This window comes from Streptomyces sp. NPDC039609, from assembly GCF_055596705.1.
Map to the genome: position 1 here is coordinate 1 of NZ_JBVIUJ010000018.1, position 57,671 is coordinate 57,671.

A 57,671-nucleotide genomic window follows, 5' to 3' on the forward strand; every position below is an offset into this window, starting at 1 on the left:
CCGTACGCCTCCGGCACGTGCACGGCCTGCAGGTCGGCCGCCACCAGCGCGTCCAGCGCCTCCTGGGGGAACCGGCCCTCCTCGTCGACCGCCGCGGCGAACGGCGTGATCTTCGCCTCCGCCAGCGCGCGGACCGTCTCCCGGAGCATCTCGTGCTCCTCGGACGGGCGATACAGGTCGAAGTCCTTGCCCATGATGGCGAGCTCCCCTAAGGCTTGTGGCACTGAGTACCCTCAGCAAAACACACTCAGTGCCATGAATGCCAGTGGCTAGGCTCACGGCATGCTCCAGATCGTCGAGGTGGAGGAGAGCCGCCCGGACGCTGCTGTCTGCATCGTTCGCTGCGTGGGCGGCCAGGTGAGGCCGGGGGACCGCTTCGAGGGCGGGGCGCTGCTCCTCGACCGGATCCAGCTGTACGGCCGGGAGGTGCCGGAGGTCACTCCACCGCTCTCGGCGAGGGTGCTGCTCTCCGGCACGGGCGTGTGTGTGTTGCGGCCTTGGATCGTGATCGTCTCCGACGGGCCGCGCCGGTACGGCTATGTCGGGCCGCCGGAGATCCGCGCGGCGGCCGCCGGGAGCAGCTCCGGCCGGGTGATGCGTACCCCCGAGGACTTCACGGCATGGGTCGCGGGCCAGGACGCCGCGGACCTCGACGAGCCGTTCACCTATGTCGTGGACGAGGACGGCTTCCTGCGGCTCGCGCCCCGGCGCAGTGAGCACGTCGCCTGCGCCGGACGCGGCTGGGTGCGCGCGGCCGGTGAGATGGCCTTCGTGCGGGGTTCGGATGGCTGGGAGGCCGTCGAGACGAGCAACCAGTCGACCGGCTACTGCCCCGACCCGGACTCCTGGCCGTCCGTGGCCGCCGCCCTCGACCGTGTGGGCCTCTCTCATCAGGGACGTTTCAGCCATGAGGTCGTGTTCCGTCGATGTCCGGCGTGCGCGGAGCTGAATGTCGTACGCGACGAGGAGTACGTCTGCGCGCCGTGCGGGAACCCTCTTCCGCTCCACTGGAACCCGGCCCGGGCGGCCCGTCCCCTCGAACCCGTACGACAGCAGGCCGGGCCCGGAGATCCTGCGCGTTCGGCTGTCGCAGGGCGGGGCGGCCGCGAAGCCGGAGCGGTGGATCCCGTGGAGCGACCGGCTTCGTGACGACCACGGCGACGGGGTCGCTCCGATCCGCGGAGTTCAGCGAGGCCGCGGAGACTCGTCGCCGATCGCTGCTGCTCGCGGCAGGGAGGAAGCCTCACCCACGGCGGCGAGGAGTTCGAGCGGGAACTCTGGGTCGGCCTGGCCGATGGTCAGGGCCAGCCAGCGGTCGGAGGGGTGCAGGTGCCACACCCGCATGGTGCCGGCCACGTTGCTCAGGAAGCCCAGCGGTTCGGGGGCGACATGGTCCGGGTCCGGGTTGTCGACGCTGAGGTACGGCCACAGGTCGACCGTGGTCGGACTGCCCCAGCGGGCGGCCAGGACGGCAGCCAGTGCGGCGAGGTCGGCCTCCAACTCCTGCTCGGCCGCCTCGACGATCTCCTCGCCGCGGTCGTCCCAGAAGTCCCGACTCCTCCGCAGCACGGCCACGTGGTGGCCGGGCCCGCTCCACCCGCCGTCGCCGATGTCCAGCCTGCCCTCCCGCTCGGGGAACGGCAGGGCGCTCAACTCGTCGACGATCGACAGTCCGGATCGCTGCGGGCTCGGCATGGGCGCAGCCTAACCGCCGTCAACGACCGCCTGAGCTGCGGAAGGTGCGGCGGTACGTGTCCGGGGGGACGCCGATCGCGCGGTTGAAGTGGCGGCGCAGCGTCGTGGCCGTGCCCATGCCCGTCGCCTCCGCGATGGCGTCCACGCTGTCGCCCGTCGTCTCCAGCAGTTCCTGGGCACGTCGGATCCGCTGGGTCAGGAGCCATTGGAGCGGCGTGGTGCCGGTCACCGACCTGAAGTGGCGGCCGAGGTTGCGCGAGCTCATGTTCGCCCGGCGGGCCAGGTCCTCCACCGTCAGGGCCTGGTCGAGGCGTTCGGTCGCCCAGGGGAACAGCGCGGCGAGGGGGTGGTCGTCCTGCGCGGGCACCGGCGCCGTGACGAACTGCGCCTGCCCGCCCGCCCGATGAGGAGGCACGACGAGGCGGCGCGCGACCGTGTTGGCGACCGCCGAGCCGTGGTCGAGGCGGACCAGGTGCAGGCACAGATCCATCGCTGCGGCCTTGCCCGCGGAGGTCAGCACGCTGCCGTTGTCCACGTACAGCACGTCCGGATCCACCTCGACCAGCGGGTACCGCGCGGCCAGGACGTCGGTGTGCGCCCAGTGCGTGGTCGCCCGTCGGCCGTCCAGCAGCCCGGCCGCGGCCAGCACGAACGCGCCCGTGCACAGCGAGGCCACCCGCGCTCCCGCCTCATGGGCTTCGCGCACCGCGTCGACCAGCTCGGCGGGCGGCTCCTCGTCGACATCGGCCCACCCCGGCACGATCACCATGTCCGCGTACGGCAGTCGGTCGAGCCCGTGGTCGGGCTCCATCCGGAACCTGCCGAACCGCACCGGGCCCGGCCCGCAGACGGAGACGCTGTACCAGGGGCCGGCCGGCCGGGACAGGTCGGCGCCGAACACCTCGTACGCCACGGACAGTTCGAAGTGCAGCATCCCGTCGGTGACGGCCAGCGCGACAGTACCCATGTCCGAAATTGTACGGGCCATGTCGTTCCGGACACTCGCGGCGGTCGGCGCCCGCGGCAAGACTGTTCACAGTTGAACGATCGAGCGCGGGGAGAATGCGATGAAGTCGGGTCACACGGTGACGGTGTTCGGTGCCTACGGACACACCGGGCGTTTTGTGGTGGCGGAGCTGCTGAGCCGAGGGTTCGTCCCGGTCCTGTCCGGCCGCGACGCGGACAGGCTGCACGCCCTCGCGGCCTCCCACCCGGGAGTCGACGTCCGGCCGGCCGCGGTCGACGACCCGGCCGCCCTCGACCGCGCGCTCGTCGGCGCGGACGCCGTGATCAACTGCGCCGGACCCTTCGCCGCGACCGCCGCCCCGGTGATCGAGGCGGCGCTGCGCGCCAGGATCCCGTACGTGGATGTGGCTGCCGAGATCGAGGCCAACCTCGACACGTTCGCGCACTTCGCGGAGCGCGCGACCGCCGCCGGCACGGTCGTGATCCCCGCGATGGCCTTCTTCGGCGGCCTCGGAGACCTGCTGGTCACCGCCGCCATGGGTGACTGGACGACGGCCGACGAGGCGCATGTGGCGTACGGGCTGAGCGGTTGGCACCCCACAGCCGGGACCCGCACCGCCGGCGCGGTCTCCCGGGAGCGCAGGGACGGCCGACGCGTCGTCTACAGCGACGGGCGCCTGGAGTACCGCGACGACGCGCCGGCGACGCTGAAGTGGACCTTCCCCGAGCCGATGGGGATCCGTTCGGTGATCGGGGAGTTCAGCATGGCCGACGTCGTGACCGTCCCCAGCCACCTGCCCATCCCCGAGGTGCGCACCTACATGACGGTCGAGGCGGCCCGGGACCTGTCCGCCCCGGACACGCCGGCGCCGACCGCGGTCGACGAGCACGGCCGCTCCGATCAGACCTTCCTCGTCGACGTCCTCGTGCGCTCCGGCGGCGAGGAGCGGCGCGCGGTGGTCACCGGCCAGGACATCTACGCGGTCAGCGCCCCGCTGGCCGTGGAGGCGGTCCATCACGTCCTCACGGGGCGGACCCGGACCGTCGGTGTCGCCTCGGCCGGCGCGATCTTCGACGCGCCCGAGTTCCTCCGCGCCCTGTCTCCGCACCTCTCGTTCGAACTGCGCCCGTAGGGTCCGAGCTTCCGCCACGTTCCGCTCACCCCCGCCACCGCTCCCTCGGTGGCGGGGGTGCTTGCGTTATGGGGCGATCCAGCACGTTTCACGCCGTATGGCCGTACGTGGAAGTTGCCGCCCGGAAGCCCTTGACGATGACCTTTGGCGAAAACTACGTTCTGATGCGCGGAAAACAACTTCCACTTTGTGGAAACGTCTAAAGCCTCCGCCCAAGACCTCCACCGGTCGCCGGGCCCCCGCACGCGCTGCCTTCCCCCTCGGCGCGTCCCCACGGGCCTCGTCGCGACCTCTACCGAACACGTGAGGGCCCGTTCGATGACTGCTGTGGATGCCCGGCCGCCCGAGACAGCCGACGGAGCCGCCAGCTCCGTTCTGTACACCTACGATCTGGCCCCCACGAAGAAGGAAGGGCGCCGCTGGGGCGCCTACAACGTCTTCACGCTCTGGGCCAACGACGTGCACAGCCTCGGGAACTACGCGTTCGCCATCGGCCTCTTCGCCCTCGGGCTGAACGTATGGGGCATCCTGGCCGCCTTCGCGCTCGCGTCGGTCCTGCTCTTCCTGCTGCTGACGCTCTCCGGGTTCATGGGACACAAGACGGGCGTCCCCTTCCCCGTCATGAGCCGCATCGCGTTCGGCATCAAGGGGGCGAAGATCCCGGCCGCCGTCCGCGGCATCGTCGCCATCGCCTGGTTCGGCATCCAGACGTACCTCGCATCGGCCGTCCTCAGCGCCCTGCTCATCGCGATGTTCCCCGGACTGCGCTCCATGGACACGAACTCGCTGCTCGGCCAGTCGACGCTCGACTGGATCACCTTCCTCGCCCTGTGGGCCCTCCAGCTCGTCATCGTGAGCTACGGGATGCAGATGATCCGCAGGTACATGGCCTTGGCGGCGCCCACGACCCTGATCACCATGTGTGCCCTCGCGGTCTGGATGTTCGTGCGCGCCGACGCCTCCATCTCCGTCTCCATCGACGAACCTCTCATCGGCGGGGAGATGTGGCTGCAGATCCTCCAGGCCGCCGCGTTGTGGGTGGTGATCTACGGGACCTTCGTACTGAACTTCTGCGACTTCACCCGGTCAGCCAAGAGCCGCGGCGCCATCGTCCGCGGCAACGTGATCGGGATCCCGCTGAACATGCTGTTCTTCGCCGTCATCGTGGTGATCCTCAGCGGGGCGCAGTTCACGCTCGACGGCCACATCATCACCAGCCCGACGGACATCGTCCGGACCATTCCCCACATGGCGCTCCTGGCGACGGCCTCGCTCGCGCTCATCGCGCTGACGGTCGCGGTGAACCTGCTGGCCAACTTCGTGGCGCCGATCTACGCCCTCATCGACCTCTTCCCGCGCCGGCTGAACTTCCGTCGTGCCGGCGTGGTCAGCGCGGTCATCGGTCTGGTGATCCTGCCCTGGAACCTCTACAACAGCCCGATCGTCGTGAACTACTTCCTCGGCGGGCTCGGAGCGCTGCTCGGCCCCCTCTTCGGCGTGATCATGGCCGACTACTGGCTGCTGCGGAAGGCCCAGGTCAACGTGCCCGACCTCTACTCCGAGGACCCGCGGGGCGAGTACCACTACCGCCGCGGCTTCAACCCCCGTGCCGTCGCGGCCTTCGTCCCCAGCGCCGCCGTCGCCGTCGTCGTCGCCCTGGTGCCCTTCTTCCACGCCGTGGCCGGATTCTCCTGGTTCGTGGGCGCCTTCCTCGGCGCGGTGCTGTACGCGCTCATCGCGGACCGCACCGCGCAGATCCGGGACGTGGACGGCGAGTCCATCGCCGTCGCCGCCGAATGAACCACCGAGCAGAAGGCCGAACCATGCGCATCCTCGTCGTCAACGTCAACACCACGGAGTCGATCACCGAATCGATCGGCAAGCAGGCGGCCGCCGCGGCGTCACCCGGCACCGAGATCGTCCCGCTGACCCCCGGCTTCGGAGCGGAGTCGGTCGAGGGCAACTACGAGAGCTATCTGGCCGCCATCGCCGTGATGGAAGCCGTACGCGCCTACCCGGAGCCCTTCGACGCCGTGATCCAGGCCGGATACGGCGAGCACGGCCGGGAAGGACTGCAGGAACTCCTCGACGTCCCCGTCGTCGACATCACCGAGGCGGCCGCGAGCACCGCCCAGTTCCTCGGCCGCAGTTACTCCGTCGTCACGAGCCTCGACCGTACGGTCCCGCTGATCGAGGAGCGCCTCCATGCCGCCGGTCTGAGCGCACGATGCGCCTCCGTACGGGCCAGTGGGCTCGCCGTGCTCGACCTGGAACGGGACGAGAACGCGGCGGTCGACGCCATCGTCGAGCAGGCCGCCCGCGCGGTGGAGGACGACCGCGCGGAGGTGATCTGTCTGGGGTGCGGAGGCATGGCCGGCCTCGCCCAGCGCGTCGTCGAACGCACCGGGGTCCCGGTCGTCGACGGCGTGAGCGCCGCGGTCGTGATCGCCGAGTCCCTCGTACGCCTCGGCCTGACCACCTCGAAGGTGCGCACGTACGCGTCGCCGCGGCCGAAGCGGATCGTCAACTGGCCCCCGCGGGCGAGCTGACGACGCGGGTCACGCGGCGCAGACACGAAGACAACAAGCAACCTGGAAGAGGAGGGGCATCCGTTGCCCGACGTACAGCTCGTACTGCGTTCGACACGCGTGATCACCCCCGAGGGGACGGGGCCCGCGTCGATCGCCGTCTCCGGCGGGACCATCGCCGCCGTGCTGCCGTACGACGCCGAGGTCCCGGCCGGTGCGCGACTGGAAGACGTCGGCGACGACGTCGTACTGCCCGGCCTCGTCGACACCCATGTGCATGTGAACGATCCGGGCCGGACGGAGTGGGAGGGGTTCTGGACCGCGACGCGCGCGGCCGCGGCCGGTGGCATCACCACGCTCCTCGACATGCCGCTGAACTCCCTTCCGCCGACGACGACGGTGGACCATCTGCGGGTCAAGCAGGATGTCGCCCGCACCAAGGCGCACATCGACGTCGGCTTCTGGGGCGGCGCGCTGCCCGACAACGTGAAGGACCTGCGGCCGCTCTTCGACGCCGGTGTCTTCGGCTTCAAGTGCTTCCTGTCGCCGTCCGGTGTGGACGAGTTCCCGGAACTGGACCAGGAGCAGCTGGCGAACTCGCTCGCCGAGATCGCCGGGTTCGGCGGCCTGATGATCGTCCACGCCGAGGACCCGCACCACCTCGCCGCCGCCCCGCAGAAGAGCGGCGAGAAGTACGCCGACTTCCTCGCCTCCCGGCCCCGCGACGCCGAGAACACGGCGATCGAGAACCTGATCAACCAGGCCCGGCGTCTGAACGCCCGCGTCCACGTCCTGCATCTGTCGTCCTCCGACGCGCTGCCGCTGATCGCAGCGGCGAAGGCGGAGGGTGTCCGGATCACGGTCGAGTCGTGCCCGCACTTCCTCACGCTCACGGCGGAGGAGGTCCCGGACGGGGCGACGGAGTTCAAGTGCTGCCCGCCGATCCGCGAGGCGTCGAACCAGGACGCGCTGTGGGAGGGGTTGGCGGACGGGACGATCGACTGCATCGTCTCGGACCACTCGCCCTCGACGGCCGACCTCAAGACCCCGGACTTCGCCTCTGCCTGGGGCGGCATCTCGTCCCTCCAGCTCGGTCTGCCCGCGATCTGGACCGAGGCCCGCCGCCGCGGCCACAGCCTGGAGGACGTCGTCCGCTGGATGTCCGCGGGCCCCGCGCGCCTCGCCGGCCTGGAGAAGAAGGGCGCGATCGAGGCCGGCCGCGACGCGGACTTCGCCGTCCTCGCCCCCGAGGCGACCTTCACCGTCGACCCGGCCGAGCTCCAGCACCGCAACCGGGTCACGGCGTACGCGGGCAGGACCCTGCACGGCGTGGTGAAGTCGACCTGGCTGCGCGGCGAGCGGATCGTCGACCGCGGCACCCTCACCGAGCCGACCGGCCGGCTGCTCGCAAGGAACGACTGAAGCGGGCCCTGCCCGGGGAGGAACCGTCACCGACATGAGTCGACGACGCCCGTCCCCGGGCGCTGTTCCTCCGGCCGGCCTCAGGAGCTCGTGAGGATGACGAGCTGTTGGGTCGCACGCGTCATCGCGACGTACCGGTCGACCGCTCCCTCCATGCCCGTGCCGAACTCCTCGGGGTCGACGAGGACGACCAGGTCGAACTCCAGGCCCTTCGAGAGCGCCGGGGTCAGCGACTGCACGCGGGGCGTCGGCCGGAACCTGGGATGGCCGATGACGCAGGCGACCCCTTCGGCATGCGCGGTGAGCCAGTCGTCGAGGATCGAGTCCAGATCCGCCACGGATCCGTGGACGACAGGGATGCCGCTGCTGCGGATGGAGCTCGGCACATTGGCGTCCGGCAGCGCGGCCCGGATGACCGGCTCGGCCACCGCCATCACCTCTTCCGGCGTCCGGTAGTTGACGCTCAGGGAGGCCATCTCGATCCGGTCGAGCCCGACCCGCTCGAGCCGTTCCCGCCACGACTCCGTGAAGCCGCGCCTGGTCTGGGCGCGGTCCCCGACGATCGTGAAGCTCCGGGACGGACAGCGCAGCAGCAGCATCTGCCACTCCGCGTCGGTCAGTTCCTGAGCCTCGTCCACGACGATGTGCGCGAACGGGCCGGCGAGCAGGTCCCGGTCGGTGCCGGGCAGCGCCGTCTCATCGACCAGGCTGTCCTGCAGGTCCCGCCCCCGCAGCATGGTCACGGCACCCTCGCCGTCGGCGTCGGCGGCGACGATGTCGTCGATGACGCCGGCCATGCGCTCGCGCTCGGCGGCGACAGCGGCCTCGTGCCGACGCTTGCGCCGCGACGCCTCAGGGTCGCCGAGCCGCTGGCGTGCCGCGTCCAGGAGCGGCAGGTCGGACACCGTCCAGGCCTGCGGCTCCTCCTTGCGCTGCAGCAGGCGGACCTCGTCGCGGCTGAGCCAGGGCGCGCACATCCGCAGATACGCGGGCACGGACCACAGATCCCCGACCAGGTCGGCCGCTTCGAGCAGGGGCCACGCGCCGTTCAGGGTGTCGACCAGCTCCTTGTCCTGGAGCAGCGACTTCCGGAACAGCTCGGGCGGTACGTCGCCGTCGAACTTGTCCATCAGGATCGAGACCAGCTCGTCCCAGATCTGGTCGCGCGCCTCGTTGTGCGGCGTACCCGGTCCCGGTGCCGCGAACGCCTCGGCCCATTCGTCGGCGCTCAGCCGGATGTCGGACCAGGACGTGGTGACCGTCATGCCCTGGGAGGGCGGCTCCTCGTAGAACCTGACGGCCTTTTCGATCGCCTTCACCATGTCCGCGGACGACTTCAGACGCGCCACGTCCGGGTCGGTCTCGCTGGCCGCTCCGGCTCCCTCTTCCACGAGGTCCCGCAGCGTGCAGGTCTGGACGCCCTCCTCTCCGAGGCTGGGGAGGACGTCGGAGACGTAACTCAGATAGGGCCGGTGCGGACCGACGAACAGCACGCCGCCGCGACGGTGACCGAGGCGGGGGTCGGAGTAGAGGAGATAGGCGGAGCGGTGCAGCGCCACGACGGTCTTTCCGGTACCCGGGCCGCCGTCGACGACCAGGGCACCGCGGGAACTCGCACGGACGATGGCGTCCTGGTCGGACTGGATGGTGGCGAGCACGTCGCGCATCCGGGGCGACCGGTTGGTACCGAGGCTGGCGATGAAGGCGGACTGGTCGTCGAGCGCGGCGCGCCCCTCGAGCCCGTCGGCGGCGAACACCTCGTCCCAGTAGTCACTGATACGGCCGCTGGTCCAGCGGTACCTGCGACGGCTCGCCAGACCCATCGGGTTGGCATGGGTGGCCGCGAAGAACGGCTCGGCCGCGGGGGAACGCCAGTCGAGCAGCAGTCGACGACCGGTGCTGTCGGTGAGGCCCAGCCGTCCGACGTACACGGGCTCGCCGTCGTCCGCGCTGACGATGTGGCCGAGACACAGGTCGAGACCGAAGCGACGCAGGGCGCGCAACCGGCCGGTCAGCCGGTGGATTTCCGCGTCCCGCTCCATCGCCTCCCGGCCGACACCGCCGGGCGCCTTGCGCGTGGCGTCGAGCCGGTCGGACAGCTCGGCGATCGACTGCTCGAGGCTCTCCGCGATGGCGGCGAAGTGCTGTTCGTCGCCGGCGATCAGCGACGGGTCGGCCTTGGGGGAGAGAGGGTCGGGAAGGTCGAACGCACTGGTGGTCAGAGGGTTGAGCGAACGCACTTCGTGAGTCTCCCGTTTTTTTCTGCGGCTTCTGGCTGAGGCCAGTGATTCTGCGCCACGACGGGGGCCTTGCGGCAAGCCCCCCGGTGCGCTATATCTTGAGAGTGGCGAGAGGTGGGAGTTCCCTCTCGCATTTCTTATGTCCGCTCCGAGCGGACGATTCCCGCGGATGCGACGGTCCGGAAACCCTTGCGCGCGGCCCCGCCGCGGCTGCCCGACACGCGTCGTCCGCGAGGGCCCCCACCCGTGATCGGCCCGACTGCCGGAAGGCGGGCACCGCCTGCCAGTAGTCGCCGGGACCGGCCGCTCCGGCCGCGCGGCGACGGGGCGTTCTGGGTACGCTGGAAAGGAATCCCTGCGTCCACCGGTCCATCCGCAACCCGTGACCGCGGCTGCCGACAGTCGAGCCCGCCGCGAGAGGTGGCGCAGCCCCCGCGTGCAGGGGCAGGTGCGTTCCCATGGATCTCAACACCATCACCGAAGTCGTCCGGCGGCCCTCCGACCGGCCGGGTGCCGACTGGCGCGAGGGTGATGCCTGGCTCGCGGGCGGCACGTGGCTGTTCTCCGTCGAGCAGCCGGAGCTGCGCCGCCTGGTCGACCTCACGGTGCTGCCGTGGGATCCCCTCGTCCGCGCCGACGCCGGCCTCGAGATCGGTGCCACATGCACGATCCGTGATCTCCACGCCTTCGTGCCGCCCGCCGACTGGACCGCGGGCTCGCTCCTCGCGACGTCCTGCGAAGCGTTCCTCTCCTCCTTCAAGATCTGGAACGCGGCGACCGTGGGCGGGAACATCTGCATGTCGCTGCCCGCCGGTCCCATGATCACGCTCACGGTCGCGCTCGAGGCGCGGTACGAGCTGTGGGCTCCCGACGGTTCCGTACGCACCGTCGACGCACTGGACTTCGTGACGGGGAACAACCGCAACATCCTCGCCCCGGGGGAGATCCTGCGCCGTGTCGAGGTTCCCGCGCACGCCCTGCGCAAGAGCGCCGCGCACCGCCGGTTCACACTGACGCACCTCGGCCGTTCGACCGTGTTCCTGATCGGTACGCACACGCCCGGCACGGGCGACATGACGCTCACCGTCACCGCCGGCACCACGCGGCCGGTGCGGTTCGCCTTCGACCACATGCCCGATGCCCCCACCCTGCGGCAGAGCATCGACGCCATCCCGGCCGACGTCTGGTTCGCCGACCCGAACGGGACCCCCGACCACCGTCGCCATCTCACCGAGCACTTCGCGGAAGAGATTCGCCGCGAACTCATGGCTGGGGACCCGGCATGACCTACCTCGTGAACGGCAGGAGCTTCGGCGAAGAGCCGCGCCCCGGCCAGTGCCTGCGCACCTTCCTGCGGGAACTGGGCCACTTCGGCGTCAAGAAGGGGTGCGACGCGGGCGACTGCGGAGCGTGCACCGTGTGGTTGGACGGCCGGCCGGTCCACAGCTGCGTCACCCCCGCCTTCCGCGCCGAGGACCGCGAGGTGACCACGATCGAAGGTCTCGGATCGCCCGGCGACCTGCATCCGGCGCAGCGCCGGTTCCGGGACGCGCCGGGGTTCCAGTGCGGCTTCTGCACCGCCGGGATGATCATGACGTCGGCGACGTTCACCGAGGAGCAGAAGGCAGACCTGCCACGGGCGTTGAAGGGCAACCTCTGCCGCTGCACCGGATACCGGTCGATCGAGGACGCCGTACGGGGCCTCTCCGCCGTGGAGACCGCCCGGCCCGGCAGGGCCGTGGGAACGAGCGTCGGCGCGCCGGCGGCCGAGGACGTCGTGACCGGCCGGGCCGAGTTCACCATGGACACCCGCATGGACGGCATGCTGCACCTCAAGGTGCTGCACTCTCCGCACGCGCACGCCCGGATCGTGTCGGTCGACAGGACCGCCGCGCTCGCCGTCCCCGGCGTGCGCCGCGTCTACACCTGGGAGGACGTGCCGCGCAGACGGTTCACCACGGCGATCCACACCGACCACCTCGTCGATCCGGACGACACGTACATCCTCGACGACACGGTCCGCTTCGCCGGCCAGCGTGTCGCCGCGGTCGTCGCCGACACCGTCGGGGCCGCGGAGGAAGGCTGCCGTCGGCTCGAAGTCGAGTACGACGTACTGCCGGCGGTCTTCGAACCCGAGGAGGCCATGGCCGACGGGGCGCCCCGACTGCACGGCTCGGAGGACCCGTTCGTCCGCGACTCCGTGCACAACCTCCTGCTGGAGATCCACTCGCACATCGGCGACGTCGACGCCGGATTCGCCGCGGCCGACGTGATCCACGAGGGCACCTACGTCTCACCGCGGGTGCAGCACGCGCATCTGGAGACCCACGGCTCGATCGCCTGGATGGAGGACGGCCTGCTGAACGTCCGTACCAGCTCGCAGTCGCCGTCGATCGCCAAGGTCAAACTGGCCTACCTCTTCGCCCTGCGCCCCGACCAGCTCCGCGTCTTCTGCAAGCGCGTCGGCGGCGGCTTCGGCGGCAAGCAGGAGGTCATCTCCGAGGACCTGGCCGCCCTCGCCGCCCTGGACACCGGGCGGCCCGTCTCCTTCGAGTACACGCGCGAGGAGGAGTTCACCACCGCCTCGCCGCGGCACCCGATGAAGCTGACCGTCACACTCGGCGCGAAGGCCGACGGCACACTCACCGCGTTCCAGGTCCGCAACGTGTCCAACACGGGCGCATACGGCAACCACGGCGGTGAGACGCTGTACGCGGGCGGGGCCGCCGTCATGATCTACCGCTGCCCCAACAAGAAGTACGACGCCTACTCCGTCTACACCAACACCGTTCCGAGCGGCGCGCTGCGCGGTTACGGAATGACCCAGCCGGCCTTCGCCGTGGAATCGGCGATGGACGAACTCGCCCTCGCCCTCCACATGGACCCGCTCCAACTGCGCCGCCGCAACATCGTGCGCCCCGGCGATCCGCTCGTCGCGATGCACGACGGCCCCGACGACGTGATGTTCCACGAGGACGGTCTCTCCAAGTGCATCGACCTCGTGGCAGGTTCCCTTGCCCGTACGGCGGACCAGCCGTCGCCCGGACCGGGGTGGCTCCTCGGGGTCGGCGTGGCGAGCTCCCTGCACGAGACGGCGCCCCCGACCGAGCACATCTCCGAGGCCTGGGTCACCCTCGGCGACGACCTCGTCTACGAACTGGCCGTCGGAACCGTCGAGTTCGGCGAGGGTACATCGACCGCACACGTCCAGATCGCGGCCAACCAGCTGGGCACGACCCCGTCGCGGATCCGTCTCGTACAGTCCGACACCGACCGCACCGGATTCGACACCGGAGCCTTCGCGAGCGCCGGACTCTTCGTCGCGGGCAACGCGGTGCTCCGGGCGGCGAACGCGGTGCGCGACCGCATCCTGGAATTCGCCGCCTCCCACGCGGGCGTCCATGTCGTGATGTGCTCGATGGACGACGACGGCGTCGTCTGCGGGGACACCCGCGTCCCCCTCGCGGAGCTCGTCGCGCTCGCACGGGCCCGCGGCATCCGGTTCACCGCCGCACGCAAGGCGTACGGTTCACCCCGCAGTGTCGTCTCCAACACGCAGGGCTTCCGGATCGCCGTCCATCCAATCACAGGGGAGATCCGGGTCCTGTACAGCGTCCAGGCGACCGACGCCGGTGTGGTCATCAACCCCGAGCAGGTACGGGGACAGGTCGACGGCGGCGTGGCCCAGGGCATCGGATTCGCGCTGACCGAGAACTACCAGGTCGACGCGGACGGTGTCATGGCCAACCCGAACCTCCGCAACTACCGCATCCCCACCTTCGCCGACGTCCCCCGCACCGAGCTGCTCCTGGTGGGCTCATCGGACTCCGTCGGACCCATGGGGTCCAAGGGGATGGCGGAATGCTGCATCAACCCGGTGGCCCCCGCGCTGGCGAACGCGCTCCGCGACGCCACAGGCGTCCGCTGCCGCGAGTTGCCCCTGACCCCGGAACGGATCTACAGCCGGCTCGGCGAGAGCCGGCCCGCGTGGACGGGCCCGGCACGATGACCACCCAGAAGCACCCGGACGCCAGCCCCGGAACGGACGGCGCCGCGACGGTCATCATCGGCCGGAGGGTCCGGCCGGGCATGGAGGCGGCGTACGAGCAGTGGCAGGACGGCGTCAACGCCGCCGCCGCCCGTTACGCCGGGTACCTCGGGGGCGAGGTCTCCCCGCCGACCGAGTTGCAACCCGACTGGGTCATCGTCTACCGCTTCGACTCCGTGGCCCATCTGCAGGCATGGATGAACAGCGCGACCCGGCAGAGTCTCCTCGACACCGGCGAGAAGTACTTCGACGGTCCGGCGACCCAGCAGGTGATCAGCGGGGGCACGCAGCCGACGGACCCGCTCGTCACCGTGGTGGTGACCCACCGCATCGCTCCGCAGCATGTCGACGACTTCCTCGACTGGCAGCAGCGCATGAGCCTGGAGGAGAGCAAGTTCGAAGGCTTCCGCGGCACCGAGCTGTTCCGGCCGATCGAGGGCCTCCAGGACGAATGGACCACCCTCTACCGCTACGACAACGCCGAGCACCTCGACGCCTGGCTGACGTCGGCGAAGCGGAAGGGGATGCTGGCCGAAGGCGCGAAGTTCGACGACTTCAAGCTCCGTAAGATCGACAACTCCTTCGGCAGCTGGTTCGCCTTCGAGGAGAACGGCAGGGAGGCACCGCCGCCCTCGGAGACCAAGACCGCCATCGCCGTCTGGGTCGGCCTGTACCCGACCGTGGTGCTCCTCACCCTCGCCCTGTCGCCGCTCCAATGGCCGCTCTGGCTCGGTCTGCTCGTGGGCAACCTGCTGTCGAGCTTCATCATGAGCTTCTTCACGATGCCCTACTACGTGAACCGACTGCTCAAGCGGTGGCTGCGGCCCGCGCCGGACGAGCCACGGACGAAGACCAATCTCATCGGGATCGGCATCGTCGCGGCCGTGACCGTCTTCTGGGTCGTCGTCTTCTACCTGATCACGCGCGTGATCTGGACCCTTCCCTGAGGGGCGGCGGGTCCTGACACGGTCACGCGTCGGGCTTGCCGGGCTGGTCGTGCGTCGAGCAGTGGATGCCCCCGCCGCCCGAGGCGATCGTGTCGACCTGCACCATGACGACGTCGCGCTTCGGGAAGTGCTCCTGGAGGATGCCCTTCGCCCGGTCGTCCGCCTTCCGGTCCCCGAACCTGGGCATGAAGACCGAATCGTTGGCGACGTAGAAGTTGGCGTACGTGGACACGAAGTCGTCGCCCTCGCCCGTGATCCTTTCGAGGTCGGGCTGCGGCAGATCGATGATCTCGAAGCGCCGGCCGCGTGCGTCGGTCGCCTTGCTCAGTACGGAGCGGGCCTGGTCGGCCGAGCGGGACCAGGAGTCCGGGGGAGTGCCGGGGAAGGCCTGGTCCAGCAGGACCACGCCGGGTGCGGTGAACCGTACGAGGCTGTCCACGTGGGCATCGGTGATGTCCTCGCCGCGGACGCCCGCCAGCCAGACCACCTTCTCCACTCCGAGGGTCTCGATGAGCTCGTCCTCGATCTGGTCCCTGGTCTTCCCGCGATTGCGGTTGTCGTTGACGATCGAGCTCTCGGTGATGAGGAGCGTGCCCTCGCCGTCGGTCTCGAAGGAGCCGCCCTCGGCGACGAGAGGTGCCTCCTCGCGCGGGATGCCGTACTGGGCGAGCAGCTTGCGGCCCACCTCGGCGTCGTTGGCGTGTTCCTGCTTGTTGCCCCAGCCGTTGAAGTGGAAGTCGACGCCGACGACCTTGCCCTCGTCCTCCACGAAGACGGGGACGGTGTCGCGGGCCCACAGGTCGTCGACGGCGAGCGGGATGACCTCCACCTGGGAACCGCAGGCCCGCTTGGCCGCCGCCACCTGGTCCGGGCGGGCCATCATCACGACCGCCTCGTACTCCCCGATCGCCCGCGCGATGCGGGCGATGTCCTCCCGTACGTAGGGAAGGTCGTCCTCCCAGACGGAGGCGAGGGCCGGCCAGGACATGAACGTACGGGTGTGGCTCTCCCACTCCGCGCCGAAGCGGCGCTCGGTGCCGGCGGCGGGGGTACGACCGGGTGCGGTGGTCGTGCCGCCCTGCACGGACGCCTCGGGACCGCAGGCGGCGGCGCCGAAGCCGAGGGCGCCGCCGATCACGGCGAAGGCGCGCAGGGCCGTGCGACGGGAGGGAGGAAGGTAGGACACGGTGTGCTCCGATCGTGGGCTGGCGAGGGTATCCGGCGGCAGCGGGCGGATCGCGGTGATGCGCGCGGCGGCGGAGTCGCGGGCCGTGGCTTCACGCGTGTGGAGGCCGAGGGAGACGGCTGCTCGGAGGCGTGAGTGGGGGTGGCCGTGTCCTCACTGTGGCACTGACTGGATTTTCAGTCAAACGGACGCAGGGTCGCCGCACTGTTCCGCCTGCTCAGCGGAGCCGGCCTACGGCGCACGGTTCCGGCACTCCCGGCCCCGGTCCCAGCCCCTCGACCTCCGCCGCGATCGCGCCCCGCATCAGTTCGCGGGCGTGGTCGGTCGGCAGCACCCCGATGAGCCACCGGGTGCTCAGCCCCTCCAGGAGGACGGTGAGGCGTTCCGCCGCGGAAACGAGAACGGCGTCGGGCGCCGCCGGGTCGACCCGGCCGAGGAGCTCCGCGATCTCGCGCACCCATTCGGTGCCCGCCTGCCGCAGCTCTTCCCGCAGTTCCGGCTCGAAGACCGCGCTGGCCCGCAGCTCCCCCCAGGCCGTGCTGTTCTCGCGCACCTCGGGAGTGTCCTGGAGCTCGAGGAGCAGCCTGTGCTCCAGCTCCCGCAGGGAGTTCTCGGGTTCGCGTTTCCCGAGTGGGCGGCCGCGGGTGTACCGCTCGGCGCGGTCCCCGATGAACCGCAGTGTGTGGCGCAGCAGGCCGGCGCGGTCGCCGAAGTGGTAGTAGACGAGAGCCTTGGAGACCCGTGCTTCGGCGGCCAGCTCCTCCACCCGAAGTCCGCGTACCCCTCGGCGTGCGATCACCCGGGCGGCGGCCTCCAGGATCGCCCTTCTTCTCCCGTTCACTCTGTGCTCCTTGTCGTGGTCCGGTCGCCCCGCCGGAGGCGGGCTTGCGTGTTGACTGAAACTTTAGTCAAAGGCGCGATCGTGGGCGGGGCCGCGACGCGTACCCGTTCCGCCGTTCCGCACCGCCGAAAGAGCCGCCCATGTCCTCCACCCAACCTCCCGGGGTGCAGTCTCTCCACCCATCTCTGTCACTCGACGACCCACGCGATATCGGCGGCTACCGGATCCACGCCCGGCTCGGCTCCGGAGGTATGGGCGTCGTCTATCTCGCCCACACCCCGGGCGGGCGGCCCATCGCCGTGAAGGCGGTCCGCGAGGACTTCGCCGCCGACCCCGAGTTCCGGCGGCGGTTCGCCCAGGAGGTCGCGAGCGCACGGCGAATCCACGGCCTGTTCACCGCGCAGGTGGTGGACGCCGGCCCCGACGCCGCCGTCCCCTGGCTCGCCACCGCCTATGTGCCGGGCCCCTCGCTCCAGCAGTTGGTCGAGCGCCATGGCCCGCTCCCCGTACGTACCGTGCTGCTCCTCGTCGCCGGGATCGCGGAGGCCCTCCAGGCCATCCACGGGGCCGGCGTCGTCCACCGGGACCTCAAGCCGGCCAACGTGCTCGTCGCCGAGGACGGCCCCCGCGTCATCGACTTCGGCATCGCGCGGGCGGCCGACGCCACCGGACTCACCGGCGCCGGCCTGCGGATCGGCACCGCCGCGTACATGGCGCCCGAGCAGGCGCTCGGGCACGCGGTGACGCCGGCCACCGACGTCTTCGCGCTCGGCGCGCTCGCCGCCTATGTGGCGGGCGGCGCCCTGCCCTTCGGGACGGGGCCCGAGTCGGCCGCGCTGTACCGCGTGGTCCACGAGCCGGCCGACCTCTCCCACGTACCGGGAGAACTGCGCGAACTCCTCGCGTGGTGCCTGGCCAAGCCGCCGGGCGAGCGGCCCACTCCGGGCGCGCTGATCGCCGCCGTGCGCGCTCACCCGGCCGTGGGTTCCTCGCCGGAGTTCGCCGACGGATGGCTGCCCGGGGCGGTCGGACAGGAGATCACGCGGCGGGCGACGGGCGGCCCCTCGGCCCCGCAGCCCACACTCTTCGACGGGGTCTCCGGGCACGACCGACCCACCCACGCGGCCGCGCCGGCGGCCCCGGAGCCGGCTGCGATCGGCGACGCCGGCACCCACGGCCGGGCGCCGGCGCGACGTGACCGACGGAAGGGCGGGCGAGGACGCACGGCCCTGACGGCGGCCGTCGTCGCGGCGCTCGCGGTGGTGGCCGCGACCGTGTACCACCTGACCGGTCCCGGAGAGGCCGGGGCGGAGCCGGATGTCGTGTACACGCCGGGCTACACGAACGTCGAGCTGACCGCCCCCGACGACGGCTACGAGTTCGACCTGACGACCGGGAAGGTGACACCCGCCGACACGGCCGCGTGGTACCTGGCCCGCGACAAGGGCGGGCTCGTGGTGCCCGAGAACGCCGACGCCTTCGTGGCGTCCGGATACGGCCTCAGTCCTGCCGACTGCGAGCGGGGGATCGACACGGAACCGGTCGCGAGCCTGCCGTTCGGCGAACTCGCCGACGAACGACCGTTCTGCGTGCGCAGCGCCGACGGCGCGCGGCTCGTCGTGGCGCGGCTGGTGGAGGCGTCACCCGGGGGCGGTCCGGTCACGGTCGTGCTGAGTCAGTACCGGAGGAGTGGCTGAGTGGCCGAGTGGGTACGGGGGTCGGTGCTGCCCGACGACCGCCGCGGCCCCGGGCCGGTGCTGCCCGACGACCGCCGCGGTCACGCCCTCCGGCCGTCCGGATAGGGTTCGTGACATGGCGTCTCGCAGTACTCAGATCCTGGAAGCGGCCGCCCGGGTGATCGCCCGGCGCGGGGTCCGCGGGCTCCGCGTGGAAGAACTGGCCGAGGAGGCCGGGGTCTCCACCGGCCTGATCTACTACCACTTCAAGGACCGCACCGGAATCCTGCGCCACACGCTGGAGTTCATCAACGACCGCGCCGAGCGGTACACCACCGCCCAGGAGCCGGACGCGGAACCGATGAGCCCCCGCGAGGAGCTCGACCAGGTCCTGCTCCTGGAGCTCCAGGACACCCCGGAGGTCCGGGAGAACAGCACGGCGTGGGGCGAGCTGCGGGCGAGCGCCGTCTTCGACCCCGTCCTGCGCGAGGACCTCGCCCGGGCGACCCTGGTGTGGGTGCAGGAGGTGGCCGCCCTCCTGGGTCAGGTCCACCCCATGGCGCCGGCGGCCAGGCTCGCCTCCGCCGCGGAACGGCTGACCGCCCTGCTCGAAGGTCTCAGCATGCGCTGGTTGAGCGGTGGCCTCGCGATCGACCACGCGCGCGGCCTCATGCGGGAGGCCGTCGAGGTGGAGCTGACCGGGTTGCGGCAGCCGTAGGCCCGTCGGCGGGGCCGCCGAGGTGACTCAGTGGCCCCCGGGCGCCGCCGTAGCCCGGCGGGAAGCGGTCCACGAGGCCCGGATTCCATGGGGTGATCGATGGGTTGTTCACGCAGGTTTCATCTCTTGACTGAATTTTCAGTCAGTGTCACAGTGTGCGCATCACCGGGCTACGGGAGGAAAGGGGCCACCCCATGCCGCTGACACCCGCCGAGCGGGACCGCCTGCTGCTGTTCACCGCCGCCGAGCTCGCCCGCGCACGCCGGGCCCGCGGCCCAACGTGCCCGAGGCGACCGCGCTCATCGCGGACACCGCCTGCGAGGCGGCCCGCGGCCGAGTCCGGTTCCTCCGGTCGCCCGTACGACGCAGTGGCCACCCGAGGCCGCCGGGTCGCCGTCCGCGGCACCCGCGGCCTCGGCCCGGCCGATCTGCTGCTCGACTCCTGTATCGGGGACGTCGAGGTCGACGGCCGCAGGGGTCTCGTGACGCTGGACGGGTCGCCCCCGCACTCCGAGCAGGCGGACGAGGTCTCGCTGAGCCGCCTCTGCTGCCTCCGATCCGGCGCCCCTTGTCCGCTGCCTCCGACCGCACCGAGCTTTCTCGCACCCAGGCTCTTGACTGAAATTTCAGTTAGAGCCACTCTTCCTTCCCAACGACCGAGAAGAGACCCCTGATGACTGCATTCCGTATGCCCGCCGAGTGGTCCGAGCACGAGGGCTGCCTCATGGCCTGGCCCACCCGCGTGGATCTGTGGGACGGCGTCCTCGACGCCGTGAAGCAGGAGTACGCGGACGTCGCCCGCACCATCGCGCGCTTCGAACCCGTCACCATGGTCGCCCCGCCCCGCTTCGGCGACGACGCCCGCGCCCACTGCGGCGACAGCGTCTCCGTGGTGGAACTGCCCCTCGACGACTCCTGGTTCCGGGACTCCGCCCCGCTGTTCGTCCTGGACGGCGACGGACACCGCGCCGGAGTCGACTTCCGCTTCAACGCCTGGGGCCGCAAGCACCACCCGTACGACTCCGACGACCGGATCAGCGCCCTGCTCCTGGAGCACCTCGGCGTCGACCGCATCGCCTCCGACATGATCCTCGAGGGCGGGGCGATCACCGTCGACGGCGAGGGCACCCTCATCACCACCGAGCAGTGCCTCCTCCACCCCAACCGCAACCCGGAGTTGACCCGCGAGCAGATCGAGGCCGAGCTGAAGGCGCAGCTCGATGTCGAGAAGGTGATCTGGCTTCCGTACGGCGGTCTGCTCGACACCGAGACCGACGGTCATGTCGACGGCGTCTGCGCCTTCGCCGCCCCAGGGAAGGTCGTCGTCTCCCTGCCCGCGGACCCCGAGCACCCCGACTACGCCCGGATGCGGGCCAACCGCGCCGTCCTGGAGGTCTCGACCGACTCCCGGGGGCGCGCCCTGGAGATCGTCGACGTCCCGCAGACCGTGTTCGCCGAGGTCGCCGGCGGGCGCGTGGAGGTCTCGTACCTGAACTACTACGTCGCCAACGGCGGAGTCGTCGTCCCGGTCGCCGGAACCCCCCAGGACACGGCCGCCCTGGAGGTGATCGCCGGGGCGTACCCGGACCGCAAGGTCGTCGGCGTACCGGCTCCGGTGATCGCGTACGGCGGTGGCGGCGTCCACTGCATCACCCAGCAGATTCCGGTGGCCGCCCGCCCCGACGCGTAACCCTCAGCAATCCCTCCTCCCCCCCGCCGTACCGAAAGAGAGCGCGACGATGAGCACCGCACCGCCCCCGCCCCGCGTCCCGAGACGTCGCCCCGTGAGGACCGTGCTCGCGGCCCTCACCTCGGTCGCCGCCCTCACCGCCCTCGCAGCCTGCGCGGGTCCGCCCCGTGGCGGGGCGGACGGGACCGGTGCCTCGTTCGCGCTCTCGGCCGGCACCCCCGAGCCCACGGGGGACATCGACTCCTTCACATGGGCGATCTACGCGGAGCCGCCCACGCTCGACCCCACGACGGCGTTCGACTACCCGCAGAACACCATCCTCTCCAACGTCTGCGAGAGCCTGATGCGTTGGACGCCCGGGCTCGCACTCGAACCCGGACTCGCGGAGAAGGCGACCAACCCGGACCCGACCACCTGGGTGTACGACCTGCGGAGCGGAGTGCGGTTCCACAGCGGCGGGACCATGACCGCGGACGACGTCGTCTTCAGCCTCGGCCGCCAGACGGACCCGAAGAACGCCGCCGCCTGGGCGCAGAACTTCCAGAACGTCGCCTCCGTACGCAAGACCGGCCCCCTCCAGGTCACCGTCAAGCTGAAGAAGCCCGACTCGCAGTTCAACCAGTACATGGCGACCGCCGCCGGCGTGGTCGCCTCCAAGACCGGTGTCACCGCGGCGGGCAGCGACTACGGCACCTCCGGCGGCCTCGCCTGCACCGGCCCGTTCACGCTCGGCGCCTGGCAGAAGGGCCAGTCGCTCGAACTGACGCGCTTCGACGGCTACCGGGGCACGCGTACAGGCGGACATCGCCCTGATCGCCCGTACGACCGCGAAGTACGAACCGGTCGTCATGTGCGCCAACTCCGGCAGTGCCGCCAAGGCCCGCTCGATGTGCGGCTCCACGGTCACCGTCATCAGCTCCATCCCCGTCGACGACTGCTGGACGCGCGACAGCGGCCCCGTCTTCCGCACGGACGGGGCCGGCGGCCTGGACGCTGTGGGCCTCAACTTCAACGGCTGGGGCAACAAGCAGACCCATGCCAAGGACGCCCTGGTCGCCGAACGGATCGCCGCGTACGTGGGCGTCCCGTTCACCTCCGCCGACCTGGTCGGCGAGGGCGGCGCCATCGAGCAGGACGGCGCCGGCACGCTGATGGCCACCCGCAGCAGCCTGGTGAACCGGAACCGCAACCCCGGGATGTCGGAGCGGCAGCTGACCACGGCGATGTGCGAGGCGTACGGCGCGTCCAAGGTCATCTGGTTCGACGGGGTCCGGGGCCAGGACATCACCGACGACCATGTCGACGCCACGTCCCGCTTCCTCGCCCCCGGCGAGGCCCTCGTCCAGATGCCCCTCTCCACCGACGACGACGCCTACGCCCGCGACGCGCGCCGGCAGTTCAGCATCCTGTCCGCCTCGACGACCGCCACCGGCGCCCCGATGGACGTGATGCGCCTCCAGGGCCCGGACTACGACAAGATCCGCTCCACCAGCCGGGACTTCCTCGCCTCCTACGCCAACTACTACCTCTGCAACGGCGCCGTCATCAGCGCCCACTTCGGCGACACCCGTGCGGACCAGGCGGCGAGGGCGACCCTGGCCCGCCTCTACCCGGACCGTGTCATCGAGCAGCTGAACATCGACCGCCTCGGCACGGGCGGCGGTGGCATCCACTGCGTCACCCAGCAGCAGCCCGCCGTCTGACCCGGCCGACGGTCAGTGTGCGACGGCGTAGACGATCAGGTTGTCCACGGGATGGCCGGCCGCGTCGAACGCGCCGTCGCACGTGATCAGTCGCAACGTGCGTTCCTTGGTGGCCCCGTAGACCTTCATTGTGGGAAACGCGTTCTTGGCGACGGTCTCGGTGCCGGTGACCGTGAAGCGGACGGTGTCGCCGGCGCTGTCGCGTACGTCCACGGCCGCGCCGACGCGAATCCGTTCGAGGTCGTGGAACACGGCTTCGCCGAAGCGGGTGTCGTTGTGGCCGATGATCACCGCGGCCCCGGGCTCTCCCGGCCGGGGGTTCCCGGTGTACCAGCCGGCTGTCATCCCCTGGTCCGCCGGTGGCACTTCGACGGTGCCGTCCTGGTTGAGGCCGAGCCTCGTCAGTTCGCTGTCGATGCCGAGGGACGGGACGGACACACGGGTCGGGACCGTCCTCGTGTCGTCGGCCCGGGTCGGGTCCGGGGCGTCGGCAGGAGCGTGTGTCGCTGTCGCCGCCGGGGGCGATCCGGTGTTCGCGATGCCGTTCGCATCGCTCTCGGCGCCGTCGGTCGCGCAGGCGCCGACGGTCGTCGTCAGGACGATGCACAGCAGCAGGGGCCGGGCATGGGTCCGCCGGATGCGGGCAGGCCGGCCGGTCGTGCGGGTCATGGGGGCTCCCGGGCGGGGAGTTGTGGTGCCGCCGCTGCCGACGGCACCACAACAACGTCGGTCAGTCGTTGCGGTGGGCGGCGCCTCGGCGGCGCAGCATGACCGTGCCGGCACCCGCGAGGAGCGCCGCGCCGGCGACCGAGCCGGCGATGGCGGTGGTGTTCTCCCCGCTCCGGTCGGCGGGGCGCTCACCCGCGGCGACACCGCCACGCGGCGCCGCCACCTCACCCGGGGTCCGGTCCGGGGCCGGACGCGGCTCGGTGTCCACCGTGTCGCGCCCCTTCTCCGAGGTCGGGGCCGGGGCGGGCTGCGGCGTGGCGGAGCGCGAGTCGGGAGTGGTGTCGACGGCCGCCGTGGGGCGGACGGTCGAATCCGACGGCGCCGCGGACGGACCGTCGGAGGCGAACGCGGAGGTCGAGGGCAGCAGCACCCCGCCGATCACGGCGGTGGTGAAGGCTGCGGTGCGCAGGGTGCGACTGCGTCGGGACGGGCGGCGGTGGGACGGCATGGCTGTGGCTCCCCTTCGATACGGAACGGCCGGCGCCCGCGACGTGAGTCGCCCGGGCGCCCGGTGATCGCCATGCTCACGGAAACTTGTCAGAAAGCTGTCAGCAGCCTGTGGCCTTGCCGTCAGAGCTTCGCGGCCCTGCCCGCATCCGCGCGCGCGCCCGTCGGAAGGCGCAGTGTGAACGTCGAGCCGACGCCCTCGGCCGAGGCGGCGGTGGCCGAACCGCCGTGTGCCTCGACGAGTTTGCGCACGATCGACAGGCCCAGACCGCTGCCGCCGGTGCGCCGGTTCCGGGACCTCTCCGCACGCCAGAAGCGGTCGAACACATGGGGAAGATCGTCAGCCGCGATCCCGCTGCCCGTGTCGGCGACCTCCACGACGACGTCGGACACCGGCCCGTCGCCGGCATCGTCGGCGCCCTCGCCGTGGGCGCGCAGATCGACGCGGCCGCCGCGTGGGGTGTGCCGTACCGCGTTCGAGACCAGGTTGCCGACGGCCTGCCGCAGCCGTACGGGGTCCGCGGTCAGCGCGGGCGCGGGCCTGGGCACCGCGACACTCAGGGTGACACCGGCGCGCTCGGCCTGGGCCTGGTGCGCGGCGGCGACCTGGCCGAGGAGGTCTGCCACGTCGACAGGCTCCGGGTGCAGACGCAGCGCGCCGGCGTCCGCCTGTGCGAGATCCTGCAGGTCGTCGATGATGTGCTGAAGCTGTACCGCCTCCTCCAGGAGCGAGGCGATCAGGGCGGGATCGGTGTCGGCGATACCGTCCTGAGCGGCCTCCAGCCAGCCGCGGATGTTGCTCAGTGGCGTCCGCAGTTCATGGGCGACGTCGCTGACCATCGCCTTGCGCTGCGCCTCGAGACGGGCACGGTGTTCGGCCAACTCATAGAAGGCGGCGGCTAGTTGCCCGATCTCGTTGTCGGCGTGCACAGCAATGGGAGTGGCCTCGGCACCTTCCTTCATACGCTGAGCCGCACCGGTCAGCGCGCGCAGCGGGCGGACGAGACGGCGTCCGGTGAGGACCGAGACGCCGATGGTGAGGGCGAGGACGAGCGCCGCCGCGCCCGCGATACGGGCGGTGCTCGTCGCGGACAGGTCGAAGCCGGGGACGCTGCCTCGGTCGGGGTCTCCGATGAACAGCAGCGCCGGTTGGGCGACGTACGCGCTCAGTTGCTCGCGCCGCGCCGTGTTCACGCACGAGCCGATGGCCTCGTCGGCTGCCCTGTCGAACGCACTCGGGGCGGGTGCCGGCATGGGTACGGCCACGGGGCCCGGCAGCCGGTCGCTGCGCCAGGTCAGGTCCGGGGACAATGTGATGCCCGGACGGTCCTGGCGGCTCAGACAGGCGTTGGTCAGCTTGGTCAGGGCTCCGAGGGCCTTGGCCTCCGTCTCCGTGGGGGTGTCGAGGTCGGTGGTGGAGCATTCGTCCGAGGCGACGCGGCCGGCGGAAATGTCGCCCGGGTCGATGCGCGGGCGCCCCGAGGGACCCTCCGTCACCTCGACGTTCTGTCCGAGTCGGCCCAGGCACGCCGCGACACGATCCGCCCTGCCCCGCAGTTCACGGCGCTCCGAGGACGGCAGGCGGAAGGGGCCGACGGCCCGTGCGTCGATACGGTCCGTCGCACTCGACCCGCTGTCCTTGGACAACGCGCTGTCCAGGGACAGCGGGTCGACCACCGCCGACGGCCGGTTGGGCAACTGCGGGCCCGAGCTGCCGGCCGAGTCGGCGAGGGGCTCGCGGGCCTGGGTGGTGACGGCTATCCGGCGCCCGAACCGGGAGGCCAGGTCCTTGACCGTGCCGTCCACGCCGTCCCAGCGGGGGTGGGTCGCCGCGTACCCGAGCAAGGCGTCGTAGATGCGTGCGTCGTCGGCCAGGGCCTGCCCCTGTTCCTGCTCGAGAGCTCCCGAGGTGGTCTGGGCGGCGAGCCACGTCGTCGCGGCGACGGAGCACGCCGCGACCAGGGCGAAGACACCGAGGAAGCGCCCGAGCAGGCTCTTGCGCAAGGGCAACCGCGAGCGCGCCGTGCGGCTACGACGACGCACGCCGCGCGCCCTTCGCGGGGTCGGTCAGTTTGTAGCCGACACCGAAGACGGTGAGCAGGCGGGTCGGCGTGCGCGGCTCGGGCTCGATCTTCTTGCGCAGGTTCATGATGTGCATGTCCACGGTGCGATCGCTGACGTAGCGGTCGAAGCCGTGCAGCTTCTCGAGGAGCCGTGGCCGGGTGAAGACACGGTCCGGGTCGGCGGCCATGGCGGCGATGACCTGGAACTCTCCGGGCGTGCACTCCACGGGCGTCCCGTCGACGGTCACCTCGTGCCGGTCGGCATCGACCCGCAGCGCCCCCACGGACAGAACCCGCCCGTTGTCGACGGCGGGCGTTCCCGCCCGGCCGGTGCGTCGCAGCAGCGTGCGCACGCGCGCCATCAGTTCGCGCGGGCTGTACGGCTTGGTCATGTAGTCGTCGGCGCCGAGGTCGAGCCCGAGCAGCAGGTCGTCCTCGGTGGAGCGGGCGGTGAGCATGAGAACGGGCAGCTCCCGCGCTTCGCCGCGCAGAACCCGTACGACATCGAGCCCGTCGGTGCGCGGCATCATGACATCGAGGATCAGCAGATCGGGCTCACACTCCCGCACCCGGTCCAACGCGGCCCGCCCGTCGCCCACGACGGTGACCGAGTGCCCTTCCCGCTCGAGATAGCGCCGCACCAGCTCGGCCTGCTTCTCGTCGTCCTCCGCGACCATCACATCAGCACACACGCGGCCGATCGTAGGCGACGGCGCTCCGGCGGAGGCAGCCGCGTTCCGGGCGGTCGGACGCTACCGGTCGATCAGCGGCAGTACCGGGAAGGTGTGGTCCTGCCAGATCAGGCGGGAGGTCTCTTCCGGGTAGGCGGTGACGGCCGGCTCGGTGTCGAAGACCTGGACGAGTCGTCGCTCGGCGTCGTACGCCGGCCAGCCGGGTTCGCCGTGGGTGGCGAACGACGTCCACGCGGCGCGCATACGGGCGGAGAGGGCTTCCGCCTCCGGGGTGGGTGCTTCACCGATCAGCATGGCCGGCCTGCCACGGTCCAGGTTGCCGAGGACGAGCGGTACGTCGAGGCCGTGGCAGGCGCCGAAGGCTCCACCCATGCCCGGGGCGTTCCAGGTCAGCTCGTACACGTGGGTGCGGCCGCCGGCGGCCGTCTGAGCCTGGGCGAGGTGGAGCGACGGCATACGGAACAGCCAGTCGGACTGCACCAGCTCGTACAACCCGTCCGGATCCACCGTCGGAAACGCCTCGCGATACCGGCGCGCGCCGTCGGGGCCCGGCGCGAGGAAGCGGAGGGCGGCTGCCGCCTGTTCCTCGCTCACCTCGCCGAGCAGGCCGGTGATCGCGGTGAACAGGCGTTGCTCGTCGCGGGTGTGGCCGACGAGGAGTTCGATGTCACGACCGGCGCCGTCGGACAGGGCCTGCCACGGTGTGACGGGCAGGATGTCGCCGTCGACGACCGGGGAGAAGGGGATCGTCCTGTACGCGGGCTGCCCCCAGCGTTCGACCCACCGGTCCATCGCGGCGCCGACCGCGTCGCCCGCGGCGGGCAGTCGGTGCGGGGGAACGCCGGACAGGTCGGTCACCGTGGGCCGCAGGCCCAGTTCGGCGGCGCAGGCCGCGGTGATGTCCGAGGCGAGGTCCGGTGAGAAGAACGTGCCCTGCACGCTCTGCGCGATGGCCCGGCGGAAGAGTCCGGCCGCCCGGTCCATCGCCAGCAGGGCGGCTATCGATCCACCACCCGCCGACTGTCCGAAGACCGTGACCCGCTCGGGATCACCGCCGAAACCCCGGATGTTGTCGCGCACCCACTCCAGAGCGGCGACCTGGTCGAGCAGCCCTCGGTTGGGCGGAGCCCCCTCGATCTGCCCGAAGCCCTCGATGCCGACGCGGTAGTTGAACGTCACCACGACGACCTCGCCGTCGCGAGCGAGTCGGCCTCCGTCGTACTCGGGGAGGCCGGACATGCCGAACACGTAGGCGCCGCCCTGGATCCAGACCATCACCGGCAGCCCGGCGCCCGGGGACGGTTCGGGCGACCAGACGTTGACCGTCAGCCAGTCGTCACCCGGCGCCTCCTGCGACAGCGCGTCCATGCCGAAATGCCCGGCCTGCGGGGGCGGCGGACCGTACGAGACGGCGTCCCGCACCTCGCTCCAGTTCCGTACGGCCCGCGGCGCGGCGAATCGCAGCCGGCCGACCGGGGGCTCGGCGAACGGGATCCCCCGAAAGGCCGCCACTCCCGCCTCACGGCTACCGCGGACCACCCCGGCCACTACGCGAACTTCGGGCCGGTCCCCGGACGGCTCGGACGCGGCAACGGTCATCACGACATCTCCCGGAGGGGTAAGCGGGCTCGCATGGAACGCGGACCCTGCGAATGATCCGCCGAGTCCGGATGTCACGCCAATCATTTACGGATCATTCGGACTGCTGACGTCCCGCCGAGGGTGTCCGTCCGCGATCTTTGACGAGGCCGGGCGGTTTCGACCCCCGGCTCCCTACACTTCGCCATGTGCCTGACAGCAGTGGCACCGCACCACTCCCACGAACGGCACCAACCCCGAGGGGGACGATCAGCGCATGACCAAGCCCGAGAGCGCGGCATCCGACTACGACGTCGTCATCAGCGGAGCCAGCCTCGCCGGCAGTGCCGCGGCGATCCTGCTGGCTCGGCGCGGTGTCCGTGTCGCACTGCTGGAACGCCGCTCGGACCCCGACGCGTACAAGGTGCTGTGCACCCACTCCCTCACGGCCAACGCCTACCCGGTGCTGGACGAACTCGGCCTCGTCCCCGCTCTGGAGAAGGCGGGAGCCGTCCGTAACGAGGCCCGCTGGTACACCCGCTGGGGATGGATCACGCCGAGGGCCTCGCCGGGCGGCCCCGAGCTGCCGTACGCGTACAACGTTCGTCGCAGCACCCTCGATCCGCTGATCAGGTCCCATGCGGCCCAGACCCCCGGCGTCGATCTGCTCCTCGGCCACCAGGTGACCGGGCTGGTCCAGGACGCCGGGCGAACCGTGGGGGTGCGCGCGTCGACGGCACAGGGTGAGCGAGAGATCCGGGCCCGCCTGGTGGTCGGCGCCGACGGCAAGGACTCGGCCGTCGCGAAGTTCGCCGGGGTGCCGTCCCGGCAGTACGAGAACGGGCGGTTCGGCTATCTCGCGCACTTCCGCGACCTCCCGCTGCACGGCGGGATCGCTCACGCCTGGTTCCTCGAGCCCGACATGGCGTACGCGTTCCCGAACGACGACGGGGTGACGGTCCTCGCGGTGCTCCCGGACAAGAAGCGGCTGCCGGCCTTCCGGGAGGACCTGGAGGGCAGCTTCCTGGAGTTCGTCCGCGGCCTGCCCGACGCTCCGCCCATCGACTCCGCCGAGCGCGTTTCGAAGATCATCGGCGCGGTCGACTACCCGCTGCACAGCCGCAAGCCGACCGCACCGGGCCTCGCGCTCATCGGCGACGCCGCCCTGACCGGCGATCCCCTCTGGGGAGTGGGATGCGGGTGGGCCCTGCAGTCCGCGCACTGGCTGGCAGAGGCGGTCGCCCCGGCCGCAGCCGGCCAAGGAGAACTGGACACATCGCTCGCGGTGTACGCCCGCATGCACCGGCGCCGGCTGAGCGGTCACCAGTACCTGGCCGCCGACTTCGCCAAGGCGCGTCCGTTCAACCCCTTGGAGCGGCTGATGTTCTCGGCGGCGGCGCGCGACGAGTCGCTCGCGCGGCACATGCACCTGTTCGCGTCCCGCCTGATCGGTCCGCTGCGATTCCTGAACCCGGTGGCGCTGGCCAAGGCCGCGGCCGTCAACATCAGGCATCGCGAGGGGGCCGTGCCACCCGCACACTGAGGCGCGCCGGCTGGGGAACCAGGAGGACCGACTCGTCAGGCGCTGCTTCGCCGTTCCGTAAGGGGAAACCCATCCTGCCGCACCTCGGCTCGGTGGCGCTGAGGGACGTCTCCGCGACCTTCCTCGTGAAGGCCGGTGTCATCCCCCTGCGGGAGCAGGGGGAGCGATGGAAGGCGCTTCCTCGGCGGGCCCGGCCCCGACCTGGACCGACATACGGTCCAGGTCTCGGCTTCCGGACGCGCGGGAAGCCTGGCACACCAGGGTCAGCCGACGTGGACGCGAGGGCGGCGGTCGCGGTTGGGCTCCGCCTCGCGCAGGACCTCGCGGGTGACGGGGGCGACTTCGCCCTGGCCGAGGAGGAAGAAGCGAAGGAAGTTGGCGAAGGGGTTGCCCTCAGTCCACTCGAAGTAGACGTGTGGGCGGGTGCCGGTCATGTCGCGAGAGTGGAGGAGGAGCGCGGCGAGGGCGTTGGGGACCGAGGAGGACTCGACGGTGAGGACTCGGTAGCGGTCGTGCATGACCTCGCCCTTCACCGTCAGGCCGGCCTCGAACTCGGAGGGGTCGGTGACGGTGACCTCGACGAAGACGAAGTCCTCGGTGGTGGGAAGGTCGTTGTCGGTGCGGATCTGCTCGATCTTGTCGCGGTATTCGGCGACGTCGCGGTTGTCGGGCTCGTTGGCGATGAAGCGCGGAGTACGGCGGGAGATGTCCTGGATGAAGCGTTCGGCCATGTCGTCGAGTTCGACATGGGTGACGCGCAGCTCGAAGGCGCGGCCGAGGCGGGAGAGCAGCGAGATGAGGATGATGCCGGCGATGAAGCAAGCACCGATCTTCACGCCGTCCGGACGCTCGATGATGTTGACGCCGGTGGTGTAGAGGAAGACGACGGAGATCACGCCGAAGCCGATCGTCCAACCGCGCTGGCCGGCCTTGCGGGCGGCGATCGTCACGGCGATGGCGGCCGAGCAGATCAGGACGAGGACACCGGTCGCGTACGCCCCGCCCTGGGCGTCGACATCGGCGTCGAAGATCCAGGTGACGAGGAACGCGACCAGGGTGAAGACGATGACCATGGGGCGCACTGCGCGGGCCCAGTGCGGGGCCATGCCGTACTTCGGTAGGTAGCGCGGCATCAGGTTCAGCAGGCCGGCCATCGCCGACGCGCCCGCGAACCACAGGATGAGGATCGTCGAGACGTCGTAGACGGTTCCAAAGGTGTTGCCGAGGTACTCGTGTGCGAGGTACGCGAGCGCGCGGCCGTTGGCCTTGCCGCCGGGCTCGAACTCCTGGTGCGGGATGAGGACGGTGGTGATGAAGCTCGTGCAGATCAGGAAGACGCTCATGATCAGCGCCGCCGTGGTGAGGAGCTTCTTGGTGTCACGGATCCGGCCCGCAGGCTTCACCTCCGTGTCGCCCGGGTCGCCCTTGACGTGCGGCATCACGGCCACGCCCGTCTCGAACCCGGACAGACCGAGCGCGAGCTTGGGGAAGATGATCAGGGCGACACCGATCATCGCGAAGACGTTGCCATGTTCCTGGGTCAGGGCGGTGGTCCAGTCGGTGACGACATGCCCCTCGGTGATCACGTGCCACAGGCCGGTGACCACGACGACGGCGTTGAGAGCGAGGTAGATGGCCACGAGGGCGACGGCGACTCCGATCGCCTCCAGGAAGCCCTTGAGGAAGACCGCGCCCAGGAGCGCGATGAGGATCATGGTGATCAGCACCTGCTTGTCGTGCAGGGCCGATTCCAGGTGAGGGTTCTCCACCAGGTGGGTGGAGGCGTCGGCGGCCGACAGGGTGATGGTGATGAGGAAGTCGGTCGCGGCGAAGCCCAGCAGGGTCAGGACGAAGAGCTTGCCCTTCCAGAAGGAGAGCAGCCGCGACAGCATCGCGATCGAGCCCTCGCCGTGAGGGCTCTCCTCGGCCACCCGCCGGTAGACGGGCAGCGCGCCGGCCAGGGTCACGATGACCAGCACGATGGTCGCGATGGGGGAGAGCAGCCCGGCCGCGAGCGCTGCGATGCCGGGCTGGTAGCCGAGCGTCGAGAAGTAGTCGACACCGGTCAGGCACATCACCCGGTACCAGGGCTGGCCCTTGTGTCCTGCGTCGGGGGCCGACTCCTTGGGCCGGGAGGGTTTGCCCTTGCCCATGTCGGACAGTCCCTCCAGCATCCACGCGCGCAATCGGCCGTTGCGCGAGTCGTTCGTCGTGGACATGGAGGTGCTCCTGGGCTGCTGCTGGATGAGGGGGAATCCGGCCATGGATCGGACGGCCCGGCCAGCGTAAGCAACGCGCCAAGGGCCGATCAGGGCGGGCGCGTCAGGAAAGCGTCAAGATGCACCCGCAAGACTCCACCCGTTGCGCCCACCAGCCGAGAGCGTCGAGGCACCGCGAGCCCTTGGATACGGACACGCGCTCCTGAGGAATTCGAGCGCCCGCGTGTGAAGTGGGGGCGACGGCAGGGTCAGGGTCGGTAGACGACCTCGATCAAGACAGCCGCGATCAGGAGCCAGGCTCCGACGCCGAGCACCCACAGGCTGTCGAAAGCGACTCCGAGAACGCTGACGAGGAGAGCCGAGGCAGCGAGAGACAGCGACGCACGACGCATGCCGCTGTCGGCCAGTGAACGCTCGCTGTTCCGGCTCATGGCCTGACTGTAGGCCGGGACGCCTCATGCCGGGTGTTCGCGCCCACTTCTTCACGCGCTGTTGACGGCGGGCGATGGCCCACGGGACCCTCCGGCCCGCCCCGCGGCTCCGACGGGCCGCGTCAAGAAGGTGTGAAGACGGCGTCACCTGGCGCCAAGAACCCGCAAGGAACGACAGGACACCCCCTCACCCGGGCACACCCTGAGCGGACCCGAGTACGAAGGAGCTCGCCCGCATGACCGCTCTGACCACCGAGAACGGGGCCACGCCGCCGCCGAGGATCCCCCGGATACCGGCGCGCGCCACAAGCTGACGGCTGTCACCGGGCTCGCCGCGCTTTCGCTGGACGCGATGGCATCGGTTGCGTACGGTCCCGAGGCCATCGTCCTGGTCCTTGCGGCGGCCGGCGGCTACGGGCTCGGTTTCACGCTGCCGGTCACCCTTGGCATCGCCGGTCTGCTGGCCGTCCTGGTCGCCTCGTACCGGCAGGTGATCGCCGCCTTCCCGGACGGCGGCGGTTCGTACGCGGTCGCCAAGGCGCACCTGGGCCGACGGACGAGTCTGGTGGCGGCGGGCTCCCTCGTCCTGGACTACGTCCTGAACGTGGCCGTGGCCGTCACCGCCGGTGTCGCCGCCCTGACATCTGCCTTCCCCGAGCTGTACGGCGAGCGGCTGTTGATCTGCCTGGCCGTCCTCGTCCTGATCACGGGCGTGAACCTGCGGGGGATCGTCGACTCCGCCCGCGCGTTCATCGTCCCGACCGCGATATTCGTCGGCGCGATCCTGGTGCTGATCGTCGTGGGCCTCCTGCGCGACGCGCCCGTCTCCACGGCCGCCTCCGCCGGACATGCCTCCGCCCTCGCCACGGATGCGACCACCGTCGGCGCGCTCCTGCTGCTCAAGGCGTTCGCCTCCGGCTGCTCCGCGCTGACCGGCGTCGAGGCCATCGCCAACGCCGTGCCGTCCTTCCGGGCCCCGGCGGCACGGCGGGCTCAGCACGCGGAGGTCGCGCTTGGTGTCCTGCTCGGCGCCATGCTGATCGGTCTGTCCGTGCTGATCTCCCGTTTCGGCCTCCAGCCCGTCGAGGGCGTGACGGTTCTCGCCCAGCTCGCCGACGCCTCGCTCGGCCACAACTGGGCCTTCTACGTCGTCCAGTTCGCCACGATGGTGCTGCTCGCGCTCTCGGCCAACACCTCCTTCGGCGGCCTCCCGGTCCTGCTGAAGCTACTGGCCCGGGACAACTACGTGCCGCACGTCTTCGGCCTCAAGGCCGACCGGCAGGTCCACCGCCACGGCGTGGTCTGGCTGGCACTGGTGTCGGCGGCGCTGCTGCTCTTCTCCGGCGGTGACACCAACACCCTCGTCCCGCTCTTCGCCATCGGCGTTTTCGTCGGCTTCACGATCGCCCAGACCGGCATGGTCCGGCACTGGAGCCGCGTACGAGGGCCCCGTTGGGCGGCCAGGGCCCTGCTCAACGGCCTCGGCGCCCTCCTGACCGGCGTGTCCGCGGTCGTCGTGACCGCCACCAAGTTCCACGACGGCGCCTGGTTGATCGTGCTCGCCCTGCCCCTCCTGGTGGCGGTCTTCGAGACCGTCCACCGAGCCTACGGAAGGATCGGGGAACGCCTCGGGGTGGGACGTGTCCCCGAGCCGCCGCACCGCGAGCGCTCCCTCGTCCTCGTGCCCGTGTCCTCCCTGGCCCGGCTCACGAGCGAGGCCCTGACCGCCGCCGTCTCCCTCGGCGACGAGGTCCGCGCGGTCACCGTCTGCCACCCGGACCCGGAGGACCGGGCAGCCACCGAGGCCCTGGAACGCGACTGGGCCCTGTGGAACCCCGGCGTCCCCCTCGTCCGCCTGCCCTCCGAGCGGCGCTCGCTCGGTCGCCCCATCACCACGTACGTCCGCGAGCTTGAGCGGTCCGAATCCGGCACCCGCGTCACCGTGCTCGTCCCGGAAGCGGAGCCGGAGCACCTGTGGCAGCGGATGCTCCAGAACCAGCGGGGCGCGGTCGTCGCCCACGCCGTCCGGCGTGACACGAACGCCGTCGTGTGCCGGCTCCGCTTCCGCTGCTGACCATCAGGGATACGTCAAGTACCCCTCCGTCCGGTGCCACCCGCGCCGCACCGGACGGAGGCTGGACGTACGGAATACCGGGTCGTTTCTGAGAGGTGGATCATGAAGCTTCCGCTTCGGGACACGGTGGCCGTCGTCGCCGGGTTCCTGCGGGAGATGGATTCCTGCTGGAGCAGACCGCCCGCGGCAAAGGTGTGACGGACGCGGAGCTGGACCGCAGCCCCGGCGAGTACGAGGACAACCTTCAGCGGCTCGCCGAGGAGTGGTACCAGCACGGCATCAAGGACTCGGACATGAAGATGGGCGAGCGGTACTGATGAATACCAAGCAGTTCGTCCTGCCCGCCGCACTCGCGGTCGCCGCGACCGTGATCGCCAGTGTGGCCCTGTGGCCCGGCGACGACAGGGCCCGCGTGGACGAGGCCCTGTGCTGGGGGTCCCTGAGCAAGGCCACGGCGGCGCTGCTGGACGACGGGAAGGGGGGAAGGGTCAGCTCGTACGAGTACGAGAAGAAGGGTCAGGGCGACTTGGCCGTCTTCCGTACGTGCCTGGTCGAGCGCGAGAACGCGGAGAGCTCGACGAGAAGGACCGTCTACTCCTTGATCGTCATGGATACCCGCGGCGTCCCGGGCACCCCGAAGGACGGGGTGCCCGTGAGGTCCCGCCGGCCGGCCCGGCGACATAGTGCACGTACTCGCCGGCGAGGCGGTAACCGGCGGTCCAGGCGAGGAGACGCCGCGGGCGGTTGTCGCGGGAGCAGGTCCAGCTCGCGGTGCGGCCGCGCGCCTCGACGTCGGCGGTGACTCCCGTGACACACGCCAGGGCCAGGTGTTGCCGACGCTCCCCGGGCGCTGTGGCGCAGGCGACATCCTCGTAGCGGCTGCCGACGAACCGGGAGCAGGCCACGGCGAGGATCCGGTCCTTGCGGAGGGCGGCCCAGGCCAGGCCCGATGACGCGAGGGAGGCGGGGCCGCCCCACGTGGCGTGGATCCAGGCGGTGGACGGGTCGAGCGCGGCGAGTGCAGGGGTGTCGTCGGTGGTCAGCGGGCGCACCGTCACTCCGCGAGGTACCCGCGGCTCCGTACCCCTTGACCGGTGGATGTACAGCATGCGCTCCCACGGTACGAGCTGCTCGAACGCGGCCCCGAGCGCGGGCAGGAACCGGTCGGCCGCCTCGATGAAGTGCCCGGCGAGCGGAGCGAGTTCGGCCGCCGTGACGGCCGTGGGGTCGCCCGCCAGCAGAGCGTGGCCGCCGGAGGCGACGGCCACCACACGGGGCCGCTCGGTGCGGTCTGTCCACCACTGGCCGTGGCCGGTGGCGAGGACGTGCTCGGCGAGCGCGCCGGTGCCGGGCGTCCCTGCGGGGAAGACCCGTACGGACGAGGGTGGTTGGTGGGAAGCGTGCGGGATCACGGAACCTCCTGGACGATGGAAGGGGAGGGGCCTCTCGGCCCCTCCCCTCGGTCGGAACGTCAGCGCTGGCCGGCCTTGCGGCCGTGGTTCGCCTTCTTCTTGCGGCGGGCCTTCTTCTTGCGGGCGCGCTTGGACATGCGGGGGTATCCCTTCAGGCGGTGTGGCCGACGAGGACGTCGGCGAGCTTGGTGAGGCGCTTGACGATGCGCTCCTCGGTGGCCGCGGGCGCGGGGGTGACGCGGTGGTCGCGGTCGTAGTAGGCGCCGTTGACGATCTCGACGGCCGGGTCGCAGAGCCGTACGACATGGGCGGCGCCCTCGGCCGGGGCTGCGCCCTCGTGCGCGTACAGCGGCAGCAGGCCCGTCGCGCAGATGCCCGGGTGGACGGAGACGGCGGTCACGCGCGGGTCGGCGGCGAAGACGGTCAGCGCGAGCTGGGACTGGGCGTAGGCGGCGAGCCGGGAGTAGCGGCGCGTGCGGTTGGGATCGGCCCACTGGATGGCGCCCGTGCGGTGCAGGGAGGACGAGACGTTGACGACCCGGCCGCACGGCTCGGACCTCAGCGCCGACTCCAGGAGGTTCGTGAGCAGATAGTGCGCCAGGAAGTTGACCTGGAAGGCGATCTCGTTGCCGTCGGCCGTGACCGTGTGCCGTTCGGGCGCGGCCATGCCGGCGTTGTTGACGAGGACGTCGAGGTGCGGGTGTTCGGCGGCGACGCGGGCGGCCATCTGCTCGACCTCTTCGAGGCGGGCGAAGTCGGCTGCGAACGCGCACAGATGGGAGCCGTCCACCTCCGCGAGCGTGATGAGGCGGTCCACTGCTGCGTGGGCCTCCTCGGGGGTCCGGCCGTGCACGAGGACGGTCGCACCGCGCTCGGCGAGCAGCCGGACGGTCTGGTAGCCGATGCCGGAGGTGGCGCCGGTCACCAGCACGGTGCGTCCGGACAGGGAAGAAGACATGGTCCATCCAGGGATCGATGAGTGGTTACGCGTCATTCGCATGACGTCACGCGTACGAAAAGGGCGCCGCGACCGGTCGGTCACGGCGCCCCGAAGGCGGTGGAACGGGCCTCAGCGAGAGGCGGACGGTTCCGGGCGGCGGGGCAGCACTCGACGCGGCGACGCCTGATGAGGCGGCCGGTCGACGAGGAGCCACGCGCTGTTCACGTAGGGAATTCAACTCCGCGGCGAGCGGGGCCTCAAGACATTCCGCCTGTTCCTGACATCTCTCTGACGCGGGTTCACCGGTCAGCCGAGCCCGGGGATGGTGGAGACGAGCAGGTCGATCACCTTGATGCCGGCGAAGGGGAGGACGAGGCCGCCGAGTCCGTACACGCCCAGGTTCCGACGCAGCAGCGCGTGGGCCGACGACGGCGTGTAGCGCACACCGCGGAGCGCGAGCGGGATCAGGGCGACGATGATCAGGGCGTTGAAGATGATGGCCGAGGTGATCGCCGATGTCGGGCTGTGCAGCCCCATGACATTGAGGGCTTCGAGGCCCGGGTAGGCGCCGGCGAACATGGCGGGGATGATCGCGAAGTACTTCGCGACGTCGTTCGTGATCGAGAAGGTGGTCAACGCCCCTCGGGTGATGAGGAGTTGCTTGCCGATCTGGACGATCTCGATGAGTTTGGTCGGGTTGGAGTCGAGGTCGACCATGTTCCCGGCCTCCTTGGCGGCCGACGTGCCGGTGTTCATCGCTACGCCGACGTCCGCCTGGGCGAGGGCCGGAGCATCGTTGGTGCCGTCGCCCGTCATCGCGACCAGCTTGCCGCCCTCCTGTTCCTTCTTGATGAGGGCGAGCTTGTCCTCGGGGGTCGCCTCGGCGAGGAAGTCGTCGACACCCGCCTCCAGGGCGATGGCCCGGGCCGTCAGCGGGTTGTCGCCGGTGATCATCACCGTACGGATGCCCATACGGCGCAGCTCCGCGAAGCGTTCGCGGATACCCTCCTTCACCACGTCCTTGAGGTGGACGATCCCGAGCACCCGTGGGCCCTCCCAGTCGTGGACGGCGACCAGCAGTGGGGTCCCGCCGCTGTCGGCGATCGCGTCCGCCCAGGTGAGCGCCGTCTCCGGTACCGTCCCGCCCCGCATCCGTACCCAGTCGACGACCTGCGCGGCAGCGCCCTTGCGGATCGCGCATCCGGCGCCGTTGTCCCAGCGCAGATTGATGCCGCTCATCCGGGTCTGGGCGCTGAACTCCACGAAGTGGGGGTTGGCGAGCTCGCCGGCCTCCGGGGCGGTCAGCCCGAACTTCGACGTGGCCAGCGCCACGACCGACCTTCCCTCGGGCGTCTCGTCGGCGAGCGAGGAGAGCTGGGCCGCGTCGGCGAGTGCCCCCGCGTCGACCCCGGGCAGCGGAACGAAGTCGGCCGCCTCGCGGTTGCCGAGCGTGATGGTGCCGGTCTTGTCGAGCAGCAGCGTGTTCACGTCGCCGGCGGCTTCGACGGCGCGGCCGGACATGGCGAGGACGTTGCGCTGGACGAGCCGGTCCATGCCGGCGATGCCGATGGCGGAGAGCAGGGCGCCGATCGTCGTGGGGATCAGCGTCACGAGCAGGGCGACGAGCACGGTGGTGGACGGGGCGGCGCCCGCGTACGCGGCCATGGGCTGAAGCGCGACGGTGACGAGGACGAAGACCACGGTCAGGGCGGCGAGCAGGATGTTCAGCGCGATCTCGTTCGGGGTCTTCTGCCGCGACGAGCCCTCGACCAGGGCGATCATCCGGTCCATGAACGAGTGGCCGGGGCGCGAGGTGACCCGTACGACGATCTGGTCCGACAGGACCGTCGTACCGCCCGTCACGCCCGACCGGTCGCCGCCCGCCTCCCGGATCACCGGCGCGGACTCCCCGGTGACGGCGGACTCGTCGACTGCCGCGACCCCGTCGACGACATCGCCGTCGGCCGGGATCAGCTCACCCGCCTCGACGAGGACGAAGTCGAACTGCTGGAGGTCGGTGGCGGCGATGGCCTCCGTCTCGGCCCGGTTCAGGTTCGTTCCGTAGCGCCAGTGGCGCAGCCGCAGCGCCACGGTGTCCGTCCGCGCCTTGCGCAGCGACTCGGCCTGCGCCTTGCCGCGACCCTCCGCCACCGCCTCCGCGAGGTTCGCGAAGATCACCGTCAGCCAGAGCCAGGCGCTGATCACCCAGGTGAACACGGACGGGTGGAACAGCGCGGAGAGGGTGGTCAGTACCGACCCGACGCCGACCACGAAGAGCACCGGATTACGGACCAGGGCTCGGGGATGCAGCTTGCGCAGCGCCTCGGGGAAGGACTTCACGAGCATGACCGGATCGAGCAGTCCGCCCTGGACACGCTCCCGCCGCCGCTTCGGTGCAGGTGCAGACGGATGGCTGGGCGGCGTGGGCGCCTGCTGGACCGGGGCGGGATGTGTCGCGTGAGCCATCGCGAGACCTTCATGAAAGGAGCCGCCGCCCTGAACGGCGGGCGGCGGCTGGACCGGTGTGGACGGGACGGCCGCAGGGCGGCCTGCCGAACCCGGTGGTGTACTGCGCGGTCGGCAGGCCGCGGCACGGCGCGGTACCTGCGGATGGGAGGCAGGCACCGCGCCGCGGCCGACGAGGCGGTCAGGCCACTGACGTCCTCGAAGTTGAGCGGCCGCCGAGGAATCTAGCCCGCGGATCACTCCCGGAAGGGGTCCTTCCGTCACTGTTGACGGCTGCCTGACGGGCCTTTGACGTGCTCTTGCCGACGCGTTCCGGCATCCGTCAAGCAAGCGCTAGGAAGAGCCGGCGAGGCGTCAGAGGCGCATCAAGGGGGATCGATCCGGCCATGATCCCGATCAAGACTGATCACCACGGGGGGACGGACGACCGTCCGTCGGTGTGAAGGTGGAGGGCGCGTGACCATCACCGCCGGTACCAGGCACAGTCAGGAAGCGGGGGCCCCGACTGAAGCCGCAACATGCCGAGCGACGGCCGTACGGCCAGGGGCCCGCCCGGCTCGCGATCCAGAGGGGGACCGCGGCCAGGCACCCACCGGGCCGGGGTGCTCAAGGAGCTGCTGAAACGCAGCGAGCTGGCGGGCCGGTTGGAGCTCCGCATCGTCGACCGGGGCCCCGGCCTGCCGCCCTGCGACCGCGAGCGGGTCTTCGAGCCCTTCCAGCGGCTCGGCGACACCGACAACACCACGGGCATCGGCCTCGGGCTGGCTCTGGCGCGCGGGCTGACGGAGGCGATGGGCGGCACGCTGACCCCCGAGGACACCCCCGGTGGCGGCCTGACCATGGTGGTCTCCCTGCCCGTCGCCGCGACCGGTACGGGGACCGCGTCCGGGACCGCGACTGGGACGGCGACCGGGACCGCGGCCGAGACTCCGACCGGGACCGCGACTGGGACGGCGGCCGAGACCCCGGCCGGGACCGCAACCGGGACGGCGGCCGGGTCACCGAGACCGACGTCGATGGAGGCCGGGACCGGGTGGTGCTCGCGACGACCCGCCGGGGGCCGGATGTCCTGATGACCGGGGTGCAGCCGCACCGCCTGGGGCGCCGAGGGGAACGCGTCGCCGACCAGCCGGTTCCGAGTGCTGGGCAGGACGGCGTAGGAGACGCGTCAAGAGCGTGCTGCGGGCCGTAAGGGAGGCGTTAACGAAGGTCAGGCAGTGGCTGAAAGGCGGTTTCCTCGTCTTGTCCGAGAATCCGTTCTTCACTCAGGAGCTCACGATGGCCGACGTGGCCTTCGTCGTCACCACGATCGCGGTCTTCGCGCTGGTGGCTTTCATCGCCAAGGGGGTGGCCAAGCTGTGACCGCCGAAAACGTCATCGGTCTCATCGTGGCCGCCGCCCTGCTGGGCTATCTCGTCCTCGCCCTCGTCAAGCCGGAGAGGTTCTGAGTACGGAAATGAGTCCTGTTCTTGCTGGTGTGCTCCAGCTCCTCGCCCTGATCGCCGCGCTCGGTCTCGCTTACAGGCCGCTCGGTGACTACATGGCCCGCGTCTATTCCTCGGAGAAGCACTACAAGCCCGAGAAGTGGATCTACAAGGCGATCGGCGCGAACCCTGATGTGGAGATGCGCTGGCCCGCCTATCTGCGCGGTGTCCTCGCCTTCTCGGCGGTGAGCGTTCTCTTCCTCTACCTGCTTCAGCGGGTGCAGGGTTCGCTGCCCGGTTCGCTCGGTTTCGCCTCGATCGACCCCGATCAGGCGTTCAACACGGCCGCGTCCTTCGTGGCCAACACCAACTGGCAGTCGTACTACGGCGAGCAGGCCATGGGCCACGTCGTGCAGACCGGCGGCCTGGCGGTGCAGAACTTCGTCTCGGCGGCGGTGGGCATCGCGGTCGCGGTCGCCCTGGTGCGCGGATTCGCCCGCACCCGTACCGGTGAGCTGGGCAACTTCTGGTCCGACCTGGTGCGCGGCACCGTTCGTATCCTGCTGCCGATCTCCGTGATCGGCGCGATCCTGCTGGTCGCCATGGGCGCCGTCCAGAACTTCGCCGGCATCCACGAGGTCGGCCAGTTCATGGGCGGCACACAGCAGTGGAACGGCGGTGCGGTCGCCTCCCAGGAGGTCATCAAGGAGCTGGGCACGAACGGCGGCGGCTACTTCAACGCCAACTCGGCCCACCCCTTCGAGAACCCCAACGGGCTCTCGAACCTCTTCGAGATCTTCCTGATCCTCGTCATTCCCTTCGCGCTGACCCGCACCTTCGGCCGCATGGTCGGCTCGCTCAAGCAGGGTTACGCGATCCTCGCGACGATGGCCACGATCTGGCTCGTGTTCACGGGCCTGATGCTGTGGACCGAGTTCGCGGGCAAGGGCCCGGCCTTCGACATCGCCGGCGGTGCGATGGAGGGCAAGGAGACCCGCTTCGGCATCAGCGCCTCGGCGATCTTCTCCGTCGCCACCACGCTGACGTCGACCGGCGCCGTGAACTCCTTCCACTCCTCCAACACCGGCTTCGGCGGTGGCATCAATCTCCTCGGCATGCAGCTCGGCGAGATCGCGCCCGGCGGTGTGGGCTCCGGCCTCTACGGCATGTTGATCATGGCGATCATCGCGGTGTTCATCGCCGGGCTGATGGTCGGCCGCACGCCCGAGTACCTGGGCAAGAAGATCGGCACCCGTGAGATCAAGTTCGCCGCCTGCTACATCCTGGTGACTCCGGCGCTGGTGCTGGGCTTCACCGCCGCGGCGATGGCGCTGGACACCCCGGCGAACTCGATGACGAACAGCGGCGCGCACGGGTTCTCCGAGATCCTCTACGCGTACACCTCCGGCGCCAACAACAACGGCTCCGCCTTCGCGGGGCTGAACGCCGACACCCAGTGGTTCAACTCGACGATCGGCATCGCGATGCTGCTCGGCCGGTTCCTGCCCATGGTGTTCGTTCTCGCGCTTGCCGGATCGCTCGCCGAGCAGAAGCCCGTCCCCGAGACCGCGGGCACGCTGCGGACCGAGAAGCCGCTGTTCACGGGCCTCCTGGTCGGCACGATCATGATCATCACCGGTCTGACCTACTTCCCGGCCCTCGCGCTGGGACCGCTCGCCGAAGGGCTCGCGGCATGACCAACGACGTAAAGAACCACGAGGACAGCATGTCCACCTCCACCACGACTCCGACCAAGGCGCCGCACGGCGACCTGACCGGGGGCCACCATGCCCCCGGGCGGGTCGGCGGGGGTCTGTTCGACCCGAAGCAGCTGATCAAGTCCTTCCCGGACGCGATCAGGAAGCTCGACCCGCGTGTGATGGTCAAGTCGCCCGTGATGTTCGTGGTCCTGGTCGGATCGGTGGTCACCACCGTGCTGGCGATCAAGGATCCGACGGACTGGTTCGGCTGGGCGATCACCGCCTGGCTCTGGCTCACCACGATCTTCGCCAACCTGGCCGAGGCCGTGGCCGAGGGCCGTGGCAAGGCCCAGGCCGACACGCTCCGCAAGGCCAAGACCGACACCGTCGCCCGCCGCCTCATCGGCAAGAACGAGGAGCGCGTTCCGGGCACGGACCTGCGCATCGGCGACCTGGTGGTCTGCGAGGCCGGCGACATCATCCCCGGCGACGGAGACGTCGTCGAAGGTGTCGCGAGCGTCGACGAGTCCGCCATCACCGGCGAGTCGGCCCCGGTCATCCGCGAGTCCGGCGGCGACCGCTCGGCCGTCACCGGCGGCACGAAGGTGCTGTCGGACCGGATCGTCATCAAGATCACGACGAAGCCCGGCGAGACCTTCATCGACCGGATGATCAACCTGGTCGAGGGTGCCGCCCGGCAGAAGACGCCGAACGAGATCGCCCTCAACATCCTGCTGGCGTCCCTCACCATCGTCTTCCTGCTCGCCGTCGTCACGCTGAAGCCGTTCGCGATCTACGCCGGCGCCGACGAGCAGACCTCGATGATCGTCCTGACCGCGCTCCTCGTCTGCCTCATCCCGACGACGATCGGCGCCCTGCTCTCCGCCATCGGCATCGCCGGCATGGACCGGCTCGTGCAGCGCAACGTGCTCGCCATGTCCGGCCGCGCGGTCGAGGCAGCGGGCGACGTCTCCACGCTGCTCCTGGACAAGACCGGCACCATCACCCTGGGCAACCGCCAGGCCGCCGAGTTCGTCCCGGTCAAGGGCACCACGGAGGCCGAACTGGCCGACGCCGCCCAGCTGTCGTCACTGGCCGACGAGACGCCCGAGGGTCGCTCCATCGTGGTCCTCGCCAAGGAGAAGTACGGCCTGCGCGAACGCCACCAGGGCGAACTCGCCCACGCCACCTGGATCGAGTTCACCGCCCAGACCCGTATGTCGGGTGTCGACGTCGACGGCAAGCAGACCCGTAAGGGCGCGGCCGGTTCGGTCATCACCTGGGTTCGCGAGCAGGGCGGCGAGGTCGCCGATGACGCCGACACCCTGGCCAACCGGATCTCCGAAGCCGGCGGCACGCCGCTGCTCGTCGCGGTCAAGGACGACAAGGGCGCTCGCGTCCTGGGTGTCATCCATCTGAAGGACGTCGTCAAGGACGGCATGCGGGAGCGGTTCGACGAGCTGCGCCGCATGGGCATCAAGACGGTCATGATCACGGGTGACAACCCGCTGACCGCCAAGGCCATCGCCGAGGAGGCGGGTGTCGACGACTTCCTCGCCGAGGCCACGCCCGAGGACAAGATGGCCCTCATCAAGCGCGAGCAGGCCGGTGGCAAGCTGGTCGCGATGACCGGCGACGGTACGAACGACGCGCCCGCGCTCGCCCAGGCCGACGTCGGCGTGGCCATGAACACCGGCACCTCGGCCGCCAAGGAGGCCGGGAACATGGTCGACCTGGACTCCAACCCGACCAAGCTCATCGAGATCGTCGAGATCGGCAAGCAACTCCTCATCACCCGGGGCGCCTTGACGACCTTCTCGATCGCCAACGACGTGGCCAAGTACTTCGCCATCATCCCCGCGATGTTCGCGGTGGCCTATCCGTCGCTCGACAAGCTCAACATCATGGGCCTGTCCTCGCCCGAGTCCGCGATCCTGTCGGCCGTCATCTTCAACGCGCTGATCATCGTGGCGCTGGTGCCGCTTGCGCTCAAGGGCGTGCGCTACCGGCCGTCCAGCGCCGACTCGATGCTCCGCCGGAACCTCGCGATCTACGGTCTCGGCGGTCTGATCGCCCCGTTCATCGGCATCAAGCTCATCGACATGCTCCTCTCCCTCATCCCCGGAATCGGCTGATCCACGATGACCAACAACTCTGCCGGAAACGCGGGGCGTCTGCTCTGGGCGGGCCTGCGGGCCCTCCTCGTCCTGACCGTGATCACCGGTGTTCTCTACCCGCTCGCCGTCACCGGGATCGCCCAAGTGGCCTTCCCCGGCAAGGCGAACGGCTCGGAGATCAAGGACGGGAACGGGAAGGTCGTCGGCTCCGAGCTCATCGGCCAGACCTACAACCTGCCGCTCGAGGACGGGGAGGAGACGGCGAGCCCGGACCTGAAGTGGTTCCAGCCCCGTCCGTCCAACGGCCTCGGCTCCAACAGCGTCAACACCCAGTACGAGCTGATCCTCTCCGGCGCGACCAACCGGTCCGGCGACAACGAGGACCTGATCAAGTGGGTCACGGACGCCAAGGCCGCCGTCGTCAAGGACAACTCCACCGCCGACTACAAGGTGAAGCCCCAGGACGTGCCGGCCGACGCCGTCACCTCCTCCGGCTCCGGCCTCGACCCGCACATCTCCCCGGAGTACGCCAAGCTCCAGGTCCACCGCGTCGCCGAGAAGAACAACCTCACCGTCGCCCAGGTCGACAAGCTCGTCGCCGACCACACCGACGACCGCATCCTCGGCTTCATCGGAGAGCCCCGCGTCAACCTCCTCCAGCTGAACATCGCGCTCAAGGCCATGGTGGCCAAGGGCTGATGGCCTTATCGCAACAGAGAGGGAGTCGGCGGACCGCGGAACGACGCGCGGCCCGCCGACTCCCGCCGTACGTGGACGACAAGAGGAAGGCAGCACGCCGATGACCCGGGTGCTTGTCGTGGAGGACGACGCGCAGCTCGCCCGCGCGCTGGTGATCAACCTGCAGGCGCGCAGATACACGGTGGACGCGGCACCCGATGGTGTCACCGCCCTCCGGCTCGTGGCGGCGGAGCAGCCCGACATGGTCCTGCTCGACCTCGGGCTCCCCGATATGGACGGCCTGGACGTGATCAAGGCTCTGCGGGGATGGAGCCGGGCCCCGATCCTGGTGCTGTCCGCCCGCAGCGGTTCGGAGGACAAGATCCGCGCGCTCGACGCGGGCGCCGACGACTACATGACCAAGCCGTTCAGCATGGACGAGCTCCTTGCGCGCCTGCGGGCCGCCACACGCCGTGCGGGGGAGTCGCCCGCACCGCCGCAGACGGCCCTCCTCGTCAGCACGGACGAGTTCACCGTCGACCTGCTGGCAAAGAAGGTCCGCCGCGCCGACCGCGACGTACGGCTGACGCCGACCGAATGGCATCTCCTGGAGATCCTGGTCTCCAACCCCGGGATCCTCATCAGCCAGCGGCGCCTTCTCCAGGAGGTCTGGGGTCCCAGCTACAGCGGGAAGACCAACTACCTCCGGGTCTACATGGCCCAACTGCGACGCAAACTGGAAGCGGACCCCGCCCATCCGCACCACCTGATCACCGAACCCGGAATGGGCTACCGCTTCGAAGCATGACGCTTCCGCCGCTGACCCGTCCCCCCGGGGCCGGCTTCGTCCGCCACGAGGCACATACGCACTGTCCGTCATCGACCGAGAAACGACACCATGAGACGCGGAAAGCTTCGGATCTATATCGGCTCGGCGCCGGGTGTCGGCAAGACGTACGCGATGCTCTCCGAGGGGCATCGGCGCGTCGAGCGCGGCACGGACTGCGTCGTCGCCTTCGTGGAGCACCACGACCGTCCCCGTACGGAGGTGATGCTGCACGGCCTCGAGCAGGTGCCGCGCCGGACCGTCGAGTACCGGGGCACCAGCTTCACGGAGATGGACGTCGACGCGGTCCTGGCCAGGAAGCCGGCCGTGGCGCTCGTCGACGAGCTCCCGCACACCAACGTGCCCGGCTGCCGCAACGCCAAGCGCTGGCAGGACGTCGAGGAGCTGCTCGCCGCCGGTATCGACGTCGTCACGACGGCCAACATCCAGCACCTGGAGTCGCTGGGCGACGTCGTCGAGTCGATCACCGGCGTACGGCAGAAGGAGACCGTCCCCGACGAGATCGTCCGCCGCGCCGACCAGATCGAGCTGGTCGACATGTCGCCTCAGGCCCTGCGCCGTCGTATGGCCCACGGCAACATCTACAAGCCGGACAAGGTCGACGCCGCCCTCTCCAACTACTTCCGCCCCGGCAACCTCACCGCCCTGCGCGAGTTGGCCCTGCTGTGGACCGCCGACCGCGTCGACGAGTACCTGCAGGAGTACCGGGCCGAGCACCGCGTCTCGAAGATCTGGGGCTCGCGCGAACGCATCGTCGTCGGCCTCACCGGCGGTCCCGAAGGCCGCACCCTCATACGGCGCGCCGTCCGGCTCGCCGAGAAGGGCGCGGGCGGCGAGGTGCTCGCCGTCTACATCGCCCGCAGCGACGGACTGACGTCGGCTTCGCCGAAGGAACTGGCCGTCCAGCGGACCCTCGTCGAGGACCTCGGGGGTACCTTCCACCACGTCATCGGCGACGACATCCCCTCCGGGCTGCTCGAGTTCGCGCGCGGGGTCAACGCGACCCAGATCGTGCTCGGCGTGAGCCGTCGCCGTTCCTGGCACTACGTGTTCGGCCCCGGCGTCAGCGCCACGGTCGCCCGGGAGTCCGGACCGGACCTCGACGTCCACATCGTCACCCACGACGAGGCGGCGAAGGGGCGCGGTCTTCCCGTTGCCGGCGGCGCCCGCCTCGGACGTTCGCGGACCATCTGGGGTTGGTTGGTCGGCATCGTCGGCCCGGCCCTGTTGACCCTCCTGCTCAGCACCGTCACCCCCGACCTGGGGTTGGCGAACGACGTCCTGCTCTTCCTCACGCTCGTCGTCGCCGCCGCGCTGCTCGGTGGGCTCCGGCCGGCCCTCGGTTCAGCGGCTGTCGGCTCCCTCCTGTTGAACTGGTTCTTCACACCGCCGATCCACGAGCTCACGATCGCCGACCCGCGCAACATCGTCGCCCTGGTGATCTTCGTCGGGGTGGCGATCTCGGTGGCCTCCGTCGTGGACCTGGCCGCCCGCAGGACGCATCAGGCCGCCCGGCTCCGCGCCGAGGCGGAGACGCTGTCCTTCCTCGCCGGCAGCGTGCTGCGCGGCGAGACGAGCGTCGAAGCGCTCCTCGAACGGGTCCGGGAGACCTTCGCCATGGAGTCGGTGGCGCTCCTGGAGCGCGACGAGGATGCCGAACCCTGGCGTTGTGTCGGCGTCGTGGGCCCCCGCTCCGTCGGCCGGCCCGAGGATGCGGACGTCGACATGCCGGTCGGCGACCACCTGGCCTTGGCGCTGACCGGCCGGGTCCTGCCGGCCGAAGACCGGCGCGTTCTGGGGGCCTTCGCCGCCCAGGCCGCCGTCGTCCTCGATCGGCAGCGGCTCGTCGGTGAGGCCGAGGAGGCCCGCAAGCTCGCCGAGGGCAACAAGATCCGCACCTCCCTCCTCGCCGCCGTCAGCCACGACCTGCGCACCCCGCTTGCCGGCATCAAGGCGTCGGTCACCTCCCTGCGAGCGGACGACGTCGAATGGTCCGAGGAGGACCAGGCCGAACTCCTCGCCGGGATCGAGGAGGGCGCCGACCGGCTCGACCACCTCGTGGGCAACCTCCTGGACGTTTCCCGCCTCGAAACGGGGACCGTTACTGCCGTCATCCGGGAGACCGACCTCGACGAGGTCGTCCCGATGGCGCTGGTGGGCGTACTGGAGGGAAGCGTCGATCTGGACATCCCCGAGACGCTGCCGATGGTCGACGTCGACCGTGGCCTGCTCGAACGGGCCGTCGCCAACATCGTGGAGAACGCCGTCAAGTACAGCCCTGACGGGGAACCGGTCCTCGTGGCGGCGAGCACGATCGCCGACCGCGTCGAACTACGGGTGATCGACCGCGGCCCCGGGGTCCCCGACGAGGCCAAGGACCGCATCTTCGGCGCCTTCCAACGCTACGGCGACGCCCCACGAGGAGCCGGCGTGGGCCTCGGGCTCGCCGTGGCCCGGGGCTTCGTCGAGGCCATGGGCGGCACACTGACAGCCGAGGACACGCCGGGCGGAGGGCTGACCATGGTCCTCGGCCTGCCCACTGCCGACGGCTCCCCCTTCTTCCGTACGGAGCTGCCGGGGGAGCAGACGACCTGAGAGCATCTGGCCAGTGGGGCTGTCGTGGGGCTTTTGGGCGGCAGCAGCAGGAGCAGCTCGCACCGCATCCGCCCGCATGCCTCCGACTCTGTGGCCTCACCGGGGCCGGTGGCGCGGGCGCAGCAGCCCTTGACCTGCCAGGCGTCGCGGCCTTCCTTTTCCTCTTACGTGCGCGCACCCAGCGCGGCGCCGATGATTCGCATCGTTTCCGTGGCCCCATGCTCGTCGCACTACTCGGTGCTACCGTATAGCGGTACTCGGTACTACGTAGTAGTGTCGAGGTCGAAGAAGGGGGTCGCTATGGAGGACCTGACGGAGATGCTGAAGGGCACGCTTGAGGGCTGCGTGCTGGAAATCATCGGGAGCGAGGAGACCTACGGGTACGCCATCACGCGCCGGCTGAATGAACTCGGCTTCACCGACGTCATCGAGGGGACGGTCTACACCATCTTGCTGCGCTTGGAGAGGAACGGGCTCGTTCAGGTGACGAAACGGCCATCCGGGGTGGGTCCGCCGCGCAAGTTCTATGCGCTCAACGACGCGGGGCGTGAAGAGCTCGGGAAGTTCTGGGTGAAATGGACGTACGTCTCCTCGCGAATCGACAAGCTCAAGGGGGCCGGAAGGTGAATTTCTGGGAGACCGTGACCGGCAGCGACCTGACCAGGGAATGGAAGGCTCTGGAAGCCCGGGCCGAGGCACTGCCGGCCGAATACCGGGCGGCGTGGGAGCAGATCAAGTTTCACCTCTCCCCTCACTCGGACTTCACGGGTCGCAACCTGATGCCGATCCTTGACGGCGCCCTGGGACTGCTCGAAGAAGCGGTCGCGGATGGGCAGAGCGTTCATGAGGTGCTCGGCGACGACATCAAGGGCTTCTGCACGGCGCTGGCCGGCGGGGAAGGGGCCCGGGGCTACCGAGACCGATGGCGCGAGCAGTTGAACCGCAACGTCGCAAGGAAATTGGGCCGGCTAGGAGGCTGACGTGGGCATCCAGGACATCATCGAGGGCAAGAAGCAGTGGCGAGCGCATACGGCGCGGGTCAAGGCGCTTCCCCCGGACTATCAGATCGTCTACAAGGAGATGCAGAAGTACTTCTTCAAGATCGGGCCGATCGACCTGCCTGACGGGGCCCTGCTCCCAGGGCTTGTCGACTTCTTTGAGGAGGGTGTCGCGGCCGGCAAGGGCGTCCTGGAACTCATCGGAAACGACGTCGCCGCCTTCTGCGACGACCTGGTCAAGGACTCGCCCACCTACGCGGACATCTATCAGGAGTCCATCAGCGGGAAACCCGGCACGGCCGGAACTTAGCGTGTCAGCACCCCTGCGGTGGCTCGTACCGTGGCGTCGACGCGTCGGGCCGCAGCCAGGCGCTGACCCGTGCCGGCGTCGGTGAGAGGAAGCCGCTCCCCGGATCGCGGCGGCCGGTGCGGTCGGGGAGCGTGTCCAGATGCCCGATGACGGTGTGGAGCGAAGCGGTGAACGTCGCCGGCTCGGCGGCGCGGGCCCCGCATCGGCCAGGCGGGCGGCGATCCTCGGCCGGAGTTGAATTCGACCCAGGTCGAAGGTCAAGCGGGAAGGGCGGGGCCGATGTTGCCACCCTCGGTGCCGTCGGATCAACGGGAGTCCGGCCGGACGGGAAGCGCGAAGCAGTCGGGGAGAGCGGCGACCGGCCGCTCCCCGGTGCCGCGCATTCTCCCCAGGGGCTCCCCAGCGCCCCATATGGCTCTTTCGTGCAGGAGGTGCAGGAGTAAACCGTGTGCGCTGTGCCCGTGGGGTCAGTCGCCGTCTATAGCCAGTCCCGGCGCTTGAAGATTGCGTACAAACTGCCGCAAACCACCCCCATCAAGCCGATCGCGAAGGGGTATCCGACGTTCCAGTGCAGCTCCGGCATGGTGTCGAAGTTCATGCCATAGATGGTTCCAACGAGTGTGGGTGCAAAGAGAATTGCGGCCCAGGCTGAAATCTTCTTGATCTCCTCGTTCTGTTCGAAGCCCGCCTCCGCCAACGCCCGCATCTCCGCGTTCTGCTGCTGCGTCACCAGGGTCGCGTTCACCGTCAGGATCTCCGTCAGGGCCTGGCGGAAGCCGTCCACGCGTTCGCTGGTGTGGGTGACGTGGTCGGCCACGTCGCGGAGGTAGCGCTGGAGTTCCTCGTCCGTGCCGTACTTGGCGAAGCCGGCCATCAGGCCGTGCAACATGCCCACCAAGGGGCGGGTTGCGCGTTGGAACTCGACCATTTCCCGGGAGAGTTCGTAGATGCGGCGGGAGACCGACGGGTCGCCGCCGAAGACCTCGGTCTCGATCTCGTCGATGTCGTTCTGGACTCCCGCGACCACCGGGGCGTAGCCGTCGACCACCGCGTCGAGGATCGCGTACAGGACCGCCTCCGGGCCCAGTGCCAGGAGGTCGGGGTTCTCCTCCATCCGGTGGCGGACCGCCGAGAGGTCCGGAGCCGCGCCGTGGCGGACCGTGATCACGAAGTCCTGGCCCACGAAGATGTGGAGCTCGCCGAAGTCCACCTCCTCCTGGGCGTCCAGATAGCGGGCCGCGCGCAGCACGACGAAGAGAGTGTCGCCGTAACGTTCCAGCTTCGGGCGCTGGTGTGCCTCGAGCGCGTCCTCCACGGCCAGCTCGTGCAGGTCGAACTCGCCTGCCAGCGAGTGGAGTTCGGACTCGGTCGGGCGGTGCAGGCCGATCCACGCCATGCCGTCCGGGTACTCGCGCAGCCGGCGGAACGTCTCGGCCAGCGTGGCGGGAGAGGCGACCCGGCGGCCGTCCCGGTAGAGGCTCGCCTGCACCACGCTCGGCCGGTCGGCCGGTACGGTCTCGGGCACGGTCGGCCCCGGCTCCGGCGGCGCGGCCGGCCGTTCCGGCTGGCGGCGCCAGGCTGCGCGAGGGCGGCGCTCCGACATCGTGGGGTCCCTCTCCGTGTTCATGATCGGGTCCAGGGTCTCCGGGCAGGATATACGCGGCGTACGGCCACAGCGCGTCGGCGATCGGCGCAGGTGTGTGCCATTGCGGACCACAGCTGTCCGCAAGTCTGGGTAGCGTGCTGTCCATGGCCTCCAAGACGACGAACCCGGTCCTCTCCACCCGCGCCCTGGGGCGCGCCACGCTGGCCCGTCAGCTCCTGCTGGCCCCTGCCGCGATGTCCGCCGAGGACGCCGTCTCGCATCTCCTCGGACTCCAGGCGCAGAACACCAAGCCGCCGTACTACGCGCTCGCCGCCCGTCTCGACGGCTTCCGGCCCGAGCACCTCTCCGCGCTCATGGAATCCCGCCGGGCCGCCCGCATCGTCACCATGCGCTCCACCATCCACACCCACACCGCAGCGGACGTGTTCACCCTGCGGCCCCTGGTCCAGCCCGCCCGCTCCCGCGAGATCGGCATCTTCCGCAAGGGCCTCGTCGGCGTCGACCTCGACCGGCTCGCCGCCCTCGCCCGCGAACTCGTCGAGGAGCGGCCCCGTACCCCGAAGGAGATCCGCGAAGCCCTCCTCGTGGAGTGGCCGGACGCGGACCCCCAGTCCCTCGGTGTCGCCGCACGCTGCCTGCTGCCCCTCGTCCAGGTCACCCCTCGCGGTCTGTGGCGCCGGAGCGGGCAGGTCTGCCTGACCACCGCCGAGACCTGGTTCGGCCGGCCCGCCGCGTCCGCCCCCGGCGAAGCAGTCTCCGCCGACGCCGCCCAGCCCACCCCCGCCGCCGATCCCGGTCCCGGGGCCGCCCCCGCCGAAGCCGTCCTCGACGACACCGTCCTGCGCTACCTCGCCGCCTTCGGCCCCGCCTCCGTCAAGGACATGCAGATCTGGTGCGGCCTCACCCGCCTCCGCGACGCCTTCGAGCGCCTGCGGCCCGGGCTCGTCACCTTCCAGGACGAGCACGGCGTCGAGCTCTTCGACCTGCCCGACGCCCCGCGCCCCGACGAGGACACCCCGGCCCCGCCGCGCTTCCTCCCCGAGTTCGACAACCTGCTCCTGTCGCACGCCGACCGCAGCCGCGTCGTCGCCACCGAGGCCCGTAACCGCACCTGGAAGGGCAACCAGGCGTACTGCGTCTTCCTCCTCGACGGGCTCCTCGCCGGACTGTGGCGACTGGAGGAGACCGAGGAGCGCACCACGATGACCATCCAGCCCTTCGGCCGTACGACCAAGGCCCAGCGCGCCGAGCTGGAGGAGGAGGCCCGGCGGATGCTCGGGGTGATGGCTCAGCCGGGCGTTCCGTACGAGGTGGCCTTCGGGATCGTCGACGAGTAGGCCGCCGGCCGCGCGAGCGGCGAGCAGGGCCTCCGCCGCGCCGACCCCTACGGCAGCACCCCCGCCCTCCTCGCCGCCACCACCGCCTCCAGGCGCGTGTGCGCGCCCAGCTTCCGCATCGCCGAGCGCAGGTACCCCTTCACCGTCTCCGGCCGCAGCCCCAGCCGTGCCGCCGCGCCCGCGTTCGTCGCACCCTGGGCCACCGCCGCCAGCACGTCCAGCTCGCGTGGTGTCAGCGTCACACCGGGCTTCCCGCCTGGTGCCGTGGACGCCGTCTCCAGGCGGCCGCACACCGCGAGCAACCGTTCCCTGAGCTCCGGGTCCTCGATCCGGGGCGCCAGTTCCCGCAGCTCCCCGTGCGCCTGCCGGACCTCCTCCCAGGAGGGTCCCGAGGCCGCTCCGGACGGAGCGGCCGACAGCAGCTCCCGCACCTCGTCCCGTACCGCCAGTGCCTGCTCCAGGTCCCGGGCCGCCGCCACCGCCGCGTCGGCGACGCGCTCGCCCAGCGGCAGGGAGTCCCGCAGCGCCCCGTAGAGCACGCCCCGCACCTTGCGCCGTACGACGACGGGCACCGCGATCACCGAGCGCAGGCCCTCCGCCGACACGGGAACGTCGTACTCGTGCGTGATGTGCCGTGCCGACGCGTAGTCGACGACCGCGCACGGCCGCGCCAGCGCCAGGCACTTCCCGCCCAGACCGCTGCCCGCGGAGATCGCGAGTCCGTGCAGGGCGGGCGTGACGGCTCCGTTCAGCTCCGAGATCCGCAGCGGTCTGCCCTCGTGCAGCAGTCCGCCGAAGACCACCTGCAGCCCGGTGGTGCGGCGCAGCCGCGCCAGAGCTCCGCGCATCTCGACCGCTTCCATCCGCTCGGGCACGCGACCACTCCTTCACCCCCGAACGGGGGTAGTGAGACCTGGGTCACTGATTACACGATGTCCGTGACCGGTCCCGCAACGAGGAGGACACATGACGGCTACCACCGCGACGGAGAGGTTCCGCGCCGCCCGCGACTTCCTGCTCCAGCACCGCGAGGACTACGGGACGGCGTACGAGGGCTTCGCCTGGCCCCGTCCGGACCGGTTCAACTGGGCCCTGGAGTGGTTCGACGTCATCGCGGCCGGCAACGACAGGACCGCCCTCCACATCGTCGAGGAGGACGGCACCGGGACGAGGGTGAGCTTCGCCGAGATGTCCGCCCGCTCCGACCGGGCCGCCAACTGGCTGCGCGACCAGGGCGTCCGGGCCGGCGACCGGATCATCGTCATGCTCGGCAACCAGACCGAGTTGTGGGAGACCGCGCTCGCCGCCATGAAGCTGCGCGCCGTCGTCATCCCGGCCACCCCGCTGCTCGGCCCCGCCGACCTGCGGGACCGCGTCGAGCGCGGCCGGGCCCGGCATGTCATCGTGCGCGCCGAGGACACCGCCAAGTTCGAGGACGTACCGGGGGAGTACACCCGGATCGTCGTCGGGGGCGAGCGGGCGGACTGGCTCCCGTACGAGGAGGCGTACGACGCGTCCGACACCTTCGAGCCGGACGGTGCGACCCGCGCCGACGACCCGCTGATGCTGTACTTCACCTCCGGTACCACCGCCCGGCCCAAACTGGTCGAGCACACCCACACCTCGTACCCCATCGGCCACCTGGCCACCATGTACTGGATCGGCCTCCAGCCCGGCGACGTGCACTTGAACATCTCCTCGCCGGGCTGGGCCAAGCACGCCTGGTCCAACCTGTTCGCCCCGTGGAACGCCGAGGCGACCGTCTTCATCCACAACTACACCCGCTTCGACCCGGCCCGTCTCATGCGGGAGATGGAGCGCAACGGTGTCACCGGCTTCTGTGCTCCGCCGACCGTCTGGCGGATGCTGATCCAGGCCGATCTGACCCAGCTGAAGAACCCGCCGCGTGAGGTCGTCGCGGCCGGCGAGCCGCTCAACCCCGAGGTCATCGAGTCCGTGCGCCGGGCGTGGGGCGTGACCATCCGGGACGGCTTCGGCCAGACCGAGACCGCCGTCCAGGTCTCCAACAGCCCCGGCCAGCGCCTCAAGGAGGGCTCCATGGGGCGGCCGAGCCCCGGCTTCCGGGTGACGCTGGTGGATCCCGTCAGCGGGGAGGCGGACGTCGAGGAGGGCGAGATCTGCCTCGACCTGTCCACCGATCCGGTGGGCCTGATGACCGGCTACCACGGCGACCCGGAGCGCACGGCCGAGTCGATGGCCGGCGGCTACTACCGCACCGGCGACATCGGCTCCCGCGACGCCGAGGGCTACATCACCTACATCGGGCGCGCCGACGACGTCTTCAAGGCATCCGACTACAAGATCTCGCCGTTCGAGCTGGAGAGCGCGCTCCTGGAGCACGAGGCGGTGGCCGAGGCGGCGGTCGTCCCGGCCCCGGACCCGCTGCGGCTCGCGGTCCCGAAGGCGTACGTCGTCCTCGCGGACGGCTGGGAGCCGGGCGAGGAGACGGCGAAGGCGCTCTTCGCGCACTCGCGCGCGGTGCTCGCCCCGTACAAGCGGGTACGGCGCATCGAGTTCGCCGAGCTGCCGAAGACGGTCTCGGGGAAGATCCGCCGGATCGAGCTGCGCGAGCGCACGGCGAAGGGCGAGGGCATCGAGTACGCCGAGGGGGACCTGGGATGAGTCTGTCGTACACGCACGGCGCGAGCCCCACCGAGCTGCTCGGGGACACGATCGGGGCCAATCTGGACCGGGCCGTCGCGGCCTGGCCGGAGCGGGAGGCGCTCGTCGACGTGCCCACCGGTCGCCGCTGGACCTACGCCCGATTCGGCGTGGACGTCGAGAAGTTGGCGGACGCGCTGCTCGGCAGCGGGGTCGTCAAGGGCGACCGGGTGGGGATCTGGGCGGTGAACTGTGCCGAGTGGGTGCTCGTCCAGTACGCGACCGCCCGCATCGGCGCCGTCATGGTGAACATCAACCCGGCCTACCGCGCCCACGAGGTGGAGTACGTGCTCAAGCAGGCGGGCATCTCCCTGCTCGTCGCCACGCTCGCGCACAAGACGAGCGACTACCGGGCGATGATCGAGCAAGTCCGCGGCGACTGCCCGGAGTTGCGGGAGGTCGTCTTCATCGGCGACCCGAGCTGGGACGAGCTGATCTCCCGTACGGCGGGCGAACTGCGCCCGGCGGAGCTGTCCTGCGACGAGCCGGTCAACATCCAGTACACCTCGGGGACCACGGGCTTCCCCAAGGGCGCGACCCTCTCGCACCACAACATCCTCAACAACGGCTACTTCGTGGGCGAGATGATCGCCTACAGCGAGCAGGACCGGATCTGTATCCCGGTTCCCTTCTACCACTGTTTCGGCATGGTGATGGGAAACCTGGCGGCGACCTCGCACGGCGCGTGCATGGTGATCCCCGCGCCGTCCTTCGACCCCGCGGCCACCCTCCGCGCGGTCCAGGAGGAGCGGTGCACGTCGCTGTACGGCGTACCGACGATGTTCATCGCCGAGCTCAACCTCCCCGACTTCGCCTCGTACGACCTCTCCACGCTGCGCACCGGCATCATGGCGGGCTCGCCGTGCCCGGTGGAGGTGATGAAGCGGGTGGTCGCCGAGATGAACATGGCCGAGGTGTCGATCTGTTACGGCATGACCGAGACCTCGCCCGTCTCCACCCAGACCCGGCGCGACGACGACCTGGAGCGCCGTACCGGCACGGTCGGGCGGGTGATGCCGCACGTGGAGGTGAAGATCGTCGATCCGGGCACCGGTCTCACGATGGAGCGCGGGACCGCCGGAGAGCTCTGCACCCGCGGCTACAGCGTGATGCTCGGCTACTGGAACGAGCCGGAGAAGACGGCCGAGGCGGTCGACGCCGGCCGCTGGATGCACACCGGCGACCTGGCGGTGATGCGCGAGGACGGCTACGTCCAGATCGTCGGCCGCATCAAGGACATGATCATCCGCGGCGGGGAGAACGTGTACCCGCGCGAGATCGAGGAGTTCCTCTACGGGTACGAGAAGATCGCCGACGTCCAGGTCGTCGGTGTCCCCGACGCCCGCTACGGCGAGGAGATCCTGGCCTGCGTGATCCCGCGCGACCCCGCCGACCCGCCGACCCTGGACGACATCACGGCGTACTGCCGCGACCGTCTGGCGCACTACAAGATCCCGCGCCGGGTGGAGATCCTCGGAGAGTTCCCGATGACGGTGAGCGGCAAGGTACGGAAGGTGGAGCTGAGGCAGCGCTACGGGTGAGGAGCGCCGGCTCCCCGGCCGGCGGCGCTACGGGGACGGCGCCACGGAGCGGGGCGCGGGCGTCCCTGCCAGTTCGCGCCGCATGCAGACCCGGGGCCAGGTCGCCAGACCGTGGGCGGCCTCGGCCCGCTGGATGGCGCGCAGCCCGGCGGTGAGGTCCGGGTCGGACTCGGCGAGGGGACGGAAACCGAGGCGCGAGTAGTACGGCGCGTTCCACGGGACCTCGGTGAAGGTCGTCAGGGTCAGCGCGGTCAGCCCCTGCTCGGCCGCGCCGGCCGCCAGATGCTCGATGAGCAGGCGGCCGATGCCCTGGCGGGCGGCGGCCGGGTGCACCGACACCTGCTCGATGTGGGCGGCCCCGTCGACGGTGTCCGTCAGCAGGTACGCCATCGGGCGGTCGGCCTCGTCGACGGCCACCCAGGCCCGGCCGGCCCGTCGGTAGCCGTCCA

The 57,671-nt window shown here is 70.5% G+C and carries 46 protein-coding genes and 5 pseudogenes (1 of these 51 running past the window's edge); 31 read left to right on the forward strand and 20 right to left on the reverse strand.

The window, feature by feature from the left end:
• A partial coding sequence (locus ACZ561_RS36240; protein WP_471003740.1) for an acyl-CoA dehydrogenase family protein occupies positions 1-194 on the reverse strand: 194 nt, incomplete at its 3' end.
• A gap of 839 nt (positions 195-1,033) precedes the next feature.
• On the opposite strand from ACZ561_RS36240, the pseudogene ACZ561_RS36245 reads away from it, so the two are divergent.
• Positions 1,034-1,129, forward strand: a pseudogene (locus tag ACZ561_RS36245) (AraC family transcriptional regulator); the annotation flags it as partial.
• Positions 1,130-1,185: 56 nt separating this feature from the next.
• Here the strand turns inward: ACZ561_RS36245 and ACZ561_RS36250 are convergent.
• Complete coding sequence (locus tag ACZ561_RS36250; RefSeq protein WP_471003743.1) at positions 1,186-1,695, reverse strand: hypothetical protein; 510 nt, start codon at positions 1,693-1,695, stop codon at positions 1,186-1,188.
• Positions 1,696-1,714: 19 nt separating this feature from the next.
• Positions 1,715-2,662: a helix-turn-helix domain-containing protein gene (locus tag ACZ561_RS36255; RefSeq protein WP_471003746.1), complete on the reverse strand. Its 948-nt coding sequence runs from the start codon at positions 2,660-2,662 to the stop codon at positions 1,715-1,717.
• 100 nt (positions 2,663-2,762) lie between these two features.
• On the opposite strand from ACZ561_RS36255, the gene ACZ561_RS36260 reads away from it, so the two are divergent.
• The 4 genes from ACZ561_RS36260 (at position 2,763) to allB (ending at position 7,744) form a co-directional block, all read left to right on the forward strand.
• Entirely contained in the window at positions 2,763-3,794 is a 1,032-nt protein-coding gene (locus tag ACZ561_RS36260; RefSeq protein WP_471003749.1) for a saccharopine dehydrogenase family protein, read from the forward strand.
• A 318-nt stretch (positions 3,795-4,112) separates the two neighbouring features.
• The gene (locus tag ACZ561_RS36265; RefSeq protein ID WP_471003752.1) at positions 4,113-5,594 is read left to right on the forward strand and encodes an NCS1 family nucleobase:cation symporter-1; all 1,482 of its coding nucleotides are present in this window, start codon (positions 4,113-4,115) and stop codon (positions 5,592-5,594) included.
• A gap of 23 nt (positions 5,595-5,617) precedes the next feature.
• Positions 5,618-6,343, forward strand: coding sequence for an aspartate/glutamate racemase family protein (locus ACZ561_RS36270; RefSeq protein ID WP_471003755.1), 726 nt, complete (start codon positions 5,618-5,620; stop codon positions 6,341-6,343).
• Between the two features lie 63 nt (positions 6,344-6,406).
• Positions 6,407-7,744: an allantoinase AllB gene (gene allB, locus ACZ561_RS36275; protein ID WP_471003757.1), complete on the forward strand. Its 1,338-nt coding sequence runs from the start codon at positions 6,407-6,409 to the stop codon at positions 7,742-7,744.
• An 80-nt stretch (positions 7,745-7,824) separates the two neighbouring features.
• On the opposite strand, the gene helR is transcribed toward allB, so the two are convergent.
• Positions 7,825-9,984, reverse strand: a complete 2,160-nt coding sequence (gene helR / locus ACZ561_RS36280) for an RNA polymerase recycling motor ATPase HelR (protein ID WP_471003759.1) — start codon at positions 9,982-9,984, stop codon at positions 7,825-7,827.
• Positions 9,985-10,442: 458 nt separating this feature from the next.
• On the opposite strand from helR, the gene ACZ561_RS36285 reads away from it, so the two are divergent.
• Genes ACZ561_RS36285 through ACZ561_RS36295 form a run of 3 tightly spaced genes read left to right on the forward strand, consistent with a single transcriptional unit; the run spans position 10,443 to position 14,979 of the window.
• Positions 10,443-11,270, forward strand: coding sequence for an FAD binding domain-containing protein (locus ACZ561_RS36285; RefSeq protein WP_471003761.1), 828 nt, complete (start codon positions 10,443-10,445; stop codon positions 11,268-11,270).
• Positions 11,267-13,993: a molybdopterin-dependent oxidoreductase gene (locus ACZ561_RS36290; protein ID WP_471003763.1), complete on the forward strand. Its 2,727-nt coding sequence runs from the start codon at positions 11,267-11,269 to the stop codon at positions 13,991-13,993. Before ACZ561_RS36285 ends, ACZ561_RS36290 begins: the two co-directional genes overlap by 4 nt.
• Positions 13,990-14,979: an antibiotic biosynthesis monooxygenase gene (locus ACZ561_RS36295; protein ID WP_471003765.1), complete on the forward strand. Its 990-nt coding sequence runs from the start codon at positions 13,990-13,992 to the stop codon at positions 14,977-14,979. Before ACZ561_RS36290 ends, ACZ561_RS36295 begins: the two co-directional genes overlap by 4 nt.
• A 22-nt stretch (positions 14,980-15,001) precedes the next feature.
• Here the strand turns inward: ACZ561_RS36295 and ACZ561_RS36300 are convergent, their stop codons facing one another.
• Together ACZ561_RS36300 and ACZ561_RS36305 are read right to left on the reverse strand one after the other, a co-directional pair.
• On the reverse strand, positions 15,002-16,165 hold the full coding sequence (locus ACZ561_RS36300; RefSeq protein WP_471003767.1) for an agmatine deiminase family protein: 1,164 nt from the start codon (positions 16,163-16,165) through the stop codon (positions 15,002-15,004).
• Between the two features lie 217 nt (positions 16,166-16,382).
• Positions 16,383-17,006, reverse strand: a complete 624-nt coding sequence (locus ACZ561_RS36305) for a TetR/AcrR family transcriptional regulator (RefSeq protein WP_471003769.1) — start codon at positions 17,004-17,006, stop codon at positions 16,383-16,385.
• Between the two features lie 140 nt (positions 17,007-17,146).
• On the opposite strand from ACZ561_RS36305, the gene ACZ561_RS36310 reads away from it, so the two are divergent.
• The 7 genes and pseudogenes from ACZ561_RS36310 to ACZ561_RS36340 all read left to right on the forward strand — a co-directional run bounded on the left by ACZ561_RS36310 (position 17,147) and on the right by ACZ561_RS36340 (position 22,793).
• The gene (locus tag ACZ561_RS36310; RefSeq protein WP_471003771.1) at positions 17,147-18,703 is read left to right on the forward strand and encodes a serine/threonine-protein kinase; all 1,557 of its coding nucleotides are present in this window, start codon (positions 17,147-17,149) and stop codon (positions 18,701-18,703) included.
• Positions 18,704-18,818: 115 nt separating this feature from the next.
• Positions 18,819-19,400, forward strand: coding sequence for a TetR/AcrR family transcriptional regulator (locus ACZ561_RS36315; RefSeq protein WP_376445376.1), 582 nt, complete (start codon positions 18,819-18,821; stop codon positions 19,398-19,400).
• A gap of 194 nt (positions 19,401-19,594) precedes the next feature.
• Positions 19,595-19,743, forward strand: a pseudogene (locus ACZ561_RS36320) (urease subunit gamma); the annotation flags it as partial.
• Positions 19,744-19,762: 19 nt separating this feature from the next.
• A pseudogene (locus ACZ561_RS36325) lies at positions 19,763-19,945 on the forward strand (urease subunit alpha); the annotation flags it as partial.
• Between the two features lie 128 nt (positions 19,946-20,073).
• Complete coding sequence (locus ACZ561_RS36330; protein WP_471003773.1) at positions 20,074-21,090, forward strand: agmatine deiminase family protein; 1,017 nt, start codon at positions 20,074-20,076, stop codon at positions 21,088-21,090.
• A gap of 343 nt (positions 21,091-21,433) precedes the next feature.
• Positions 21,434-21,817 (forward strand): annotated as a pseudogene (locus ACZ561_RS36335) (ABC transporter substrate-binding protein); the annotation flags it as partial.
• A gap of 85 nt (positions 21,818-21,902) precedes the next feature.
• A complete protein-coding gene (locus ACZ561_RS36340) occupies positions 21,903-22,793 on the forward strand; it encodes an agmatine deiminase family protein (RefSeq protein WP_471003961.1) in 891 nt (296 codons plus the stop codon).
• A 12-nt stretch (positions 22,794-22,805) separates the two neighbouring features.
• Here ACZ561_RS36340 and ACZ561_RS36345 read toward each other — a convergent pair whose 3' ends face one another.
• The 5 genes from ACZ561_RS36345 to ACZ561_RS36365 form a co-directional block, all read right to left on the reverse strand.
• Entirely contained in the window at positions 22,806-23,462 is a 657-nt protein-coding gene (locus ACZ561_RS36345) for a class F sortase (RefSeq protein ID WP_471003775.1), read from the reverse strand.
• A gap of 61 nt (positions 23,463-23,523) precedes the next feature.
• On the reverse strand, positions 23,524-23,970 hold the full coding sequence (locus tag ACZ561_RS36350; protein ID WP_471003777.1) for a sortase-dependent protein: 447 nt from the start codon (positions 23,968-23,970) through the stop codon (positions 23,524-23,526).
• Between the two features lie 122 nt (positions 23,971-24,092).
• Positions 24,093-26,012 (reverse strand): sensor histidine kinase, encoded by a 1,920-nt coding sequence (locus ACZ561_RS36355; RefSeq protein WP_471003779.1) that lies wholly within the window; start codon positions 26,010-26,012, stop codon positions 24,093-24,095.
• Positions 25,999-26,709 (reverse strand): response regulator transcription factor, encoded by a 711-nt coding sequence (locus tag ACZ561_RS36360; RefSeq protein ID WP_471003963.1) that lies wholly within the window; start codon positions 26,707-26,709, stop codon positions 25,999-26,001. Before ACZ561_RS36360 ends, ACZ561_RS36355 begins: the two co-directional genes overlap by 14 nt.
• Before the next feature lie 75 nt (positions 26,710-26,784).
• Entirely contained in the window at positions 26,785-28,323 is a 1,539-nt protein-coding gene (locus tag ACZ561_RS36365) for a carboxylesterase/lipase family protein (protein WP_471003781.1), read from the reverse strand.
• Between the two features lie 256 nt (positions 28,324-28,579).
• Between ACZ561_RS36365 and ACZ561_RS36370 the strand changes: the two genes are divergently transcribed.
• Positions 28,580-29,845, forward strand: a complete 1,266-nt coding sequence (locus tag ACZ561_RS36370; protein WP_471003783.1) for an NAD(P)/FAD-dependent oxidoreductase — start codon at positions 28,580-28,582, stop codon at positions 29,843-29,845.
• 263 nt (positions 29,846-30,108) lie between these two features.
• On the opposite strand, the gene ACZ561_RS36375 is transcribed toward ACZ561_RS36370, so the two are convergent.
• Positions 30,109-32,064: an APC family permease gene (locus tag ACZ561_RS36375; RefSeq protein WP_471003785.1), complete on the reverse strand. Its 1,956-nt coding sequence runs from the start codon at positions 32,062-32,064 to the stop codon at positions 30,109-30,111.
• A gap of 248 nt (positions 32,065-32,312) precedes the next feature.
• Positions 32,313-32,495: a hypothetical protein gene (locus ACZ561_RS36380; RefSeq protein WP_471003787.1), complete on the reverse strand. Its 183-nt coding sequence runs from the start codon at positions 32,493-32,495 to the stop codon at positions 32,313-32,315.
• A gap of 352 nt (positions 32,496-32,847) precedes the next feature.
• Here ACZ561_RS36380 and ACZ561_RS36385 point away from each other — a divergent pair, with 352 nt between their 5' ends.
• Together ACZ561_RS36385 and ACZ561_RS36390 are read left to right on the forward strand one after the other, a co-directional pair.
• Complete coding sequence (locus ACZ561_RS36385; protein WP_471003789.1) at positions 32,848-34,569, forward strand: APC family permease; 1,722 nt, start codon at positions 32,848-32,850, stop codon at positions 34,567-34,569.
• A gap of 194 nt (positions 34,570-34,763) precedes the next feature.
• Positions 34,764-34,886: a hypothetical protein gene (locus ACZ561_RS36390; RefSeq protein WP_471003790.1), complete on the forward strand. Its 123-nt coding sequence runs from the start codon at positions 34,764-34,766 to the stop codon at positions 34,884-34,886.
• A 288-nt stretch (positions 34,887-35,174) separates the two neighbouring features.
• Here ACZ561_RS36390 and ACZ561_RS36395 read toward each other — a convergent pair whose 3' ends face one another.
• The 4 genes from ACZ561_RS36395 to kdpB (ACZ561_RS36410) all read right to left on the reverse strand — a co-directional run bounded on the left by ACZ561_RS36395 (position 35,175) and on the right by kdpB (ACZ561_RS36410) (position 39,387).
• Entirely contained in the window at positions 35,175-35,981 is an 807-nt protein-coding gene (locus ACZ561_RS36395; protein WP_471003792.1) for a GNAT family N-acetyltransferase, read from the reverse strand.
• Positions 35,982-36,040: 59 nt separating this feature from the next.
• On the reverse strand, positions 36,041-36,118 hold the full coding sequence (locus tag ACZ561_RS36400; protein ID WP_465269139.1) for a 50S ribosomal protein bL37: 78 nt from the start codon (positions 36,116-36,118) through the stop codon (positions 36,041-36,043).
• A gap of 14 nt (positions 36,119-36,132) precedes the next feature.
• Entirely contained in the window at positions 36,133-36,939 is an 807-nt protein-coding gene (locus ACZ561_RS36405; protein WP_471003794.1) for an SDR family NAD(P)-dependent oxidoreductase, read from the reverse strand.
• Positions 36,940-37,227: 288 nt separating this feature from the next.
• The gene (kdpB, locus tag ACZ561_RS36410) at positions 37,228-39,387 is read right to left on the reverse strand and encodes a potassium-transporting ATPase subunit KdpB (RefSeq protein WP_471003795.1); all 2,160 of its coding nucleotides are present in this window, start codon (positions 39,385-39,387) and stop codon (positions 37,228-37,230) included.
• 571 nt (positions 39,388-39,958) lie between these two features.
• Between kdpB (ACZ561_RS36410) and ACZ561_RS36415 the strand changes: the two are divergent.
• From ACZ561_RS36415 to ACZ561_RS36460, 10 genes and pseudogenes are all read left to right on the forward strand, one after another.
• Positions 39,959-40,250: pseudogene (locus ACZ561_RS36415) on the forward strand (sensor histidine kinase); the annotation flags it as partial.
• 495 nt (positions 40,251-40,745) lie between these two features.
• A complete protein-coding gene (gene kdpF / locus ACZ561_RS36420) occupies positions 40,746-40,835 on the forward strand; it encodes a K(+)-transporting ATPase subunit F (RefSeq protein ID WP_471003797.1) in 90 nt (29 codons plus the stop codon).
• Positions 40,836-40,843: 8 nt separating this feature from the next.
• Positions 40,844-42,508, forward strand: coding sequence for a potassium-transporting ATPase subunit KdpA (kdpA, locus tag ACZ561_RS36425; protein WP_471003799.1), 1,665 nt, complete (start codon positions 40,844-40,846; stop codon positions 42,506-42,508).
• Positions 42,505-44,646, forward strand: a complete 2,142-nt coding sequence (gene kdpB, locus ACZ561_RS36430; RefSeq protein ID WP_471003801.1) for a potassium-transporting ATPase subunit KdpB — start codon at positions 42,505-42,507, stop codon at positions 44,644-44,646. Before kdpA ends, kdpB (ACZ561_RS36430) begins: the two co-directional genes overlap by 4 nt.
• A gap of 6 nt (positions 44,647-44,652) precedes the next feature.
• Positions 44,653-45,327: a potassium-transporting ATPase subunit C gene (locus ACZ561_RS36435; RefSeq protein WP_471003803.1), complete on the forward strand. Its 675-nt coding sequence runs from the start codon at positions 44,653-44,655 to the stop codon at positions 45,325-45,327.
• Positions 45,328-45,427: 100 nt separating this feature from the next.
• The gene (locus tag ACZ561_RS36440; RefSeq protein WP_471003805.1) at positions 45,428-46,114 is read left to right on the forward strand and encodes a response regulator; all 687 of its coding nucleotides are present in this window, start codon (positions 45,428-45,430) and stop codon (positions 46,112-46,114) included.
• Positions 46,115-46,204: 90 nt separating this feature from the next.
• A complete protein-coding gene (locus tag ACZ561_RS36445; RefSeq protein ID WP_471003807.1) occupies positions 46,205-48,748 on the forward strand; it encodes a DUF4118 domain-containing protein in 2,544 nt (847 codons plus the stop codon).
• A gap of 300 nt (positions 48,749-49,048) precedes the next feature.
• Entirely contained in the window at positions 49,049-49,375 is a 327-nt protein-coding gene (locus ACZ561_RS36450; protein WP_471003809.1) for a PadR family transcriptional regulator, read from the forward strand.
• Positions 49,372-49,728 carry a DUF1048 domain-containing protein gene (locus ACZ561_RS36455; RefSeq protein ID WP_471003811.1) on the forward strand — a complete coding sequence of 119 codons (357 nt, stop codon included), beginning with the start codon at positions 49,372-49,374 and terminating at the stop codon, positions 49,726-49,728. Before ACZ561_RS36450 ends, ACZ561_RS36455 begins: the two co-directional genes overlap by 4 nt.
• 1 nt (position 49,729) lies before the next feature.
• Complete coding sequence (locus ACZ561_RS36460) at positions 49,730-50,056, forward strand: DUF1048 domain-containing protein (RefSeq protein WP_471003813.1); 327 nt, start codon at positions 49,730-49,732, stop codon at positions 50,054-50,056.
• 478 nt (positions 50,057-50,534) lie between these two features.
• On the opposite strand, the gene ACZ561_RS36465 is transcribed toward ACZ561_RS36460, so the two are convergent.
• Entirely contained in the window at positions 50,535-51,659 is a 1,125-nt protein-coding gene (locus ACZ561_RS36465) for a magnesium and cobalt transport protein CorA (protein ID WP_471003965.1), read from the reverse strand.
• Between the two features lie 146 nt (positions 51,660-51,805).
• Here ACZ561_RS36465 and ACZ561_RS36470 point away from each other — a divergent pair, with 146 nt between their 5' ends.
• Positions 51,806-52,999, forward strand: coding sequence for a winged helix DNA-binding domain-containing protein (locus ACZ561_RS36470; protein WP_471003815.1), 1,194 nt, complete (start codon positions 51,806-51,808; stop codon positions 52,997-52,999).
• Between the two features lie 47 nt (positions 53,000-53,046).
• Here the strand turns inward: ACZ561_RS36470 and ACZ561_RS36475 are convergent, their stop codons facing one another.
• Positions 53,047-53,874 (reverse strand): helix-turn-helix transcriptional regulator, encoded by an 828-nt coding sequence (locus tag ACZ561_RS36475; protein WP_471003817.1) that lies wholly within the window; start codon positions 53,872-53,874, stop codon positions 53,047-53,049.
• A 91-nt stretch (positions 53,875-53,965) separates the two neighbouring features.
• Here ACZ561_RS36475 and ACZ561_RS36480 point away from each other — a divergent pair, with 91 nt between their 5' ends.
• Positions 53,966-55,642 (forward strand): AMP-binding protein, encoded by a 1,677-nt coding sequence (locus tag ACZ561_RS36480; protein ID WP_471003819.1) that lies wholly within the window; start codon positions 53,966-53,968, stop codon positions 55,640-55,642.
• Positions 55,639-57,222 (forward strand): AMP-binding protein, encoded by a 1,584-nt coding sequence (locus ACZ561_RS36485; protein WP_471003821.1) that lies wholly within the window; start codon positions 55,639-55,641, stop codon positions 57,220-57,222. The genes ACZ561_RS36480 and ACZ561_RS36485 overlap by 4 nt, the downstream gene beginning before the upstream one ends.
• 27 nt (positions 57,223-57,249) lie before the next feature.
• Here the strand turns inward: ACZ561_RS36485 and ACZ561_RS36490 are convergent, their stop codons facing one another.
• Positions 57,250-57,671, reverse strand: the 3' portion of a protein-coding gene (locus ACZ561_RS36490) for a GNAT family N-acetyltransferase (protein WP_471003823.1). Its footprint extends 130 nt past the window's final position; the window shows 422 of its 552 coding nt (coding positions 131-552); its start codon lies beyond the right edge, outside the window; the stop codon is at positions 57,250-57,252.

Bases quoted from the DNA above. Each gene is read 5' to 3' on its own strand.
- ACZ561_RS36250 (WP_471003743.1), bottom strand. From the start codon at position 1,695: ATGCCGAGCCCGCAGCGATCCGGACTGTCGATCGTCGACGAGTTGAGC.
- ACZ561_RS36255 (WP_471003746.1), bottom strand. From the start codon at position 2,662: ATGGGTACTGTCGCGCTGGCCGTCACCGACGGGATGCTGCACTTCGAA.
- ACZ561_RS36260 (WP_471003749.1), top strand. From the start codon at position 2,763: ATGAAGTCGGGTCACACGGTGACGGTGTTCGGTGCCTACGGACACACC.
- ACZ561_RS36265 (WP_471003752.1), top strand. From the start codon at position 4,113: ATGACTGCTGTGGATGCCCGGCCGCCCGAGACAGCCGACGGAGCCGCC.
- ACZ561_RS36270 (WP_471003755.1), top strand. From the start codon at position 5,618: ATGCGCATCCTCGTCGTCAACGTCAACACCACGGAGTCGATCACCGAA.
- ACZ561_RS36285 (WP_471003761.1), top strand. From the start codon at position 10,443: ATGGATCTCAACACCATCACCGAAGTCGTCCGGCGGCCCTCCGACCGG.
- ACZ561_RS36290 (WP_471003763.1), top strand. From the start codon at position 11,267: ATGACCTACCTCGTGAACGGCAGGAGCTTCGGCGAAGAGCCGCGCCCC.
- ACZ561_RS36295 (WP_471003765.1), top strand. From the start codon at position 13,990: ATGACCACCCAGAAGCACCCGGACGCCAGCCCCGGAACGGACGGCGCC.
- ACZ561_RS36310 (WP_471003771.1), top strand. From the start codon at position 17,147: ATGTCCTCCACCCAACCTCCCGGGGTGCAGTCTCTCCACCCATCTCTG.
- ACZ561_RS36315 (WP_376445376.1), top strand. From the start codon at position 18,819: ATGGCGTCTCGCAGTACTCAGATCCTGGAAGCGGCCGCCCGGGTGATC.
- ACZ561_RS36330 (WP_471003773.1), top strand. From the start codon at position 20,074: ATGACTGCATTCCGTATGCCCGCCGAGTGGTCCGAGCACGAGGGCTGC.
- ACZ561_RS36345 (WP_471003775.1), bottom strand. From the start codon at position 23,462: ATGACCCGCACGACCGGCCGGCCTGCCCGCATCCGGCGGACCCATGCC.
- ACZ561_RS36350 (WP_471003777.1), bottom strand. From the start codon at position 23,970: ATGCCGTCCCACCGCCGCCCGTCCCGACGCAGTCGCACCCTGCGCACC.
- ACZ561_RS36360 (WP_471003963.1), bottom strand. From the start codon at position 26,709: ATGGTCGCGGAGGACGACGAGAAGCAGGCCGAGCTGGTGCGGCGCTAT.
- ACZ561_RS36365 (WP_471003781.1), bottom strand. From the start codon at position 28,323: ATGACCGTTGCCGCGTCCGAGCCGTCCGGGGACCGGCCCGAAGTTCGC.
- ACZ561_RS36370 (WP_471003783.1), top strand. From the start codon at position 28,580: ATGACCAAGCCCGAGAGCGCGGCATCCGACTACGACGTCGTCATCAGC.
- ACZ561_RS36375 (WP_471003785.1), bottom strand. From the start codon at position 32,064: ATGTCCACGACGAACGACTCGCGCAACGGCCGATTGCGCGCGTGGATG.
- ACZ561_RS36380 (WP_471003787.1), bottom strand. From the start codon at position 32,495: ATGAGCCGGAACAGCGAGCGTTCACTGGCCGACAGCGGCATGCGTCGT.
- ACZ561_RS36385 (WP_471003789.1), top strand. From the start codon at position 32,848: ATGGCATCGGTTGCGTACGGTCCCGAGGCCATCGTCCTGGTCCTTGCG.
- ACZ561_RS36400 (WP_465269139.1), bottom strand. From the start codon at position 36,118: ATGTCCAAGCGCGCCCGCAAGAAGAAGGCCCGCCGCAAGAAGAAGGCG.
- ACZ561_RS36405 (WP_471003794.1), bottom strand. From the start codon at position 36,939: ATGTCTTCTTCCCTGTCCGGACGCACCGTGCTGGTGACCGGCGCCACC.
- kdpB (WP_471003795.1), bottom strand. From the start codon at position 39,387: ATGGCTCACGCGACACATCCCGCCCCGGTCCAGCAGGCGCCCACGCCG.
- kdpA (WP_471003799.1), top strand. From the start codon at position 40,844: ATGAGTCCTGTTCTTGCTGGTGTGCTCCAGCTCCTCGCCCTGATCGCC.
- kdpB (WP_471003801.1), top strand. From the start codon at position 42,505: ATGACCAACGACGTAAAGAACCACGAGGACAGCATGTCCACCTCCACC.
- ACZ561_RS36435 (WP_471003803.1), top strand. From the start codon at position 44,653: ATGACCAACAACTCTGCCGGAAACGCGGGGCGTCTGCTCTGGGCGGGC.
- ACZ561_RS36440 (WP_471003805.1), top strand. From the start codon at position 45,428: ATGACCCGGGTGCTTGTCGTGGAGGACGACGCGCAGCTCGCCCGCGCG.
- ACZ561_RS36445 (WP_471003807.1), top strand. From the start codon at position 46,205: ATGAGACGCGGAAAGCTTCGGATCTATATCGGCTCGGCGCCGGGTGTC.
- ACZ561_RS36450 (WP_471003809.1), top strand. From the start codon at position 49,049: ATGGAGGACCTGACGGAGATGCTGAAGGGCACGCTTGAGGGCTGCGTG.
- ACZ561_RS36465 (WP_471003965.1), bottom strand. From the start codon at position 51,659: ATGTCGGAGCGCCGCCCTCGCGCAGCCTGGCGCCGCCAGCCGGAACGG.
- ACZ561_RS36470 (WP_471003815.1), top strand. From the start codon at position 51,806: ATGGCCTCCAAGACGACGAACCCGGTCCTCTCCACCCGCGCCCTGGGG.
- ACZ561_RS36480 (WP_471003819.1), top strand. From the start codon at position 53,966: ATGACGGCTACCACCGCGACGGAGAGGTTCCGCGCCGCCCGCGACTTC.
- ACZ561_RS36485 (WP_471003821.1), top strand. From the start codon at position 55,639: ATGAGTCTGTCGTACACGCACGGCGCGAGCCCCACCGAGCTGCTCGGG.